The following is a 57,671-nucleotide window of genomic DNA, read 5'->3' as shown; positions in this document are numbered from 1 at the left end:
CTGACCTGAAAAACACAAAAAAGCTATTTCCTGATTACAAACTGTTAGATTTTCAGGTTTTGCAAGATGTGGTAAATAGAGTGGAAACTTCTTTCTCAAACTTTACCACGCCCGACAAAAATGGCAATCGTAGAAGCAAGCCCAAGTTCAAAGGGTTTCATTACTACAAGTCGTTCACATACCCTCAACTGAATAATATTGATCCGATCGAGGATGAGCAAAATAGGATTTGTATCAAACTCGCAAAAATAGGTCAAGAGCCTATGGTTTTCCATCGTCCAATACCAACAGGATTCAAGGTTAAGACGGGTACAGTTATCAGAGAAGGGGATGGGTGGTATATTTCCCTGACGCTAGAAGATCAAACAGTTCCCGTAACGGTTGCAGAAATTCAACCGACTGAGGAAAACAGTCTCGGTATTGATTTGGGAATCACCAATTATGTCTATATGTCCAATGGTGAAAGAATTGAAAACCCGAGAGTCTTGAGAAAGTCGGCCCAGAAATTAGCTAGACTTCAAGCGAAAATTTCTCAAAAATTCAAGGGTTCTAAATCTTGGCAGATTATCAAAGGTAAGATTTCTAAGCTTCACCAATTTGTAGCCAGAGCGAGACTTGATTTTCAGTTTAAAACAGCACATTACCTATTTGGTAAATGTGAAGTTTTAGTGGTTGAAGATTTGAGTGTCAAGAATTTGACCAGACGTGCCAAAGTCAAGACTGAAGTGGAGGATGGCAACTTGGTTTATTTGCCAAACGGTCAAGCGGCTAAAAGTGGATTAAATAAATCAATGCTTGATGCTGCTCACGGTCAATTCGCTACTGTGCTCAAATATGTTGCCTGGAAATTGGGTAAAAGCGTTTTATTTGTTGACCCAAAAGGAACTTCTCAACACTGCTGGAATTGCCAGGGTAAAGTACCGAAGGACTTGTCGGACAGATGGCATTATTGTCAGTGTGGAGAATCTTTGGATCGAGATGAAAATTCAGCTAAACTTATCAAGAAGATTGGCTTAAGTTACGAAAGTGGCGGTGGTTCTACGTCACTCAAAAAAGCCTTTGAAAAAAAGGAAAAAGAAGCCTGCGGTCTAACGGTAATCCGTTGACCGTCAGGTTTGTTCACACAGAGGTGCTTGACTGCATCATTGGCTTGAGTGCCCACTATCCCATCGAAAGCGTTGAGAAGACCTCCCAATAGCAAAGCATCTAGCATTTGACGGTTCTCCTGATGCGCTGCTGCAAGCGGGTTAATTCAATGATAGGGGCTCGAGTTTCGTTGCGGGCGATCGACCTATGCTGAAATCATTACATCAAAACTTCGATCGTCAGATCAAAAGTCGATCGCTACAAAATTGAATTTAAGCAAAACGTTCAACTATTTTTCTAGGATTACGACGAAATCCTCAATCATCACATCAAAAGTTCGAGCCAACTTGTGAACTGCGGCAAAGTCAACCATTGCCATCCCCTGAGAACGGGCATAATTGCTAATCGTACTGTAGCCCACGCCCGATCGCTCTGCAACTTCCTTGAGCGTCCATCCCTTCTGGGCCGCCAACTCTCGAACCCGCAACCTGACTAAGCCTTTGCTCATATTCACTATTTACAAAATTTTGGATTTATTATAATATATCAAAAAGCGATCGCCCCGGTCATTCGATTTTAGATTTTAGATTTTAGATTTTAGATTGACTCTAAAGATGAATCTGGGAGCTTGAACGTTGGTCGAAAATTTTGCGCCTCTCATGGCAGAAGTCGGGGCTTGTCTCCGTTTTGCGGCGGAGTCAACGAAACTAAAGACGATCGCCAGTTAAAATTAATCCCGACAGATAATTTCTGTCGATCGCACTTAGCAGAGATAGATTTAGCTACCACCACCATATGCAACTACAATGATATCAGAAAATCAGTTAAGAGCGTCAGCGATCGGCGCATCAAAAATTATTCACAAATCGTCGATCGTCAATCCGCGATCGAGATTTGTCACCGAAGAAACAGTAGCACTCCTGTTCAACATCTCACCAGACCAAATTTACCGGATCGAATGCTGTCACAACATGGTGTACGTGCACGCCAAAGGCCTCAGTAGATTTGTCAGCTACGCCGATTTCCCCCCAATCTTAGAAGTAAAACAGCCCTGTACTGGAGATTTTCTCGGATGGTACAAACGCTGGAAACGGACACAAGCACCAGAATTTTGGACTAAATTCTATACGTACAACTTCAAAGCCGCTGTTTCAGTAGACAGCTTGCTTGAGTGGGGTAAATTAGTAGCTACAGTTAAATCGGTAATTTCTGCCTCAGCACTGCAACAGCTACGAGATGTTTACGCTCAAGAAAAAGATTTGATGGAAAATTTTTAAAGCAGGCGAGGCGGGTAAACCCGCGATTGTTGGCCACCAGCAATATAAATGTAGGGTGGGCAATGCACACCCTACGGGATAGATATTTTCGTTTGTAAGGTGCGAATTGTGCACCTACGAGATAGAGATTCTACTCAAAACTATTCTTTACCTTCCAATTCCCACATATTGGAAACCAGCGGCTTCTAAAACCTTCTTGTCTAAGAAATTGCGGCCGTCAATCATCACCGCATGATCCATCAACTTCGCCATTTTCTCGTAATCTAAATTGCGAAACTGTTCCCAGTCAGTCACTAACACCAAAGCATCGCAACCGTCTGCCAACCTTTCGGGATCGGTTTCTACCAAAACTCCCGACAAACCGTGACGCATTCCAGTTTGAGAAACAATCGGATCGTAAGCTTTAACTTTCGCTCCCAATCGATTCAAACTCTCGATTAAATTCAGCGAAGGAGCATCCCGCAAATCGTCAGTATCCGGCTTGAAAGTCAAACCCAAAAGTCCGACAGTTTTACCTTTGAGAATCTTCAAAACGTGCTGCAACTTTTCAATAGCAATCAACCGCTGGCGTTCGTTAACTTCCACCGCCGCTTTCAGCAAATGCGCCTCGTAGCCGTAATCCTCAGCAGTGTGAACTAAAGCCGAGACATCTTTGGGGAAACAAGAACCGCCCCAACCGATGCCAGCTTGCAGAAACTTGTTGCCAATCCGCGAATCTAAACCGATACCTTTCGCTACTTGGGTAACATCTGCACCGACGCGATCGCAAATATTAGCAACTTCATTAATAAAGCTAATCTTCGTAGCCAAAAAAGCATTAGCTGCGTACTTAATCATTTCCGCTGAACTGATATCAGTCATCACCACAGGCACAGATGGCAAAGACGGATTTTCTGCAAACTTGCGATCGACAATCGGCCTGTATAACTGTAGCATCATATCCATAGCCCGCTGAGAATTGCTCCCGAGAACAATGCGATCGGGATTAAAAGTATCGAAAACAGCACAGCCCTCCCGCAAAAACTCCGGGTTGCTAACCACATCAAATACCACGCCCGTTTTTGCTGCGACTTCCTCACCAGTAACACCATCACCGCTTTGAGGTTTTTGACGTTCTGCTAAACCGTCTAGTACAATCCTTCGCACCCAATCCCCCGAACCGATGGGCACTGTCGATTTGTTTACTATTACTTTGTAATCGCCGTCGAGGTGAGCGCCAATTCCGCGAGCAACCGCTTCCACGTAGCGAGTATCGCTTTCCCCAGTAGGCAAAGGAGGTGTCCCCACGGCAATGAATAAAATGTCCCCGTGGGCAACTCCTGCTGCTAAATCCGAAGTAAATTCTAGATTTCCCGATTGAGAGGCAGAGTGCATTAATTCAGACAGTCCGGGCTCAAAAATTGGCGACTGTCCCGATTTCATTAATTTAACTTTTTCTTCGTTGTTGTCTACGCAAATCACGTGGTGGCCGATGTGGGCCAAGCAAGTGCCGGTAACTAAACCAACGTATCCTGTACCGATGACGCAAACGTGCATAGAAATCTCCTCAAAGCTAGTAAATAAATCAGGTAGGAATTGGGAATCGGGAATCGGGAATTGGGAATTGGGAATCGGGAATTGGGAATAAGGAATAAGGAAGATTTTTTCCCTCCCCCACTCTCCCCGTCTCCCCCTCTCCCTGTCTCTACTTTTGGTTTCCCTCGATGCGATCGCGAAAATCTTTTATAGTCAACTCTAAACCTCGATCCAGCGGCACAGTTGGCTCCCACCCCAACCAAGTTTTAGCACGAGTAATATCCGGTTGTCGCTGTTTTGGATCGTCTTCCGGCAGTGGTTTAAAGATAATTTCTGCCCCTGGATTAATCGTATTTTGAATTTTTTGTGCTAGTTCCAAAATAGTGTATTCGCCGGGATTCCCCAAATTCATCGGCCCGATTTTGTCGCTATTCATCAAACGAATAAATCCTTCCACCAAATCTGAAACGTAGCAGAAACTCCGGGTTTGGGAACCGTCGCCGTATACTGTCAGCGGTTGATTCCGCAAAGCTTGAGCAATAAAATTGCTCACTACTCTGCCGTCATTTTCCAACATCCGAGGGCCGTAGGTATTATGACAGCAAACGCAGTAAGTACCGCCTACAAAATTCTCTCCGTCGGGAACAGAAAAGTCGTATACATCCTCATCGATTTCAAACTCTTCTATGGCTTTAACTTTTGCCCAAGCTAAATCCCCTGTGATTTTAGCTTGCAGTTTTTGTTTGGCATTAGCAAGATTGAGAATGCTGTACTCGTCCAACCCTTGAACCGTTATCCGGTAAGACTTGTATTTTTTGCTGTCTCCTTTTCGGACTGTTGTCTCGAATTCTGACACACTTCCAACTATCCCGAATTTAGCTAGAATTAGCACCAGTTTTTCAATGATTTTTTGGCTGGAACTGTTAAACACTAGCAGCGAACCCGTTGTTTTCGCGTCGTGATTCCCGTCGCCTTCCCAGAAACCGTGTAAAAAGTGAACTAACTGTTCTTTGGGAAGTTGCAAAATCCAATTTGGTATATCTTTTTTGGTGCTTAATTCTTTGCCAAACCCCAAAATATTGACAACTAGATCGACAATTATTTTTGACCTGACGTTAACCGAGGGCGATCTTTTCTCCTCTTTGTCAAATCGAATTTCACACTCGCAGCCAAATAATTCTCGCGTCACTTGGATCAGCTTTTCCAGATCTTTGACATTTGAGCTAAATACGAGCTGGCGGTCTTTTTCTGTATGAACCAAACAGCCTTCTGCTAAGTAAAATCCCAAAAACCACAGGAAATCACTGACATTTTTGATGTAATTGTTGATTGCTTTGACGGATTGATAGCCAGATATTTTGTCTTTTTTGGTCAAAGATAATCCCAATTCTTGCCAAAGTTGCCAGGGAATTTTGTTGCCTGCTTCGTATTTTTTGATGGTGCTGAAGTATTGGCGATTGCTGATTCCTTTTCGAGCGAAATATCCATATATCTGCTCTCGGAATTTTTCTAAGTATGCGATCGCATCCTCGCTGATTACCCACAGCCCTGGTGCATTAACTTTATCGCTAATGTAAAAAGGTTCCAAGGGACGATCGATAAAAGGAATGTAACTGGGAACCGCTACATCATCTCCAACCTTTAAGTCTTTGCCAAATACGGCTTGAGGCAACCCTTGGCTGTCGCGAGTAAACAAACTGTGGTCTTCAGTAATTTTTACTTGTTTGCCCCAGGTTGTTGCAATTTTATACCCTTTCTTCGTCACTTTGTGTTTCCAAATTGCCGAGATTGGTTTTAAGCGCATTTTTCCCTGTTCGTCAAAGCAAGGAACTGAAACATTTGATATGTCACCTCCGATCCGACTGTAGCATTCCTCAAATGTTTCGTAATAAAGTCGATCTCCTTTGTAATAGAGAACTTTTTGATCGCCTGTCAAACTGTTAAAAATTCGCACAACTCGAATGTCTACCCCATTTTGCCGGTGGTAATCAAACGATAGGGTTTCAGCTACTCGCTTCCCTTCGTCATAACAACTGCGAATTCCTATACAATTAACGTTGCCGCGATAATCTTCTGTTTGCGGATGTACGTCAGGATCTCCGTACACTTCGGAAGTGGAAGCGAGAAAAAATCTTGCTTTCACCCGTTTAGCCAATCCCAGCATATTTAATGTGCCGATGACATTAGTTTTGATTGTCTTGACGGGGTTGAACTGATAGTGTACTGGCGAAGCGGGACAAGCCAGATGGTAAATCTGATCTACCTCTAACCGAATCGGTTCCGTGATGTCGTGGCGGATCAGCTCAAAATACGGGTTGTCCAGCCATTTGAGGATATTGCGTTTAGTCCCGGTGTAAAAATTATCCAGGCAGACTACCTCGTGTCCTTGGGCCATTAAGCGATCGATTAGGTGGGAACCGAGGAAACCAGCACCGCCTGTGACTAAAATTCTCATTGTGGAAACTGCCGTTCTGTTTAGGGGTGGGACTGTGGTACAAAAATTCAGTCGATCGAATGAAACTTTCTAATAGAATAACAAAATTGCGATCGACAATGTAAACACTTATGCGTCACCTGCATAAAATCTTTAATTAACTTAGCATTTTCAAAGAGTTTGAACAAAATGCTATAATTCGCAAATCTTAGCTAGCACTTTTTATTTAAGCTTCAATATTTCCGAAAAAATACTGTTGACAATAATTTTATTTTGAGTTATTGATTGTTGGTTGTTTGTTATGCGATCGCTTCTGTCTTAGGTTGGGCGATTCCCTACGGGATAGCTACGCTTGACGCATTTTTTGTGGAGAGTGCGATCGTATTTTATTTCAGCTAAGGAAGAAAAGGGCGATTCCCTACGGAATAGCTACGCTACACGGGCTTTTTTGAGAAAATGAGGGGCGATCGCAGCTATACCTCGCTAGAATTCAAGGTGAAATTATAGTAAAATGATAGTTGGTAGTACGAACTGCTAAAAAGGAAGGATTAGAACTGTGCAACTAGAAGAATATTTCAACTTTATAGCACTTGATGACATTCGCTTGAAAGATTCGCGCATCGGAATTGAAACTATCCTGTACGAGTACATTTATCGAGCTCGCACTCCCGAGGAAATTGCTAATATTTACACTTCTCTGAGTCTCGAACAAGTGTATGCCACCATTCTGTATTATCTCCACAACAAAGAAACAGTGAGTAAGTACATCGCTGACTGGTTGGACTGGGGACGTAGAATGCGAGAAGAACAGCAGCGAAATCCGTCACTTGTTGTGCAGAAACTGATGCAGTTAAAGGCAGAAAGAGCAGTTAAAAAGGAGAACAATGCTCAAATATCTCATGGATGAAAATGTTAATCCAGTTTATATAAACCAACTGCGACGACGGCAATCAGACTTGATCGTTCGGGCGGTGGGAGAACCTGATACTCCTCCCAAAGGTACATTAGATCCAGAAATCCTAATTTGGTGTGAAGTGCATAACTTTGTGCTGGTGACTAATAATCGCAAGTCAATGCCCGTACACTTAGCCGATCGTATTGCCCAAGGTAACCACGTACCTGGTATTTTTATCTTCAACCCAGATATGAGTATTGGGGAGACACTTAACGAGTTGATTACGATCGCAGGAGGTTCTTTTGATGAGGAATACCAAGACCAAATTATTCACTTGCCAATTCCTTAAATTAATTGAGACTTGAGTCTTTGGAATTGTGTGGGATATTTTATCCTAAATTTATACGTGCGATCGCACTTTGTTGAGAAGTTGTGACATCGGCGGGTATCGCTTATTACCAAATTAACTTACAGTATCGCTATCCGATCGCGGTGGAATCTCAGCAGCAGTTAAAGTCACGATTTTACCGTCACGCCAGATTTTAATTGATTGTCCTAGTCTCCGGTGTTTTTCAATGGCTTCGGCGATGGCTGCTTTGACACCTGCGTCAATGCGATCGGATAACTTGACAAGTTTTTTTTCAGTCATTTTACTAATTTATAATGCGATTCCAAGTTTCACTGTCAGAGATTAGGGTTTCGTCTTCCGCACTACCTTCAGCAATTAGTCAGATAGTATCTCTAGAATTATCATAGACTATCCAGCGATCGCACAAAGGCAGATATAATGAAGTTAAGTTTCTGCGTCCGCGATCGTATCGCCTGCGGATGACATCTTCGGGAATAGAACGTCCGCCACTTTCCACCCGTTGTTGCACCCGTTCAATTGCCATTTCTGGGGATGGCAGCCAGAAGTAAATCAGGTTGATTGTGTAGCCTTTGGTTTTACAGTTGCTCAAGAATCGAGCGAAGTTGCGAGCTGCTAGAGTTGTCTCGAAGGCGAAATCAGTCCCAGAGTCTGATAAAGTTCGCAATCTTTGTATCATTAAGGGTCCTGCGAGGATGGCGACTGACTCTGGATTGAATTGGGAGATTCCGGCGGCGATCGCATCTGCATTGACATATTCAAAACATTCTAAAAAATAGGGTAATAATCTCAGGGAAACTGTAGTTTTACCTGAACGGTTAGGGCCGCCAATAATGTAAAGATTTGGCATAATTGCGCTTCAACTTTTACTCATACTATTAAGCATCCGTATACGGGTTATGGTGTGGCTTGAACACGATCGATTAATCGGGTTTTGTTAACGATCGAATTTTGATCGATAGCTTACGTTCGGCCAGATATTCTGCACGATTAACCTGTAATAAACGCACAGTGACTCGACCGATCGCAGTTAGAGGTTCGATCGTACCACTTTCAGTTTGAAGTTGAAAATGGTCTTCCCAGCGCTCTTTTCGAGGATTGTAAAGTCGAACCACTTCACCTGTTTCTGGATCGATCGAGGCAATGTCGCTGCCTTTATTTTTGTTACAAAGCGAGCAATACAAAGCCAGATTGCTTTCAACTGTTTCACCCCTATGTTTTTCTGCGATGATATGGTCTACTTGATGAGACGAGAGGGCGAGTGTTTCTGGGATTAAACAATATTCGCAACATCCGTTGGCGCGATCGCATACCATTCGTCGCAGACTAGCTGAAACGTAGGTTTTACTCATGCTGCCTCGCTCAGTTTCAGCAGGGCTTGCGCTTTGGCAATGCGTACTAAATGTTCGACAAATTCGTATTGTTGCCACAGGCGCTGCTCGATCGGCGTGAGTCCTTCTGTGCGATTTTTCTCTAATAAAGTATCGATTTCAGCTTGAAGATCGTCGGATAAACGCAGGGCTAATATTTCTTGGGGCGAGGGTAAACTTGCTATAAATTCTAATATCTGCGTGAGTCCAGAAAATCCGCTTGAAGGATTGGCTTCGACTTCCCTCAATCCCAGCATCAAAATCTGTGGTAACTCATCTTTGAGAGTATCTAGCCGCAGTGCTAGTTCGTCGGGAATTTGAAGGGTAATTGTTGCCATTTTTTTACTCACTGACGCTCTCATTGAATGGTAGCACAATAAAAGTACGATCGCCCTTTTTTGAGAAATGCAGTGTGCGATCGCCCCGCGCGATCGGGTAAAGGTGCGATCGCCCTTCCTGATTTTAGTCGCTTCACCCTACCAATCTGTTGATTTGTGGCTAAATTTTAGTTACCGTTGTTATCGTTGATGTCTAGATTTTGTATTGAGAGTTCTGAATCTGGTGAAGTCGGTATTCGCAGGTTGATAAAAAATACTATTTGATTTTTATCTATATTTATATTCGTTACATTAACAACACAATTTTCAGGTAATAAATCTTTGACTGGTAATTTAGCAGACGACTGAGTTTTATATCCAGCATCCTCAAGCCATTCAGCAATATTTCTCCAGTTTTCTATCTTTTCAATCCCTTTACCCACAAAGGCTTTAACGTATTTATAAATAGTGGCACACAGGTCAGTTTCAACTCCCTTGGGATTCTTTTGCAGCTTTTCGGCGATTTCAGCCGGACTGTAGCCACACAGCAACCCCCGCAGATGCAGCTTTTCTACGGGGGTGAGAGGCTTTCCCTTAACGGCGGCCAAGTCCGAGTACAGAGTTTTTAAGTCCCACCGGCTTTCGGATTCGACGAAGCGATCGTTTGTGGATGCCATAGATGGGTGTCTCTAAATTTCCTGATGGAATTCTAACATAACTCCTGATGAGTGTCAGGTTATTACCAGACTCAGCTAGCGTATGATAAGTGAATGCTAAAGCGCAAGTAATGAAATTTAAAGGTCAAAACCTTTGTGGAAGGGCTTTTTAGCCGTCACTGACTACAGTTAGCGACCTGACTGGGGAGTAAGGCTGAACTTTGGTAAATTTCTCACTTTGACTCTAGTCTTTGGCACTGTCGGTAATTTTTTTAATTTATTTTCTGGGATTTTGCATAATTTTCTGGATTTGTCCCTGATATATAAACAGGAGGCTGTAGCGGGTCTTCTTGGGAAGGAGTTCGTGTTTGTGAGTGCGATAGGCCAAAGCTTTGCCATGCAAGACTTTTGCTTGGTCATAGAAGTTTGGAATTTGATCGGTAGCTAAGGCTATTTGTAAACTTTTGTAAAGAATTTCGTAACTTTTGCATAAAAGTTAGGGTTCTAGCCTGATAGACAAATAGAGGGTTGCAAGCCACTTGTAGGCGATCGACTTCGAGAGGGCGATCGTTTGGTGAGCGAAGCTTAGCAATTGCTTTCTAAAAATCCCAGATTTGAGAGGAGATATGACTATGAATGATTTTAGAAGTGAAAAGACGAGATTACAGTCAAAACCAGCGATTCTGACGCAATCTTGGGTGATTTGGGAGTTTTCTGCCGTAATAGAAACAAAGGGATTCAAGTTTGAGACAGTTAACTTACATGACATCCTCAAAGCGGAACTGCAAGCACAGCAAGTTCCCATTGATGTTTTTTATACCAATGCTGGCTGGATTGTAGAAGGTGCTGGAGACGCACTCAAAATTGATAAAGATGTGAGGGCTAGGGTTACAGCTAATCTCAGAAACTCTATCTATACTAATATGCAGTTTATTGCTGGGATCGATTACTTCGGTGATTCCAATTGGGCAGATATCCAAATGATGATGATTGTCCAGCCAGAAAAACCGTCCGAACTACCCGCAGCACCAATACGACCTCAAGCAGCTAACACTCAACCTTTAATTCCAGATGCAGCTTTTCTGGTCTTGGCACTCATCGCTGTTGGCTTGTTTTATTCAGGGAATGGGGGTTTACAAGTCCTTAGCATAGTTGGAGTAATGGGTGCATTAGGAATTTACATGACATCAAATTCTCAGGTAGCTGAAGCGAAGAGAAAGTATGAATCGCAACTTGCTATATATCAAGAGGAGAATATAGAAAGAAACAGGAAAATAGAAAAAATTAAGCTGGAAGAAGAAGAACTGAAACGCAATCGTCTATGCCGAAGTTTTCAGTGGGATGATTTGAGGGTATTGCATACAATAATGACTTTCTCAGTTCGCAAGATAATCCGGGATAATTGGCTGCAAAAAGGAGCAACTGTTAAAGAGTTTGTGCATCAGACTAAAAATGAAGAAATTATTCCAGAAAGCAAGAAGAATATTTTTGATGAGTTTCAGTAAATACTACCATGCTTACTACTACATCTAAACTCAAGTACTGGAGAGGTTCCGCACCCGGAACAGCTCAGCCTCAAGAAGTTGATACTTACAATTATCATGCTGTAAATGTCTTTAAGCTTAAAGGGGTTTCTGACTTTGCATCAGGTCGATTTAAGCTCATGGAACACTTAGACCCCTCTGGTAGAGTCGGTTTTGTTGCCGGGTGGCAAAAAAGTTTTCTCAAAAGTCTTGCTTATTTCAGCTACACCCAATTTGACGATCCAAGTGCTAACGCTTCTTGTGGCTATAGTCTGAGAATTGTTTATCATCAAGCACCGCAAGGATCTAAATCTACAGAGGTATATTTCATAGCACGGGTGGCAAGCAATAGCAGCCCAAAAATAACAGAGGATCTTCAAAAAAAGCAAGCACAATATATTAAGAGTAGCTTGAGGTCTCCTCTCTACCAATTTGATGAGAATACAGAAAATAAATTTGACTGGCTACCATCGTGGCTTAACTGTACTCAGCAGCTTTATTGCTATGAAATTCTCAAGTCAGAAGAAATATTTCAATGGCTAGTAGACCGTGACGATCGGCAGCGTCAAAATTTTTATTATTCCCCTGGTAACTTTCAAGTTAATAAGGCGAATAATATGGTAGCCTTATTTGAACAACTTCAAGGATATCAACAACCTAAAGGATACGAACAACCTGTTTGTATCGATTTAACCTTAGTGCCAACGAGGGTTGAAGGCTACGAGAAAAAAACCACTTCTCGATACTTAGAGGCACTAAATCAAGCCAGTAAGGGTATCCGTGAAGAAGAGATAGATCCTGACAGCAATACTCAAAGAGCCAAGTCAGTGTATGAAGATATCAAGAAAAGGTATTATTCAGGGATAGTTTTTCTTTATAGCTTCCGAGTTTTCTCGCCTGATGACGATACTTGTCAAAGCGTTGCTAACCAGCTAGCTGCAACCTGTACGGCAAACACAGTTAGCCCGCGAGTTGTACAAGTTATTGATAGCGAATATGCAGTACAAACCGCCTTGCAAATTAATATAAACGAGCAAGCTTGTACGCCGGGAATGTGGGATACATCAGGAAAGATATTGCCTGGATTTCCCGGCGGGCCAGGAATGCTCAAAAGATTGCATCGCTTGGTAGATTTGGATGAAGCGGCAGCATTTTTCCGTTTACCCATCCCAATCAATCAGTCTTGTGCAGGTGTGGAGTACGATACAGGTTCAGCTTTTGTTTCTGAAACATCCAAGAATGCAAAGCGTAAAACAATTACTATCGGTAATTACTACCGCAATGTTAAAACTAATGAGGTTTGTGAATTTGATATTGAGCAGCTAAAAACTCATCTGCTTGTCGTGGGGGGTTCTGGTAGTGGTAAGACAACGACAACTTTTAACATTTTGACTCAGTTATGGGAAAAGCATAGAATACCTTTTATGGTATTTGATCCCAAGGTGACACCAGAATATCGTTATCTAAAGCGACTACCTCAATTTAAAGATGATTTGCTCATTTTTACCCCTGGTAGAGAGGATATTACTCCTTTCCGCTTTAACCCCTTTGATGTGATGCCGGGGGTTTCGGTACAGAATCATATTTCGAGGATATTTGACTGCTTCATGGGAGCATTGCCACTAGAAAATCCGCTGCCGTCTTTTATTCAAGAAGCCATTGATTATCATTATGATAAGAAGAAATGGCAACTAGCTCTGAGTCGGGGAGGAGAAGTTGGTAAGGATGGGAAACCTTTGGAAATTCCTACTATGCAAGAACTCTATAACAAAGTTCTTGATTTAGCCGAAAAGAATTATGGAAGCGATCGAGAAGTAGGCGATCGCATTAAAGGAGCACTCAAAGCAAGATTGTATCGACTGGTTTCTAAAAGAGGGGAGGGTTCAATGCTGCAAGCAAACAGACCTTTACCATTCGCGGAACTTCTTAGCAAGCCCGTTATTTTTGAACTCGGTGGGTTAAATCAAGAAGAACAATCTTTATTTTCTCTGTTCATGCTAGTTTTTGTTTTCGAGTATATTCGCACTGTCAGAATTGAACAGTTTCAGCCACAACGCATGGGTGAGAGAGCAACAGATTTAGATTTACGCCATGTAATTTTAGTTGAAGAAGCCCATAATATGCTCGGAAAAGTCCAAACTTCCGGGGATGAGGCTAATTCAAAATCTCAAGTGGTTGATAAGTTTGCTCAAATCATGCGTGAAATGCGTGCGGCAGGAGAAGGAGTAATCGTCGTCGATCAATCCCCAGCAGCCTTGGCACAGTCGATTGTAGATGCTACAAATTTAAAGCTAATGCACCGCTTACCTTCTCCCGATGATAGAGAATATCTCGGTAGGGCAATGTGTTTAACGGAAGGCGAAGCACAATTATCAGGTATTTTTTCACCTGGTGAAGCTTTCTATTATGTCCCTGGTTGGGATGCCGCTCGTCGGGTAGCTACAGAGAATTTCAAGAATAAATCGGGAGTGACAGAAAAACTAGAAACATTTTTTACAGACGATGATGTTATTGCTTCTATGCGTGAGTTTATGGAGCATGACAGAGAGGAGTTAATTTTAGCTTTTCAGGCTGAGATTTCTCGGTTACATGATAATGTCACAGGCTTGAAGAAACTATTAGAGAGCAATAAACTGTCAGATGAAGCGAAGGAGGGTACTAAAAAAGAAATCAAACAAAAAGAATATCAAAAGCAACGCTTTGAGTATGAAATTCAAATCTTATCTAGGAAAACTGGAGGTAATTAGTAGCCATGAGTGACTTCAAAAAATCCAAAAAAGCAGCAGACTCGAAGCGAAAAACCCAGGGAGATGTTTCTGATAGTAGCAACCTGGATGTTTTAGTTGAGGATATTGAGCAAGCAGATCAAGAAGTTGATGAGCAGATACAAATTATTGAAACTAAGACGCAAGAACTCAAAAACCTTGAGCAAAAATTAGAATCATTACCGGAAAAGTTGGGTGAACTGGAAGGAGAGGCTTTGCAAGTTGCTTACCAGGAAATTAATCAAAAAATGGAGCAAAAAGCAAGCGAGATTGATGAATCCAGAGGCAAGCTGGAAACAATTAAAGAAGATATGCAGCAAAAACAGTCTGAAATTACAGAACAAATTGAAAAACGTGATGAAGCTTTGACAGAACTTGAAGAAGCAGAGCGAGAGTGCAATGCTGACCTAAGTGAGTCTAAGGATGCTGTAAATGACGAGAAAAATAATCTTGAGGATGCTCAGAATAAAGTCGGTGAAATTCTGAATAAAATTGATGCTGCTGGAGAAAATATGAAAAAAGTTGATACTACTATTTCAAACGCACAGAGCAAAGCCGATAATATTTTTTCCAAAATAGGAGATGTTTCCAAGAAATTTGCTGCCGGAGTAGTAACATTTACTGGAATTGCTTCAGGGTTCGCAGATGTGAACAATCGAGTAGCTGCTCCACTGTTTCCGAACGATTCTGGATTTTCACAAATCAAAGATATGTCTAATCAATCTGAAGAGTATCATTCGCTCAACTCAGATGCTATAGATTTAGACACTTCCAGGGAGTCAGAAAAAGAACGCAGGAAAAGAGAATCAGAAAGAGCTAGTGAGATTGGCAATCAACCGGGAACAAGTGGCAAACCTTAACCGTACTAGAGTAAAACAATGAGCAACGAGCAAGAAAAAACTAAACTATGGAAAGTCTACGGCATCTTAATGGGTGTTATGGTAGGTGGTGCTGTGCTAATTCTAGGGGGTCAAGCCACCTGGAATGCCATTCAACAGAATATGTCAAAAGCCAGTATTGAAAATAAACCACCCTCTACTAACTCTTTGCCTTTAAGCACTCCACCAGCAGCAGCAGTGCGATCGCAAATTCCTTTATCTACACCCTCGGTTTCAAGTGTCAGTAGTTCGCCATCAACTTTAGTGTCTCCTTCTAAAAATTCTCTTCGCTCAAATCAGGAAATAGGGACAGAAGAGGAAATAGATAAGATTACCGATCAAATTTTTTATGACAGATATCCTGAACTAGCAGGTCGAAAAATCAGAAGTGATGAATCTAGTTTACAGGAAGAATGGTCTCGCATCAAGCAATGTGAAGCGGTAGTCGATTACATCTTTTATCAGAGACATCCAGAGTTAGGGAAAAGAAGAATTGTCAAAAGTGAGTATTCTCTAGCTCAGGAGTGGTCAATAATTAAAGATAGCGTAACTGGCTGTCGCTAAATAATGAATTAAATCATAATAATTCAAATGATGTCCCTTAAAAAACTACAACTAAAACTATGAATAATGATGATGAACAAAAAAGAAGCCTCTGGAAAACTTATAGTATTTTAATGGGTGTTATGGTAGGTGGTGCTGTGCTAATTCTAGGGGGTCAAGCCGCCTGGAATGCCGTTCAACAGAATATGTCAAAAGCCAGTATTGAAAATAAACCACCATCTACTAGCTCTTTGCCTTTAAGCACTCCACCAGCACCAGAAGAGCGATCGCAAACTCTTTCATCTACACCCTCGGTTTCAACTGAACGAGTAAGCTTTAATGAAGGTAGTACAGGAGCAACAATTCGTGACAGTGTAACAGCAAATCAAAAAAAGCGCTACTTACTAAACTGCGGTAGCGGACAGCGCATGACTGTGCAAATCAGGCAGGGAAGTATTAATGTGACAATTATTTCTCCTAACAATCAAACAATTGGCAATGCTGTAAACGGTGTATCCCAATGGCAGGGTCAACTGCCAAATAGTGGAGATTATATTGTTGAAATTTCTGCACCCAATCAGTCAGGCTACGTCATTAATATTGAAGTTTCATAAAGTTTTACTCATCAAACAGGAGATAATTACCTATGGATGACCCAACAGAAAAACAAAAATTATGGAAAATATACGGCATTTTGATGGGTGTTATGGTAGGTGGTGCTGTGCTCATTCTAGGTGGTCAAGCTGCCTGGAATTCCATTCAAGAGTATTTGACTAAATCTAATACCCCTTCAAATTCAACACCCCAATCTTTGACACCTTCACCTAATAGTACCGTCTCACCTTCGGATATCCCGTTGAGATCGACGCCTGAGCAAACTCTCAATAACTTCTATGTACTGACAACTACAGATAATAAGGCAGCCGGAAAAGCATTTACTACTGACGATTTTAAGAAAAAATACCCTTCAAGTGATAGTAACAAACAATGGGTCAGTCAATATAATTTTATTAAAGTTACTCAGATGAAACCTATTGAAGAATCTCCTACTAGAGCAAAAATGACAGTTTGGTTGCTTTATTCTTTTAAAGATGGTAGAGCAGAAGCGTGTGAATACAGAGATTTTACTCTTGTACTCAATAATAATAATTTTTTAATAGATGACATTGGCGAAGCGACTCAAACATCTTGCCCTTAAAAACCCGTTCATATTTTATGTGTTCGTGGAAGCGATCGCCCTTCCTGTCCAAAAGTGCGATCGCCTCCCATTCACCCAAAGTAATCTTCCATGATTTAATTAAAATAGGGAACTATTTTTTACTATAAAAAAAAGGCATCCTCAAAAATACAAGTGACAAATAACATACCTAGATTACTTCCAGGTGAAAGCACAATCGGACAATTTGGTGACTTGAACAAAATCCGTCGCACAGGAGACAACCTTACACCCCACCATATTCCATCCGATGCTTATATGAAACAAATAGGAATCTCTGGTTACACTAGAAACAAGGGTATTGCTATCTTGATGGAACAGCCATATCCAGGAAGGGGTGGCCGTCATCGGCGTACACAATCCTATGGACAAAGACCAGACTTTAGTCTATCACCCCGGCAAGCTCTAGCTCGTGCCGTGTGGGATGTGCGATCGATTTATCGCCAAGATCGGCTGTATACAGCACAGATTAGGCAGAATTTACAACAAGTCATCAAACAAAACAAGCTGGCATGGTCGGGTACTTTTGATAAAGTGGGAGACATAAGATGAACGTTACTCAATTAATAGAAATATTAAATGCTAATAAATTTATGCTATCCGATCAGGAAGTCATGAGTTTTGACTTCACTTTAGCCGAACTTGCCCTACATCCTAATAGCGAATATTTGCCAGAACTCTATCTGGTTTTAGATGACAGATGCGAACAACATGAAGTCATGTATGGTCTCATTCATTTTCTGGAGTCTTTTGAGCTAAAAGACCAGTTGCAGGCGTTTATTGATAGCATAGACCGGATGATTGTTAATGCTAAAGAATGGACAATGATTCTAATTTATGGAATTCTCAATCAGGATTTATCCCGGAATTTATATAGCCAAATGTTACATTCTACTGCTTCTCAAAATCGGGAGTTATGTACGCATTTACTGCGCGAAATAGCGGCTAATGAATCCCCTCCTTTATCTTCCCATGCTGAGTCAGTTATTTCCAGCGCAACTGCGATCGACATTAATATTGATGAAATTCAGAGGGATCTGTCGAGCTTTCTTAAACTCATCCAAGATGGGAATATCTTGGTACTCTTGCAAGACGATCGGCCAATAGCCGAAATTAAACCTATCAAATAAGATGTAAGCCAATCTCAGGATGAGCGATCGCCCTCTCTTCCCCAAAAGTGCGATCGCCCTCAATAATTTGACAGTTAACTTATCAAAAACCCTCCCTCAAAAAAGTTATCCTCGGCGAGAGGGTAAATCAAACACCACTTCAAATCGGATGTTGGGCACTCGTTGCCGAAACAACTGAAGATGTCCCTCCGCATCCGGCTGCGATAGCGACCGACGATCGCCCATTGCAAGCTGGACGGGCGAGGTGGCACAATAGGGGAAACTTCCAACAGATTGCAAGGCATGAGCGACAGCGAGCGGATTTCAGTAGTTTTGCCAACACAGGCTAAAAAGGATCTCGAAAAGTTGTGCGAGATCGAAAAGCGATCGATCTCCAACTTTGTCTACCTTCTGATTCAAGAGGCGATCGATCGAGCAAAAGCATCCGGCAAGCTCAAATCAACAGATGATTGAAATTACACTAAATCAAATTCAAAAAGAATTAATTAGCCAAGAAGATGCAAAAAACTGGTTTTTAAGCTTCCCAACCGAATACCAGCAGGAAATATTGCAGCGGCTATCCTACATGACCATCCAAGCAGGGGCGCGAGAAGAAGATGTTTCCCTAGCTATTGCCAAATCAAAACTTCGCCCAACTTACACCCCTTGTGTGTTGCTGAGTAGAGGGCGATTAAAAGAACAAATGGCAAAGCTTTTGAAACTGCCGCCCTCAGAATCTATCAAAACTTTTTTCCTGTTAATGAGTTTATTGGCAATTGCCGATGCCCGCAGGTACTGCAAATATTGTCAATATGGCTGTAGCCACTGGTGGCATCGCGATTTGAGCGATCGCCAAGTTTTAGATGAAATTCGGCGCGAGTTGCAACAAAGCATTCTTGTTTAAATTGTAGCAAGCTGTGACGCGATCGGGCGATCGCCACTCACGCTGCAGCCATAATTTCACTTATTTCAACTTCTTATTTTTCTCTTATACTCTACTTCCATTAATTACAAAACAAACTCGGCTCTACATGAAAAAAACTTCCTAGAATCAATGCCAGCTCTTTGCCAATATCTCCCTCACCATTAACCACTTCATATACTCTTTTTTCAGACCCCATAACTCCCACCAAATCCGCAAGTTGTAACTCTCTTTGTTCCATCAAAAACAGCAATATTGAATTAGGAGTTGCTGTGGCTGCTGGTGCTTAGTATTCTTGCTCAAATTTTTCAATTAATGCAATCAGCAATTCATATAACTCGTCTTCTTCAAGAGTGCGATCGGCCCGGTGCATAAACTCTTCCACCATAGCCAGAGCCTTTTCATTGTCCGCTTCGTTTCTAATTATTTTCGGTTGGTACTGAGACAATAACTTTTTGTATTTATCTGGATTAAAAGTAAACCTTAGTTTAGCTCAACCAATTTCTTTCGTCAAGTGCGATCGCCCTTCACGTCCAAAAGTGCGATCGCCCTCACATTAACAATACATCTAGCTAATAAACCCTTTTATTCAATCGATCGCTTTAAAACTTGTTTCACAGAACCATACATCTCACTTGTCAACCCGTCTAATTCATGCTCTATATCTTCCCATCGCCCCAATGTACTCGTCCACTTGCCATTAGGTAATTGTCTAGCCGCGTGTGTTGGTTCTCCGTCAGGATTACCATATAGAACCCATTTGACATCTTTTACGGTCACGTTACCACAAGACCGTAAAAGATCCCAAATGGGTTCTATACAGCCACGATCGCGATCGCCTGCATTCTGTTGTGGTTATAGTTTGAAAACACGCCCTAGGGGGGACTGATACTACCTTTAACCTGGTTGTTGACCAATGGTGGGCTATGCCCACCATACAATTAATTTTGACTAGCTAGAGAAGCCGGCGCTATTTCGCCCTTTCCTTCCTCTTGTTTCGATTCTGCCAACTTGTCCAAAATCTCCACAACTTCTCTTTCAAAAGTTACCTGAGCACGATTAGTGCGCCCGCCGACGTATAGTTTGCCGTCCTTTTCCAAAGCCCAAATCTGCGAGTGAGACAGATAGCTCATCAGCACGCTGAGCATTAGCAACCCGAAGCCAGTATAAACGATCGGAATGCCCGGATCGGCTTTAATTTGCAATCCCGTACTGCCTACAACTTCGTCAATTGCCAGCATCACTCCGTTAACTTCCACCGCTGTACCTGCGCGAACTGTAGTTAACAATTTGCCATCCGTACCGTACACTAACATGGTGCCTTGTAAGTCTTTTGCTAGCAAAGAAACTCCTGCACTCAAATCTGGTTTTGTCGGAATCCAAGCACCCCAAATTCGGCCTTTACCTTGAGTATCTAACTGAGCCATTGGTAATTGTAAAACCGGGCTTTTGTTGAGGCGAACTCGCACGGCGGCTATTGCCCAATCTGCTTGATAAAAAGTGACTCCCCGGTATCTGAGGGGCTCGTTAACGTGAATGGTTTTGCGATCGACCTCTTGGCCTTTTTTGTCCAAAACTGACAGATCCGAGTAAAATTGATCGATCGCACCGCTCGGACTGTAATCGATCCAGAACCGATTAACTCGCATCGACCAATCCTTCGGTATTTGCGGCCCCGCCCAAGGCCCCGCATCTATGATATTCTGCACCCGAAATGTTTCGCCGCTGGGAACCATTTCTTGACCGAGAAATCCCGTCATCGCGCCCCACATCGACCCAGCTAAAATAATTAGCATACTGGCGTGAACAATAATCGGGCCAATTTTCCCAATTATGCCCTTGCGAGCATAAACTTTTTCGCCTTCTCGAAATATGCGGTAGTTTTTTTGCTGCAAAAGTTGTTCTAACGAAGTCAAAGAAACTGTGTCTAATTCCGCACTGAGAGCTAATTTTTCAAACTGCTTTGGTTCTTCATAAAATTTCCAGCGGCGGGCGGCTTTTAATGCTGGAAATTGTCGGGTAAATGTACAAGCTGTTAAGCTGCTTCCGAACAAAATTAGAATTGACAAAAACCACCAAGTGCGGTATACGTGGTCTAGTCCTGCAAGTAGCACAACTTTCCAAGTTAGGAAGCCGAAAAGGGCTGGGTGTTCTGGATAGTTAGATTGGTAAAAGGGTACTGATTGACCTTGTTCGATGACTGTGCCGGAAATGCTGAAAAATGCGATCGCCAGCAGCAAGATAATTGCCAGCCGCAAATCTGCTAGCACCGGCAAGATTTCTCGCTTGAAAAACCTTTGAGGGGCAGTCGCCCAGTCTGATAGTTTAGATAGAAATACTTCTTTTGATGTCATTGGTAATTATGAAGGAAGAGGGAAGAAGGAAGAGGGAAGAAGGAAGAAGGAAGAAGGAAGAAGGAAGAAGGAAGAGGGAAGAAGGAAGAGGGAAGAGGGAAGAGGGAAGAAGGAAGAAATAGGAATAAAAAACAAAAAATGAATAAAATATTATTATTTTTATCGAGCAAGTCTCAATCAATTTTGAATTCTTTCTCTTTTCTTTCTTTCTTCCTTCGTGTTCTTCGCGTCTTCGCGGTGCGTCAAAAAAACTTAATTCACGCATTCCGTAGTGATTGCTATATCCTTAAATAAGGACTGAAGTCCTTACTACGAACCTTACGCGGGAAGTATGCGAGAAACCAGCGAAAAAACGCCAAATCCTACTAGCAAAACACCGCTAACAGGCGTAATCCAACTCGACCACCGACGCAATTCTAACAACTTTTTAATGCTCGCGGTAAAAGTACCTGCTACAATCAGCGGAGCGACGTAGCCAGCAGCGTAAAATAGCAGCAACACACCACCTAAAACAGTATCCCCCGTTTTGGAAACCCAAGCTAAGAGTGTAGCTAAAACCGGCGTGCTGCACGGAGACGCTACTAAACCAAAAGTTAAGCCCAATAAGTACGATCGCACGCCCGCAGGCAAATCTTTCGGCACCCACCCCACAGCGTCGAAAGACGGCATTTGTAAGGGTAAAGCTTCGAGTAAATTCAGCCCCATTAGAATAGCAATAATGCTGACAAGAATTGGCAAACCAAGGCCAATTTTGCCGTAAACTTGTCCGGCAAATGATGCTACAATGCCTAAACCCGCAAGGGTAGTGGCCAATCCCAAAGAAAACCAGGCCGACTGGGCGGCGGCTTGCAGGCGGCTTTTTGCTTCGTATCCGCCGATGTAGCCGATCGTAATCGGTAACATTGAAAGCATACAGGGCGTTAAGCTCGTTAGCAACCCTGCCAGAAAGATGACTCCGACGCTGATTAAACTGAGGTGCGTCAGTTGAGTATTTACTAAATTATTAGCAAATTGTGCGAGTTCGTAAAGTTGAGTTTGCAGGGTTTCCATCAGTCGATTTTAGATTTTAGATTTTAGATTTTAGATTTTAGATTGACTCCACAGCCGATCGATTTTAGATTTTAGATTTTAGATTGACTCCACAGCCGATCGATTTTAGATTTTAGATTGACTCTACAGATGAATCTGGGAGTTTAAACTAAATATCTAATTTTTTTGCTCTTCACGACTCCTGTCGGGGGCTTGTATCCCTAGGCAGGTGACTTCAGGTTCGGGGCTGTTCTGGCTTTGTTGAAAATTGTAACAGATGCGCGCAGGTTCGGTTTGAGATTTAAGATTTTAGCGAGATTTACTGGTTTGGAGTTGAAAGGTCGATCGCACCCTGGTTTAAATTGATATCTGGACAGCATCCTCAACAAGCTGTTGGCAATGGGCGCAGCTTGGGAGTTGAAAAGTCGATCGCACCCTGGTTTAAAGTGATATCTGGACACCATCCTCTACCAGCTTTTAGGAACCGTTTTTTTCCATTCCACAAGAAAAGTCATAAATTGTGAAACAGGCATCTTGACTGTTATTGCTTGTTCTTGAAATGATTCAGACCGACTTTATTGTAAATTAAAGCCACTTTCTTCATTAATAGAGCCGTCTGGCATTATTGCCCCTGCCAGCACCGCACCTCTGAGATTGGCTCCCGTTAAAACAGCGCCTTCTAAATTAGCATTGCTCAAATTTGTGACTTGTTTGGAACCTCGGAAAAAGAAGCTGTGCAAGTCAGCCCCTGTCAAATTAGTGTCTGCCAAATTAGCATATTGCAAGTCAGCACCGTGCAGCGTCGCATCAGTTAAATTAGCTTGGGTGAGATTGCTTCCCCAAAGTCGAGAATCTAACAAATTAGCATCTTGTAAATTGGCGCGACTCAGATTTGCCAAAGTCAGATTTGCGTCCCACAATTTCGTGCCGTTGAAATTAGCTTCTGTCAAATTTGATCTGCTGAGATCCGTGCCTAAAATATCAGCATTTGCTAAATTAGCGCCGCTGAGGTCTGCGCCAGAAAGGTCAGCATTTTTTAAATTTGCACCGGACAAATTTGCACCGGACAAATTTGCGCCGCTCAAGTTGGCTTCTTGGAGATTAGCTCCCCGCAAATCCACAGCGCTCAAATCGCACTGCTTCCACAAAAAACTGACGCACCAATTATCTTTTAATAGCTGACTCAAATCCTCCGCATTTGCGGCCATAACAGGAGGAGTTAAGTAGAGAGTGAACAGGACGATCGCCAATACTGCCGCGAAGAAAGTTTTCAACCTCATAACTCTTTTCATTGACACTAATTTGCGCCATAAATTATTGATGTCTAATCAAAGCATAACAAATAACCTGCAACTTTCCTCAGCAATATTACTCAAAAATATTAGTGAAATGTTAATCGGGGTTGGCGCAGGCACAAACTTAACTCAGGAAGTCTTAGACGCTCTAAGCTAGAAACCCGGTTGCTTCACAGATGCCTCGCTGCCAAACTAATATTTTTCGTCAAAACTGGGTTTAAGACGATCGCAAGTTCGATCGGGCTTTGCCAGTGGAATATCGCTACCAAGTGATACTTCCGGCGGGCAGTGGCGATCGATACTGCAGGGGCATCCCATTTTTGCTTTCATATCATGGACGGTTGCATCAGAATAATATATTTCGATGATCTAGCGTGCGAGCGTCTCGCTCGCGGCTAGATCGCGAGCGAGACGCTCGCACTCCTAAAAAACGGCTTTTTACCAAATTGGGATGCTCCCATACTGCAGGGGCATCCCTCCAAACAATCCAGGTAGGAACTTCTGAACATACAAAGAAAGGAACCGCCCAGCCCGCCGGAAAATCCCAGATTTAGGGGGTTCTAGACGCAATTCTCCCTAATTGCGATCGGCATCACTAACTAAGCCCAACTCCCCTCACACAAGTCAAGCCCCGAGCATCACCAATTCTCATCAAACTTATCACGTTTCTGAGAGTACGGATATCACTGCCAGTAGCTGAAATATCGAGGAAAATTAGAGCATACAGTTAAACACCTGCCCTCTCATGCCTACTATCCCCATTCTCCCGAGCCAATTAGTTGTCACAACTATTTTTCAGTCGATCGAATCTTTGGGATTCGCTAATATTGCAGGCCAAGTATTTTCGGGCGAGCAAGCTGAATCTCGACAAGAAACAATTTTAAAGCTTAGAACCAGAAAGTTTTATACTCAGGGTTTAAAAAATCTCAAACAACAAGATTTTTACGGTGCAATTAAAAATTTTACTGCCACAATTAAGATTAATCCGCACTTCGCGTCAGCTTACAACGATCGAGGTATGGCCCGCTACAAATTAGGCTACAAACAGCCTGCCGTTGAAGATTTAACTACCGCCATTGAACTCAATCCTTACCGAGCCAAGTATTACAGCAATCGCGCGTTTATGCTGACTCGTTTAAAAGATTATACTGCGGCGATCGCGGATTACAACTCGGCACTGCTGATCAACCCCAATTTAACCCAAGCTTACTTTAACCGAGGTGCTATCCGCCTGCAAATGGAAAATTCCCTGGCAGCACTAGCTGACTTTGAGTCAGCAATTCGCCTCGATCGCGATTTTGCTAAAGCTTACTTCAACCGAGGAGTGACTAGATATAAATTGAGAGAGGTTCAGGGAGCATTTGAGGATTTTCAGAAAGCGGCAGGGCTTTTTAAGCAGCAGGGGAGAATGGATTCTTATCGAGATGCAGTTTCTAAAATTAGACAGCTATGGTATTAGTTGAATTGGGAAATTGGGAATTTGGAATTGGGGAATTGGGGAATTGGGGAATTGGGGAATTGGGAATTGGGGAATTTGTAAGGTGCGCCACAAGCACCCTACACCTAATAGTTAAAGTTAGCCAATTCTCAATGCTGCATCCCCAGTTGGTAGATCGTTAGGACGAGGAATCGTAGATAAAGGAATTGCAAAGGCTGCATTTTGAACAGAGGCGACAGTAGAATTTTGTACCACAGTAGAAGCCCCTGCCAAGTTAATGACAGTATTGCTTCCAGATTGAGTGAATGTAGTATCGGATAATTTTCCTGTCAAAGCAATGCGATCGCCTTCCTCTGGTCTAAAATCAACTATTGTATGACTTGTCGGGAGCAGGATAATAAAAGGAAGAGAAGCAGGATCTACTCCCAGCAAAACAAAAGTATCTGCACCACTACCTCCTGTGAGAGTATTGTTGCCTGTATCTCCAATCAAAATATCATTGCCATCACCACCAATTAAGATATCATTCCCTTGACCGCCTCGCAAAAAGTCGTTACCAGCATCACCATTGAGAGTATCGTCACCGAAATTGCCAATCAGAATATCGTTCCCAACACTACCGCTAATGGAGTCGTTACCTTTGCCGCCTCGCAAAAAGTCGTCACCGGCTTCGCCACTGATGGTATCGTTGCCTTGGCTGCCATTAATTGCATCATCAGTGGGTGAACCGACGATGCGATCGTTTGCGCTACCTCCCAGTACACCGCTGGGATTTTGCTGAGAGTCTTGGGAAGTGACTTGATAGTTGTTGGGAGTGTTTGGCAGTCTGAGCGCTTGCAAAGATAGATTTACGAAATTGGTACTATTGATTAAATCGTTGAGCACATTAACATCGCTAATTATGCTAGAAACCCGGCTGGGAACGATTCCTTGAACGACTTTTGCAGTCGAAATGCGATCGCCCTGCTGCACCGCATTCACCGTTTCAAAACCTTGAATAACGTTGCCAAAAACAGCATAATTACCATCCAAAAACGGCAAAGCATCCAAAGCAAAATAAAACTGCGAAGAAGCCGAATCCAAAGCTGTAGAACGAGCCATTGCCACGGCCCCGAGAGTGTGCTGCAACTGCGGTGTCTGAGTCACAATTTGGTTGTAAACAGGTTGCGCGGCCCCTTGCGGCTTAATTTCCAAAGGAATAAAACGCGCCTGATTGGTATCCGGGTCAATAAAACTCCCCGTTCCCAATTGACTGGCTGGAATTGTAGTATCTTTGCTGCGCGGATCGCCTCCTTGCACCACAAAAGGATCTGGCTGGCGCACAACTCGGTGAAACATCACCCCGTCGTAAATGCCGCGTTCAACTAAGTCAACAAAATTTCCCCCAGTAATCGGGGCATTAGTGCCGTCTACTTCGATCGTAACGGGTTGACCGTTAATTACCTGGACTACTAGAACTTTGCCTGTTAACGGGAGTGCAGCGCTCATGGTAAATTGCTATTTGAGTGAGTGGTCTTGGCGTTTTAGAAGCAATCCGCGAATTGCCCTTACCCATTTAATCAGAAAACTGTAAACTTGTGTTAAGTACAGTTCTACTTCTAAATTTATGATGTCTCGCCGCAAGTTTTTTACCACTTTATTGGCAATTTGTCTAGTTTTTCTGAGTTTCAATTTTCCCTCCCCTGCCTTTGCCCTCGGCGGCAAGCTTCCTCCGATAAATCAACCAGCGCCGGAGTTTTCTTTGCCGACAAACAGCGGAGGCGGACAAGTGTCCCTGTCAGATTATCGCGGTAAGTGGCTGGTAGTTTATTTCTATCCGAAAGACTTTACATCCGGTTGTACGATCGAAGCACGGAGATTTCAGCAAGACTTGCCGAAATACTTGGCAAAGAATACTCAAATTATCGGCATTAGCGCTGATGATGTCAACTCCCACGCGGAATTTTGCGATTCGGAAGGCTTGAAATTTCCGCTGTTAGCTGATACCGACGGCAAAGTCAGTAAAGCTTATGGTTCTTGGATGAGTTTTATCTCGTCCCGGCACAGTTTTCTTATTGACCCAAAGGGCATTTTGCGCGAAACTTTTGTGAAGGTTAATCCGGCGATTCACTCGAAAGAAGTGTTGGCTCGTTTGGGGGAATTGCAGGCTAACGGGTAATACCATTTTAGGTTTTCGATTTTCGATTTTCGATTTGAATAATTGGGAATGACTGATGAAGCTGGTGTTTGTAGTGAGGACTACAGTCCTCTGCATTTTCAGAGGATTTTAGTCCTCACTGCAAACGTTATCAGGTTGATTTGACCTGACATCTTGCACCATTCTCAATAATCCTTTTTTGGGCGGGTTCTCCTGCCCAACCCCTACTCCCCACAAGAAAATCTACTCTTTATGGAACGGACATCTTGCCCGTTCTTGACAATGGTGCAACATCTCAGTTTTACGCGAAATGAGGGCTGGTAACGTGACAAGCGATATAAGAGTAAAACTAAAATCTAAAATCGCCTGTCCCGCCATACTCAATGAGAATTCAATTTGCTATTGATTGCAACAGATTCGGAAGAAGATTCAGGCTCTGACTGATTTCTATTTCTGTTAGCCATGCGGCGTTCCGGGTCAATTCCCTCGAAGGTTGGCGGCAACCAAACTCGGACTACCAACAACACTCCCAAAACCAGCAAAAATCCACCTGTTGATAATATTTGAACCCAGGGAGTTTCCAGCACTCCCCGCACGATGATTTCTCGCAAAACAGACACTATACAAACTTCCACAGCCACCCCTATCGAAACGCGCTGCTCTTGCAAGTAAATAATTAGCAGCCGAAATAATTCCACCAAAACTAATAAAAATAGAATGTCGGCAGTCACTTGCTGAAAATTCAAAGGAGGCAGCAGCGAGAAAAACATTTCTCGCAGTTCGAGTACCATGAAACAGAACAAACCGATACACAAAGAAATTACAATTAAATCTTGAACTGTTTCGAGAGCGCTGACTATTAGTTTCAGATTCAACCATTGCGGGGGGTGATTAATCTGGTTATTTGAACGGTTTTGCATAGACGGCACCTGCAATCTGTTTGACTTGTTTACAGCTTAAGTTAAAGTGAGCTTATCTTTAACAAAAAATCGGTTTAATTTATTTATAACAATTATAAAAATTCCCTCTGTTGACAATTTGCCATAAACTTTTATTTACCGCGCAGGCGGGTTGACATTTTGCCAAAGTTTGTGATATTCCCACATGCGATTAGTAGATTTGACTGGTGAAAAGCAGAAGCCAATCGATTTTAGATTTTAGATTTTAGATTTTAGATTGAAGAATGGGATAATTGAAGAAAGCGACCTCACGGATGAATCCGGGGGCTGGTTATCGGATACTATATTTTTTATTTATGCACGGATGAATCCGGGGGCTTGTACCCTGGCTGATGAAGGTCAAAATCCTAAAATGCTGCAACTGCTATACAATATGAAAATTGTAAAGAATTATTGACCACAGCTTGATAAACTCAAGCTAGCGACTCTCGGCTTTAATCATACAAAAGCCGGTAAGTTAACCGAAAAACCAAAAGTAATCCAGAGAGGATTGAACACCATGACATTTGAACTTGCACCATTACCCTTCGCCCCTGACGCCCTAGAGTCAGATCATATGTCGGCCCACACGTTTTCGTTCCACCACGACAAGCACCACGCTGCTTACGTGACCAATCTAAACAAACTGATTGAAGGCACCGAACTTGCCAGCAAATCCCTCGAAGAAATTGTCAAGGAATCTGCTAAAGATCCATCCAAAGCCGGCATTTTCAACAATGCAGGTCAGGTTTGGAACCACAATTTCTTTTGGAATTCCCTCAAACCAGGCGGCGGCGGCACTCCGACAGGACCTTTAGCTGAGAAAATCAACGCTGACTTCGGCAGCTTCGACAAATTCAAAGAAGAATTTAAGACTGCTGCGACAACTCAGTTCGGTAGCGGCTGGGCTTGGCTGGTTTTAGATAACGGCACTTTGAAAGTTACCAAAACTGCCAACGCCGACACCCCGGTTGCACACGGCCAAACTCCGTTGCTGACTTTGGATGTGTGGGAACACGCTTATTATTTGGATTTCCAAAACCGCCGTCCCGACTACATTACTAATTTCTTGGATAATTTGGCTAACTGGGATTTCGCAGCAGCAAATTTGGCTGCGGCTTAATAGCATCTCAGTTTGAGGACGGACGCGCTCACTACAAACTTAATAGGTTTGCAGCGATCGCGATCGTCCTTCTTGAGATGACTAGACCTCTTGCAAAAATCCTTTCATCAATTGATGGGACGGGCTCTCCGGCCCGTCCCACAAGAGTTATTTTTTATTGTGGGATGGGCCGGAGAGCCCGTCCTAATTATTTTTGCAAGAGGTCTACTGTTAACTTGCGTTTGAGGTGCGCGGTGCAACGCAGGACGCATGGGTAAAAATAGACCCCGAAGCAGATCAAAATACCAAGTAGGGGTTAAAAATTTCAGAAATTGTGTTATAGTGCTATCGGTAACTTTTTTACAAATTTTGTAGTTTCAGTGGCTGTTCGCGCGATGACCTCTTCACCAACCATAGCACCCGTTCGATCGAGTCAAGTTACCCGCAAACCTTATCCCAACTATCGGGTAATAGTCCTCAACGACGATTTCAACACATTTCAGCACGTTGTGGAATGTTTGACTAAATACATTCCAGGGATGACGAGCGATCGAGCTTGGAAACTCGCCAACCAAATCCACAACGAAGGCCAGGCAACCGTCTGGGTTGGCCCGCAAGAGCAAGCAGAACTTTATCATATGCAATTGAGCCGTGCTGGACTGACAATGGCTCCGCTAGAGTCAGCTTGAAAAGCGTGTAGAAGGTCGGAAAGTTCGATTGTTTGTCGGTAATTAATGGGAAATTGATAGGATGTCCGCAGAAACGATCGGAGATTGGCGTTAAGAGGCGATCGTAATTTTCCCAATCATCCCCGCCTCTGTATGTCCGGCTACCGTACACCGAAGGTTGTAGCTTCCCGATTTCATCGGCACAAACACCCATTCTGCCATAGCGCCCGATTTAAGTTCCAGTTCGTGAATAGCTCCTTTAATTTCCACATTACCAGCTTCAACTTTTTGAGTCCAACTCGCATCAGCAAAGTTTTTAGCAGTGAAATAATGTTTCTGCGAACTGGGATTTGTCAGCACTAATTTATAGCGCTTGCCCGATTCAAATTCTAGCAGATTGGGAAAAAACTTAAGTTCCCCAGCTTCGTTACCCAAACTAACAGTAATTTCGGTCACTGGTTGGCGAGACAAATCACCGGCAGCACTAGCAATTGCCGCCGGCACCAAGATTGTGCCCAAACATATAATTAGTCCCAAAATCACCTTGAGAGCTTGTTGTAACCGCTGGCTGCTGTAAAATTCACCTAATTGCAAACCGAGTAAATTGCTCATGGCTGTTCAGACTACTGTTAACTGTTAACTATTAACTGACGACTGACGACTGACGACTGACGACTGACGACTGACTAATGACTGCTGACTAATGACTGCTGACTAATGACTGCTGACTAATGACTAATGACTTAATTCGATCGCCAAGTTTCATCCCAAGGCCCGCCCCCAACCTCCAAACCCGATAAAGAACTTTGAGCCTCTAAGATAATTCTAGAACGCTGCTTGCCATTTTTTTCAACATTTCCCCCCAACAACTCTCGCAGTTGCAAGCGCAATTCCCCGTGCGTCGTATCCCGGCAGCAAAAAGCCATGCCTTTTTCAGTAGGAGTTCGCACATAAGTACCAGGACTGTTTGCAGTGCCAATCAACTCAACTTCAAACTGACTGTTTCTCGCCTGCATTTTCCAGCTTCCCCAAGGTTCAATATTCCAACTAACTTGTGAATTCCAAGGCACAAATTCGTAAAATTTGCCTCGGTAATGCAGACAAATCATTGCTACCGATTCCATCCACCACAGCACGCCCCGCTTGCCGCCACCAGCAGTTAAAGCTAAATCCTTTTCGCCTTGAAAACAATTGCAATTAATCCAAAACCACTTTTGCGGAAAAGCACCGCCCCAGTTTTTTTCGCTGTAAGCGGGAGCATCTTTAAATTCGTAGCGTTGGCCGTTCCAATCAATCCAGCCCGTAGCTAAACCGTGAGCCATTAAAATTTGCCAGCCCGGTTCAAATACGGGCAGAAAAGATAGCATTCCCGCCGTAGATTTCTGGATATCATCTGAGTTACCCCAGCCGTAAACAGGTTGAATTTCGTACTGCCAAAAACAGCGGCTGCCGCTTCCCGGATCGTGCAGATAACCTTGATTCAAAGTAGCAGTAGCTTGATAGCCTTCTTCGACGCTGCTGTCGAATATTTGCGGCTCTAAATATTGCGGTTTAATTTGTAAATCTGTTTTGCCCCAATGTCCGAAACCCAAGCTTTCTCGGTGCGCCCAAAACTTATTTACATCGGGGAAGGTTCGGCACAAATAGCTATCTTTCGGGCCGAGAATTTGAGCTGCACCGCCGCTGTAAGGTTGACCGCCTCTGGGGTCTTCGATGGAATACATGAATGCAAAGGATTGTCCGTGAATCGGTAATGTTATTCGATAGTACCAACCTTCAAAAAAGCGCCTGGAACTGCCGTCCCAGTGGTAGCCGCTGTGGGGAGTTTCAATAGTTTTGAGTTTGGAAAGTGAATTTGACATAAAATGACCAATAGCAGAAAGAAGAGTCATTAGTCAGCAGTCATTAGTTATTAGCTAGCAGTCATTAGTTATTAGCTAGCAGTCATTAGTTATTAGCTAGCAGTCAGTAGTCAGTAGTCAGTAGTCAGTAGTCAGTAGTCAGTAGTCATTAGTCAGAAGTCAGAAGTCAGAAGTCAGAAGTCAGAAGTCAGAAGTCAGAAGTCAGAAGAAAAACAAGAAACTATGCCCAATTCCCAATTCCCAATTCTCAATAACTAAGGACTAAGGACTACTGACTAAGGACTAAGGACTAAGGACTAATGACTAATGACTAATGACTAATCCCATTACCAATATGATAGGTTATTAATTATGTCTTTAGCACTTTGGCGATCGCCCTTAGCTCGTGCCCTCCACCGCAACCGCAGTCTCGCTTTTGCCCGCTACTTGCAACTAGCAACTGTTCGCGCCACCGGGCGTCCGGCCAACCGCACTGTGGTGTTTCGAGGTTTTTTAGGAGATACTAATCAGTTGAAATTTATTACAGATATTCGCAGTGAAAAAACTGAGGAAATTAACCTCTATCCTTGGGGGGAAATTTGCTGGTATTTCCCCAAAACTCGCGAACAATTTCGGATTGCTGGAAAGCTAGTTTTGGTTGGGGCAGATTATGCAGAGGCAGAGTTGTGCTCATCGCGCCGCACAGCTTGGCAGGAGCTTTCTGAGGCTGCTCGATCGCAGTTTGCTTGGCCGCATCCGGGGGAAGACAAAGCGGAGGCTGGTGCTTTTGATTCTGCTTCCCCAGATGCGATCGAGCCGCTGCCTAATTTTTGCTTGCTGTTGTTGGAACCGGAAACGGTGGATTTTTTGGAGTTGCGAGGGGAACCGCAGAACCGATCGCTTTATCGGCGCGACGGGGAGGGAAATTGGTCTGTGCGATCGGTCAATCCGTAAAAAATTAAAAATCAAAAACAGAGACTGGGATTTTTTATTTTGAATTTTTAACTCCTCAGATGCCGCTGCAGTCAAAAAACTCTTCAATTGCTTTATCTTTTAACTGACAAGTGGTGGCAACAGCTAATTGGGGTTTTTCCGCTACAGCTACATTGGTGGTTTGATTTAAAGTTGGGAATGCTGAATCGGAATTGGCAACAGAAGTTAAGGAGACAGATGCTTGAGGAAGCAAACTTTTTACTTGTTGTTCGAGAGACTCGATGCGATCGAGCAATGAGCGAATCACGACGGCTTCGGAATCCGGCAAACTGCCGTGTTCTAGGGGGTTGACGCGCACTCCCGATCGATAGACGATGCGGCCGGGAATCCCTACCACTGTACAATCAGACGGTACGTCCCGGAGTACGACGGAACCGGCGCCGATGCGGACGTTGTTGCCAATTAGCAGATTGCCGAGTACCTTGGCGCCGGCACCGACTACTACATTTTCGCCGACGGTAGGGTGACGTTTGCCGCTTTCCTTGCCTGTGCCGCCAAGGGTGACACCTTGGTAAATTAGGGCAAAATCGCCGATAATCGCTGTTTCGCCGATCACAACCCCCATACCGTGGTCGATGAATACGCTTTTGCCGATCGTTGCCCCCGGGTGAATTTCAATTCCGGTCAAAAAACGAGCAATGTGGGAAATCAAGCGGGGGATGAAGGGAAGTCCCAGCACGTAAAGCCAGTGTGCGAGGCGGTGCAGCACTAAGGCCTGAAGACCGGGGTAACAAAATAAAACTTCCAGCCAGTTGCGAGCGGCAGGGTCGCGATCGAAAATTATACTGAAGTCAGCTCTAAGGGTCTTTAGCACTTTCAGAGTTACCAATTTTGGTTAAACACGCCACTTTCAATTTTACCGGATGGGGGGAGAGTCGGAGAGGGGAGTGGGGGAGTGGGAGATTGGGAGATTGGGAGATTGGGGGAGATTGGGAGTGGGGGAGTGGGAGATTGGGATATTGAGGGAGAATTTGATGATATTTTCTTGCCCCCATCCCACAGCGCCACTGCGTTCTATTCCTGTACTGAGATTGTATAGTTAGACTTGACTCCGGCTTCGAGAGTACCGACCCAAATCCTGTAAGAGCCTGCTTGCCAGTCAGAATCAACAATGCCGGCATCTTTATTCTGACCTGCGTCGTCTCCGCAGCGCACCGCATTACCTGGGCCTTGTACGAGTAAGGTTGTGTCCTTGCCTCTGCTGTTGACTTGGATTGTGAGTTTTGAAAAGTTTTGCTGCAAGACTATGATGTGGTCGGGAGTTGGAGTGGCAAAGCCCAAACATTTGTTTTTGTGGCGATCGGCGTTGGCAATGGCAGATAGAGAGTACGATCCGCCTGTGGAACCTCTCAAAACTGCTGTTGGGGCCCCAAAACCTCGCGATAAAGTTAAAGTGCCGAAATTGGCTGTTTCTGCTAAAACTGGTAGGGCGGCGATCGCGGCGATCGCCGCCAAGATCGCACCGTTTTTGAAATGGGCTCGCTGATTAAACAACATGGCAATACTCCTCGGTCACAACTTAAAATCACAACTCAGAATTTACCCATCACAGCCCCTAGAATCCGAACTCTGGAGGAAGAATAATTTTTTTAAAATTAGTTCAAAACCTCCTGGCTTGTGTTCCTTATTTCTATCAGGACAATGACCTGTGCGATCGCGCTCCGAGTGCCACTCCAATTTCTGCCACAGACGATCGACTCCTATCCGAAATTGTACGGTGTCAAGATGATAAATTTGATACTCTTAGCCTTGCTGTTGGCGATCTGTTCCCTATTGACACAGATTTTGGTATTGTTACCTATGGGTCTATTCGGCTGGCTCCAGTTCCCTAATTGGCTGAGCCCGATCTTGATTTTGCTGGCGATTTCTTGGTGCTTGGGGGATTAGTCAGCAGTCAGCAGTCAGGAGTGATTAGTTATTAGTCAAAAGTTAATTATCGATCGTTCCGCTTCCCCCAACGGTTAATGCCCGATCGTCCTCAATCTGATGATGTATACTTCACAATTGACAATCAGGAATCTAAAATCTAGGATTTGACATCTACCTATAGAATGATGCAACGACAATTTTATTCGATATCAGGATTTCATTCTTCTGACAAAACCCTGGGGGAAACTCCTAAAAAACAAGATCGTCCGATACACCGGGCGCTCGTGTTTATGCTGGTGGCAACCGGTTTGCTCGGCCTGCACGCTAGTCGCCTGGTGGAATTGCAACTGGTACAAGGGAAGCAAAACCGAGAACGAGCCGAAAACAATCGCGTTCGCCTAGTGCCAATGCCGGCGAATCGCGGACACATTATCGATCGCAAAGGCAAGCTGCTAGCGGGAAACAATTTAGCTCGATCGGTATATTTGTGGCCGAAAGAACAAACGCCGGAAGAGTGGAAAGCGACAGCAGAAAAGTTGAGTCCGCTGATCAAAATTCCGAGCAAAGAAATTTTACAAAAATTAAAACAGGTCGATCCTCTATCCTACAGACCGGTGCGGATCAAGCAAGCGATGTCGCCAGAGGTGTTTGTGCCGCTAGCAGAACAGGTGGGACAAATGCGGGGAGTGGAAGTGCGGCCAGAAGCGAACCGCTACTATCCCGAAGGCAGTTTGGCGGCTCACGTTCTCGGATATATTGGCGAAGCTACCGCAGCAGACTTGGAAGCTCACCCGGAATATCCGATGGGGATGATTGTCGGTCAGATGGGCATAGAAGCGAGTTCTAACAAGCAGATTGCGGGAGTTTGGGGCGATCGGCTGATCGAGGTAAATGCTCAAAATCAAGAATTGCGGCTGATGGGAGAGACACCGCCCAAACCCGGCGAGGCGGTGCAGCTAACCATAGACTTGGAAATGCAAAAAGCAGCGGAAACAGCCCTGGGGAACCGCCGGGGGGCAGTAGTTGCCCTGGACGTGAAAACTGGCGCGGTATTAGTTATGGCCAGCCACCCGACTTTTGACCCCAATCTGTTTACGCGAAAAATCAGTAAGGATGACTGGGCAACTCTTCAAGACCAGGAAAATTCATTTTTGAATCGGGCCATGCAAGGCTATCCCCCCGGCAGCACTTTTAAAATTGTGACTTCCGTCGCGGGCATGGAGTCGGGCAAGTTTTCGCCGGACTCAATTCTCGGTACTTCGTCTTACATTACTGTGGGGGGAATTGATTTTAACGAACACAGCGGCGGTTACGGCTACATAGGCTTTCGGGATGCCTTGGCTTTCAGCAGCAATACGTTTTTTTATCAAGTGGGGATGAGTACGGGGCCGGAGCAAATTTCTAAGTGGGGACACCGCTTGGGAATTGGCAAGGATACGAATTTAAACCTTTTGGGGCTAAGCGGCGGCGATCACGGTCAAATCCCGACGCCGGATGACAAGGAGAAAATTTATAAAGAACCTTGGTATGCGGGTGATACGGTAACGATGGCGATCGGTCAGGGGTTGGTGTTGGTGACTCCTTTGGAGGAGGCGGTGATGGTGAGTTCGATCGCTAACGGCGGCTATCGGGTGAAGCCCCATCTTTTGACTTCTATGACTGGCAAACCCCAGACTAAATCGGTATATACGGGGATGAAACCTTCGACGATTCAGGTGATTAAGGAGGGGCTGATCGCGGTGGTTGCCGAGGGTACTGGACAGGGGATGAATGACGGTACGATTCCGATGACGGCGGGCAAAACAGGGACTTCGGAGGTCATCGGACAGCAGGATCACTCTTTGTATGTGGCCTTCGGGCCTGCTGACAAGCCGGAAATTGCGATCGCCGTGGTTGTGGAAAATGGCGGTTTTGGTTCTGTTGCCGCGGCCCCGATCGCCAAAGAGGTGTTTCAAGCTTATTTTCTGAAATCTAAAAAGCCAAATTAGTCATTAGTCATCAGTCATTAGTCATTAGTCATTAGTCCTTAGTTATTGGGAATTGGTTGTTGGTTATTGGTTGTTGGTTAGTGCGAGCGTCCCGCTCGCGATCCGATCGCGAGCGGGACGCTCGCACTGCACAATAATTATCAGCGATTACCCCGACATGATATTACCAATTACCCATTCCCGATTCCCGATTACCAAAAACCAAAAACCAAAAACTAATGACTACTGACTGCTGACTACTGACTAATTCAGCCGCATAAATATTGTAGCTTTACGAATTCCTGTGACTTCTCCGGTACTGGTGACGCTGAGCGATCGCAAGTGATCGAAAAATGGTCTCGCTGAAAGTTCAATTAACCTCAACAGCGGGATTTGTTTTTCCCAAATTGCCCTGCTGGAGGGCCAGTCTAAATAAAAATAGCCGTCGTTAGATGGCGGTAGCGGTTCGATGCTGGTCTGAAAGTCTTGATTTGCCACCAAAGAGCCTGTTGCGACTGCTTTGAGTGCTGCGTCCATTGCTTCTACTGAAGTGGTGAAAATTTCGTATTTGCCGACCGTGGCTCGGACTCCTTTTGCCTCGGTTTCGATCGCACTTTTTCTATTATTTTCTGTACCAGAATTCTGGTTCGTTGTCAACTGCGTCCAAGCGGTAATTTTCTGGTTTCTGAGAGTGAAGCTGCCGATGCTGTATTCTTTGCTGCGGGCAATTTCATCGAGTTTGTCGATCGCCTGTTGGGAATCGGGAGAGGTTTCGGCGGCAAAAATCCAGTCAGCACGATTTGACGAATTCGGAAGCACTGCTAAAGCGTATTCTCCTTGTACCCAGTTAAATATATCCTGCGGCAGGTTGACTCCCCAACCTTTCTGAATATCTGCGATCGCGCGATCGACTAATTTTGAGACTTCTGCATTGCTGGACACCGCCGATGACAAATCACCCCAAAAATTCCTTAAATCGGTGCTGGCGACGGCGAAAGGACTGGCTGATGGAATGTACTGCAAGGCTTTCACCGGTTCGGAGAGTGTTGGAGAAGCTGTGTTTTCTCGCGATGTCACTAAAGCAGTTTGAGCCAGCAATCCCCGTCGGTTGACTCCGACAGCAACTGCGAGGGAATTAAGAGAAACTTGGGGATTTTGCTCGGTTGATGACTGCGGAAGATTCACAAAGGCTAAAGCGATTCTGCCTTGATTTAACTGCTGTAAAGCTTTTTGATATTCCGGGGTATTGTTGAGATTTAGGTTGGCTGCTTCAAGGTTATTAATTGCATCTCGAATCACATTCGGACTGTTGGCAAATAAAACAAAACTGGGGTTATTTGCGGAATTTGAACTGCCGGTGGCCGCTGTTGCGAAGCTGTGCGGCAAAGTTGAATTCTGCCGAAAAAGCGGGTTGAATGGCGAAATCGGAGAAGTTTTTTTGTTAGCTATTGGTACTTGTTTATAATTAATCTTGACAGCTTTATATAATTCAGACTGCACTGTTTTATCGACACGAGATTGTTTTTGCCAGTAGGAGTCTAGAAATTTTTGGCTGCGATCGGCATCTTGGGAAGAAACGGCCAGCAAAAACCCGGTTTGTTTGCCGTTTTTGCTGTCGCCATCGAAATCTGGCGTTGTGACGGCGAGGGTAATTTCGTCACCTATCCAAGGTTGGATATCTCGACTGTAATCGAGGCCTGTATTGGCGAGGATACTTTTTTTGATTTGCTCAAATTCAGCGTGCGATCGACTTCTTTCTTCGGGAGACGCAAAAACTTGCCGCAATGCTTCGAGGCGATCGGGATTTACCAGCATTGAAGCTAACAAAGGTGCTTGTTTCGAGACAAACACAGCCGCAGCCGGAGTAGTTGTCGGCCCGCCGTTGAGTAAATTCAGGGGAGTTTGAGTTGTCAGCCAGTAAAAACCGCCTGCACTCAAGCCTAAGAGTGCCAAGACGCCAGCAATAAGGAAAGAAAAGAACGATCGCAACTTCATCGGCAAAGCAAAAATTACCACAGTCTATTATTATACACCCAGAACCCAGACTTTTTTGAGAAGTCGGGTTTATCGCCACCTTGTTAATTTTCAAGTCGCTCGATCGGGCAATCTAGCTATCAGATTTGCCAGGGATAGTTGAGGCAATTCTGACAGCAGTAATGATAAGTTTTCTGGGGACAATGCGAGCAAATTGGGGATGAGATTAACCGGGAGTTCTGCTAATTGTCCCGATTCACTGAAGCGGTTGTTTAAAACACTTTCCGCTAGCAAATTTTGGACTTGTTGGCGATTGGTTTGTGCGATCGGCAGCGTAGACAATTGCACTAACAACATGGTAAACTCGGGAGTAGGCAGAGCCGATATCGGGCGCACAAAAGTGAGATTTACGGGGTCTAACTCCCCAAATCTGACCTGCAAGAAATTCTCTAAAATCAACCGCTGTCCTTGTTCTCTTCCTTGTTCGATACCTTGTTCTCTTCCTTGCTCAAGACCTTGTACAAGACCTTGTACAAGACCTCGTTCAAGACCTTGTAGTCGTGCTTCTTCTAAATGTTGTTGAAAAAGGGGTACGATCGCCATAACTAACTCCTGATCTTCATCATCCCCTGCGGGATTAGTTGGTGTATTCGCTTGCAAATTTTCCTGCAAGGTGTAAAGTAATTGTAGCGCATTAGCTCGAATTGAAGCATCAATAGGAAATGCAGTTAATTCCGCGATCGCCCCTTGCTGCACCCGACCCCTACCCAGCATCCGCAACCACATCGTCTCTGGAACCCTCGGTAGTTGGTGAATGGCGATTAACCCAACTCTCCAAACCTCAGATAAAAAATAAACTCCCCTCCCCCAGCCCTCAGACTCTTCAGGAGTCCGAAAACCAAAACTGCTTAATAAAGCCTCCGAAGCAGTGGGAGTGAGAATCCACAACATCGGTAATTGTCTTTCCTCAAAACGTTGATCTTGTCGATTAGCGCGCCGCCCCAGTTCTGCCCTACTATTTAATAACTTAACGACACAGCTAAAAATTCCCTCAGCAGTCACAGGATTGCGAAACGGTTCAATTATCGCCGCCGTTGCAGCCATTTTACCTAACAAACCCAAACTTTGGACATATTCGCCCTCAAAAGAAGTTGGTTGAAACCAAACATCAATTTCTCTAACTTCAGCAGTGACGTTTTTGCTCGTTTCTACTTCTCCAAGAGGCGACAATAACTCTTGCAGGTATTCTTTTGCAAACTGATCGTGGGGAAACTTAGTCATCCGATTTTAGATTTTAGATTTTAGATTTTAGATTTTAGATTTTAGATTTTAGAAGCAGGTTGTCTACCACGGCACTCCTCGCGCATCGGAAAAATCTGCATCGAGAATCGCCCCCGGATCGAATACAGCATCAGTCAAATCAGCTTTTCTAAACGAAGTTACCGACAATTTTTCTATTTCCTCAACAGCTATAAAAAAGCCGATCGCAGTTAAGCCAAGAATTACCCCAGAAACCAAAAATAAGACAATTCCCCTAATGGTATCCCCGCCAAAAAATGTCACAATACCGCTAGCCCCGATCGCAGCAGCAGCCCCAGCCACAGCCCCCGCCACAATTCCCGCCTCGCCCCGAGTCGCAGCAATCGCCGTAGCAGCCGTTCCGGCCACCGCCACAGCCCCCGCATCCGCCCCGCCAATCAGTCCAGTCAAAGCCCCAGCCGCCGTCACTGTCACCGCCGTTACCCCAGCCCTAGCAATCAAATTTCTCACCCGCCTGCGGCTTTGTCCGGTTCTGACACCCTGAAAATTTGCCCCCCTCAAAATCGCCCCGGTGAAATTGCAGCCTCGAATGTCGCAACCGCTGAAATTCGCCCCAGACAAGTCAAGCCCTTTAAAAGAACGGTTCCGCAAGTTTTGGTTAGCAAAATTGAGATTTCGAGGTTGAGTCATTCGATTTTAGATTTTAGATTTTAGATTTTAGATTAACCAACGCATTGCGCCTGGGATTTTAGATTTTAGATTGTAGATTGTAGATTAACCAAGCACAGGGCATTTAGAATTAAGCCTGTGGTTTATAACGAGTTTCCATGTCTCCCATCTCCGAATCCCCATTTTCCCCCGAACAAATTGCCGGTGAAAGACTCACACCTGAAGAATATGAAGAAATCGTTCAGCGTCTAGGTCGCCATCCCAATAAAGCTGAATTGGGAATGTTCGGCGTCATGTGGAGCGAACACTGCTGTTACAAAAATTCGCGGCCGCTATTAAAACAGTTTCCCACAGAGGGCGATCGAATTCTCGTCGGGCCCGGAGAAAATGCCGGCGTCGTAGACTTGGGAGAAGGCTTGCAACTCGCCTTCAAAATTGAATCGCACAACCACCCGTCAGCAGTCGAACCCTTCCAAGGTGCAGCAACCGGTGTCGGCGGGATTCTCCGCGATATCTTCACAATGGGTGCTCGCCCGATCGCACTTTTAAATTCCCTGCGTTTTGGCAACTTAGACGATGCGAAAACTCAGAGATTGTTCAAAGGCGTAGTATCGGGAATTTCTCATTATGGAAATTGCATCGGAGTGCCCACAGTTGGCGGCGAAGTTTACTTCGATCCTGCTTATTCCGGCAACCCATTAGTTAACGTCATGGCCTTGGGTTTAATGGAAACTCAAGAAATCGTCAAATCCGGGGCATCTGGAATCGGAAATCCCGTGCTTTACGTCGGTTCAACTACCGGGCGAGATGGCATGGGAGGAGCAAGTTTTGCCAGTGCAGAATTGACCGACAAATCAATGGACGATCGCCCCGCAGTCCAAGTAGGAGATCCATTTTTAGAAAAATCCTTAATAGAAGCTTGTTTAGCAGCGTTCAAAACCGGTGCAGTTGTCGCCGCCCAAGATATGGGTGCGGCCGGAATCACCTGTTCGACATCAGAAATGGCAGCCAAAGGTGGAGTTGGCATTGAATTCGATCTAGACAAAGTTCCCGTGCGAGAAAGCGGTATGGTTCCCTACGAATACCTGCTTTCAGAATCCCAAGAACGGATGTTGTTTGTTGCCCAAAAAGGACGGGAACAGGAATTAATCGATATTTTCCACCGCTGGGGATTGCAGGCCGTAGTCGCGGGTACAGTGATTGAAGAGCCGATCGTCCGCATTCTATTTAAAGGCGAAATCGCTGCCGAAATTACCGCGACTGCTTTAGCAGATAATACGCCAATTTATCACCGAGAACTGTTGACAGAACCGCCAGAATATGCTAAAAAAGCTTGGGCGTGGACGGCAGATTCGCTGCCACAATCTACAGTTACAGGTATCGAAATTAACGGCAATTTTCAAACTTGGAATCAGATTTTGCTGACGCTTTTAGATACTCCCACCATCGCTTCTAAACGCTGGGTTTATCGCCAATACGACCATCAAGTGCAAAACAATACTGTTGTTTTACCGGGAGGCGCTGATGCTGCGGTTGTCAGATTGCGTCCGCTAGAACCTTGCCAATCTTCCCTTGCTGAAGGACTAGAAGTACACCCCTTTGCTAAGGGGGATCTGCAGAGAGAAAATGCTGTTTCTCTAGCTTCCGAAATCAAACAGGAAGAAGAGGTAATTCCTCTATTTAAAAAGGCACAAGGTAGGGAAACTCCAAAAGTTTCTCCCCCCCTTAGCAAGAAGCAAGCGCCCCTGGGGATGATTCCCGGAGTTGCTGCAACGGTTGATTGCAATTCTCGTTATGTTTATCTCGATCCTTATGAAGGTGCAAAAGCAGTCGTAGCGGAAGCAGCGAGAAATTTAAGTTGTGTGGGTGCTGAACCTCTCGCAGTTACGGATAATTTGAATTTTGGCAGTCCCGAAAAGCCGATCGGATATTGGCAGTTAGCGTCAGCTTGTCGCGGGATTGCTGATGCTTGTCGGGAGTTGGGAACGCCTGTGACTGGCGGCAATGTTTCTCTTTACAATGAAACGGTTGATGCTGAGGGAAATCCTCAACCAATTTATCCAACTCCGGTAATCGGAATGGTGGGGTTGATTCCAGATTTGACGAAGATTTGCGGTCAAGGTTGGCTAAAGAAAGGTGATTTAATTTATCTGTTGGGAATTGGGGATGCAAAGGAAGCAGAAAAGTCTCAAGATTCTGAACTTACCTTTTTTCAATTTGCCAATTCTGAACTCAAAACAGAAAAGCCAAAACATCCTGCTTTTGCTACTCTCGGAGGTTCGGAATATTTAGCGGCAATTCACGGGATTGTAGCGGGGAAACCGCCAAGGATAGATTTTGAGTTAGAAAGAAAAGTGCAATCGGTTTGCCGCGATGGAATTCGGCAAGGTTGGGTAGGTTCTGCCCATGATTGTGCTGAGGGTGGAATTGCGATCGCCCTGGCTGAATGTTGTATTTCTGGTAAACTGGGTGCGGAAATTCATCTCAGTTTCAATTCGGCAAAGGTCGGCCGCTGGGATGAAATTTTGTTTGGTGAAATGGGCAACTGCATTGTAGTTTCAGTCGCCCCAAAAAATCAAGGAATTTGGGAAGCTTACCTGCAAGAACATTTAGCGAAAATGTGGCATAAAATCGGTTTAGTTGGGTGTGCTGAATCACCTTTGCGGGTGCTGAGTGCTGACAATCAAGCGTTAATTAAGGTTGGGATGGGTGAGATGGGCGATCGGTTCTATAATGCGATCGAGCGTCGGATTGGATCAGTCTGACAACCTGAAGTTTCGATACCCCTAAATCCTCCTTAAAAACGGGGAATTTGAATACTCTAGCCCCCCCTGATTAAGGGGGGCTAGGCAGGGCGGATTAATTGTGCCCGGATGATTGTACAATAAAACGGGCGATCGGAACCGACCCGCGAGTTCAGACTATCCTGACTCTGTGCATAGCGTAATGAATTTAATTGAAGCTATTATTGCAGTACCTTTTTGCACCGAAAGCCACGAGGAATTAGACATCATTTATGGCTGATACTGACGATAATTTTATTGGGCAGTTGTACGGGATATTGGGGGTATAAAACCTTGGTGGATTTTACCAAAAATCATCGCGCAACTCTCATAAAACTGTTCGACCTTCCATCAGATATTTGCTTCCCATCCCACTCTACTTTTAGAAACATAATTCACTCATTAGATTTTGAGATATAGCGGTTCTCAGAAAGATTCGCGGACGTTGTTGGGCTTGGGCCCTCAAGCGTCTGGGTGGTTATGTAAGCTGTCAGTCATAAGCTGTTCTGTATTTAAATTGTCTGTCAAAAAACAATTAAACTCTTGTGGGGTGGGCGTCTCGCCCGCCCTGAATATACAATTTAAATGCGCGACAGCTTACCTCATCTTTTTGAGAAAGGCTATAATTGCCGTCCTTTTTAATAGATGGGCGCAACAGAACTTACCGCTCGCACGCCTGAGAATTGATGGCAATTGATGGTAAAAGCATTAAAAACACCTCGGTAAGTGGAAATAGCTCTTACCAAAACTTTGCGAGCATGGTTTCGGTCTACAGTCACGCTCGCGGCTGGGTTGTCCGACATAAAGTCATGGAAAATCAACACAGGAGTGAAATTGAAATTGTGGAAGAACTCATTAGAGAACTCTCTGGTTGTCAGATAGTAATTGAGCGCGGATGCACTGCATTGTCAAAAAAAAACGCTGGCCTTAATTATTGATGGTGGTAATGACTGCATAATTACCACCCTTAAAAAATCAATCAAGTTTGTTTAAGGCAGCCCAAGAATTAGTCAAATCGACAAATGCGAGCGACTCCCTTCAAGCATCAGAAAAGTTACATGGACGTACCACAACTCGCAGTACCACAATTTACGCCATACCGGCTCAATTATTACCTCTGTGGGCGGGTGCCAAATACATAATTGCGATCGTCAGAACTGGCCTGCGATCGCCCGCAACCAAGCTCGATCGCCTATCATTGAAATAACCCGCTTGCAGCAGCGCATCAGGAGAACAGTCAAATGTCAGATCCGATTACCTTGGGGTTGCTTTTCACAGTCGCTTGGCAAGGCATTTTGGGAAGTCAAGTCAATGATGCACTCAATCATGCTTGTTTGAAGGGGATAAATAAATTATCACAAAACGGAAAAATTGTCAATCACGATTTAGAAAAAGCGCTGAAAACTTCTTTCTTGAAAGCTCAGCAACAAATCGCCTCAGAATGCAAACAGGAAATCGATCCGAAAAATACGGCTAACCGAGAGAGTTTTGCTTATTCGCTGCAAGACAGGCGGCGGGATTTTGATTGGTTGAAACGAAAGCTCGAAAAGCTCAAATTAGAATTAGAACAAGTCGATAAAGAAACAGTCCCGTCAGGGATTCCCATTACAGGATTAGATGAAATAGAATTGCTGCTGACTTCCGCAGATGAGTTAAAGCAGAATCAGGTTGAAGAAGTCAAGCAAAAATTGCTGGAAATTGCCCTAGAAAATTGCGATGTCGCACCCTACAAAACTAAGTTAGAGCAAGAATTGTTTGCCTTGGTATCTGCATACTTTGCTCAGGAAATCAAGGACAATGACAAAGTTTTTCAAATTTTTACCGGGCAGAGTTTAACGCGGATCGATCGCAGAACCCAAGAGATGTATGCTTGGCTTGAGGAGATAGTTGAAAAAAGCCGGATTGTTTACGTGCCGATTGATTGGCAAGCTATTTGCCAGCAGATATTAGACGAGAAAGAACAGCAGCGACTTAGTAGCGATCGGCTAACTTTTGGCAACCATCAAATAGATGATGTTTACGTGCCGCTGGGATTGGTGGAACGGCATAAAGTGACTGAGAAGCGCGAGGATGTTGGGGCTGAAGAAGGTTCGGATTTGTATCGAGAAAAAGAAGTTACTCAGACATTTGAACATAGCGAGTTTCTTGAGCAAGTTATCCAGCAAGGAAGTAGCCCTAAAAGCGATGGGAAGCGGTTAGGAATTATTGGGGAACCGGGGGCGGGGAAAACAACGCTGTTGCGGCAGATTGCGAATTGGGTAGCGGCGGGCATTTCCGAGGCTATGGTAATTTGGGTATCCTTGGCAGATTTGCAGGGGAAGGAATTAGAATCCTATTTATTTGATAATTGGCTGCTGGCGGCTATTAAGAGAATTGCGAAGGCTGAGGCGACTGCGGAAATTAAGGATGATTTTTTAGCACAGTTTAATGCTGAGCGCGTATGGTTGGTGTTGGATGGGGCGGATGAGATGGCGGTGGGGGATGGCAATCCTTTGGCGGAAATTCAGCGGCAAATTAGAACGGGCGGCTGCATTCACAAGGCGCGAATTGTGCTAAGTTGTCGGCAGAATGTTTGGGATGCGATCGGCTCTGCGTTGGATACTTTTGATACTTATCGCACTCTGGAATTTTCCTATCCCGAACAAGTGGAATTGTTCATTGATAAATGGTTTGGAACCCCCCCTAACCCCCCCTTGGTAAGGGGGGGGACAAGAGATGATGGGGAGCAGACAAGAGAAGATGAAACTCTTGCTCCCCCCTTAGCAAGGGGGGCTGGGGGGGTTCTTTCTCAACAGCTAGGGGAAGCATTAGATGAAACTCTTGCTCCCCCCTTAGCAAGGGGGGCTGGGGGGGTGCTTTCTCAACAGCTACGGGAAGCATTAGCAGCATCGGGAAAAGAGCGAATTCGAGATTTAGTGAAAAATCCCCTGAGATGTTCGCTATTGTGCGGCACTTGGCAGTCGTTGGATGGGGATTTGCCGGATACTAAGGCTAAGCTTTATCAGCGGTTTGTGACAACTTTGTATCAGTGGAAAAAACCGCGCCTGAATTGGATTCAGCAGCAGGAATTGAATGCGGCTTTGGGGAAATTGGCACTTTCAGGGATGTTAAATGAAACGTCGCGGTTTCAGTTGCCCGAAAGTGTGGGATATCGGGTGATGGGTGCATCGCAGTTTGAGTTGGCTTGTCGTTTGGGTTGGCTGAATTTAGTGGCGAGGGATGGGGAGACGCTGGAAGGGATTTATGCTTTTTACCATCCGACGTTTCAGGAATATTTTGCGGCGTTGGCGGTTGAGGATTGGCACTTTTTCTTGAATCATATTCCTAAGAATCCGCAACATCCTGATGCTCGATACCGCATTTTTGAGAAGCAGTGGAAAGAGGTGATTTTGCTGTGGTTGGGGCGTGAGGATGTAGGGAAGGAGGAGAAGGAAGGGTTTATTAAGGCGTTGGTTAAGTTTAAGGTTGGGTGGGATAAATTTTATGGATATCGGGCATATTTTCTAGCGGCTGCGGGGATTGCTGAGTTTAAAGATTGTAGTCTTGCTGATGAGATTGTGTCGCAGATTGTTATTTGGGGATTTGGTTATTTTAATAAGCAAAAACAGGATTGGCGGACATTTCTCGATCCAATTGTCGATAGAGCAAGGGAAGTTCTGAAAGAAACCGATCGCAAAAGGGCTATCTCCGCTTTAGTCGAGTTAATCCGCAATTCATGTGATGAATATACCCGGAGGGAAGCGACAAGAAGTTTGGGGGAAATCGGCAAAAATTGCCCAGACACGATCGCCACTTTAGTGGAATTAATCAATACTTCTCAGGATGAAGTTACTCGGTGGCAAGCGGCAGATATCTTGGGTAGAATTGATAAAGATAGCCCAGTAGCGATCTCCGCTTTAGCAGAGTTAATTCACACTTCAGTTGAGAAAAACACCTGGAAGCGAGCGGTATATAGCTTGGGGACAATAGGCAAAGATAGCCCAGAAGCGATCGCCGCTTTAGTCGAACTAATCCGCAATTCAGTTGAGAACGGTTTCTACCCGGTTTTCGGGTGGTATAACGTACCTACCTGTATAATAGTGGCATATAGCTTAGTGAAAATAGGCAAAAATAATCCAGTTGCGATCGCCGCTTTAGTCGAGTTAATTCGCACTTCAGATCATAAAGTTACTCAATGCTTCGCGGCAGAAATTTTAGGTAAGATAGACAACGATAACCCGGTAGCGATCGAAACTTTATTGGATTCAATCCGCAACTACCGTCCGAAAGATAATCGTTATCAAGCGGCAGAAAGATTAGCAACAATTGGCAAAAACAACCCTGTTGCGATCGCTGATTTAGTCGAGTTAATCAGCACTTCCCGCAATCAAGTTACCCGGTGGCGAGCCGCAGAATGTTTGGGGAAAATAGACAAAGGTAACACAGTAGCGATTTTAGCTTTAGGCGATTTAATCCGCAATTCAAACAATAAAATAACCCAGTCATCAGCAGCAGCAAGTTTAAACAAAATAGGCAAAAATAGCCCAGAAGCAATTTCCATTTTAGTCGATTTCATCCGCAATTCTGCTGATGAATTTACTCGGCGTTTAGCTGCAGTAAGCTTGGGGGAAATCGGTAAAGATAGCCCAGAAGCAATCTCCGCTTTAGTCGATTTAATCGCTAATTCTCAGAATGAAGAGACTCGACGGCAAGTCGCAGAAAGCTTGGGAAAAATCGGCAAAGATAGCCCAGAAGCAATCTCCGCTTTAGTCGAGTTAATCCGTACTTCTGAGAATGAATTTACTCGGCGGCAAGCGGCAGCAAGTTTAGGTAAAATAGGTAAAGATAGCCCAGAAGCAATCTCCGTTTTAGTCGAGTTAATCCGTACTTCTCAGAATGAAAGTACCCGCTGGCGAGCTGCAAATAGTCTAGGGAAAACAGGCAAAGAGCAGCAACTTGCGATTTCTACTTTAGTCAAGTTAATCGGTACTTGTCACGACGATTCTTTTGTAGAGAGCAATAGTTTATGGACAATAGGCAAAGATCACTCAGTGGCCATATTCGGTTTAGTCGAGTTAATCCGCAATTCTGGTGATGAATATACCCGGAGGAGCGCGGCATTAATGTTAGGGGCAATAGGGAAAGATTACCCCGAAGTTATTTCCGCTTTACAGGAGTTAATCCGCAATTCACGGGAACTCGATACCCGGTGTGTAGCGGCATATAGCTTAGGGGAAATAGACATAGGTAACTCAGTGGCGATCGCCACCTTAGTAGAGTTAATCCGCAAGTCACGTCATGAAGATACCATGTATGACCCAGCAGATTGCTTAGGGAAAATTATGACAGGTAAACATTTCGCTACCGCAGTTTCAGGTTTAAAAAAATGCCTAACTTCGGAAATATACAAAAATGATTTTGGTCGGAATGAAAGATGTCACGAAGTCATCTGGGAGTGTGCCGAAAATATGACTTACCCAGAATTTTATCAAGCATGGCACGCTTAACCCACCGCTGGAATTGCCGTTAACAGGTTTTCCGCGAAATCAAGAGGACTTGCGGAATGCGGTGCAGAATTAGATTGGGGCAAGGGGATAAGTCGCAGATCCAGGGGTCGGACTTAGCCCTCGCCGTTTCCCTACAGGTATTACAAAAACGCGCGATCGACCAAAAGCAGATGCGAACAAATCCTTTAACCTACAATACTATTTCTAGAGATGCCATCACCGAGCCTCCGAAAGACTCCCCCAAACCATGCCCAAGCCAAAAAAGACCCCCGCCAAAACCTACACTGAAATCAACCTCAGCGATCCTCAATATTATTTCAACCGAGAACAAAGCTGGCTAGAATTCAACAACCGCGTGCTCCACGAAGCCCTCGACCCCCGCACGCCCCTCCTAGAAAGGCTCAAATTTCTCGCTATTTTTAGCTCCAACCTAGACGAATATTTTATGGTGCGCGTAGGCGCCCTCAAACAACAAGTACACGCAAAAGTCAGCAAATTGACCTCCGACGGCAGCACGCCTCAACAACAGCTAGATGCCCTTAACAAGCGGCTTTTGCCGATGGTTTCTCAGCAACACGCCTATTTTGAGCAAACCCTGCGGCCGAAACTAGCAGCAAGCGGCATCTACATTCTCGACTACATTGACCTCAATCAAGAACAGCGCAATTACTTGCACCGCTACTTCAAAGAACAAGTGTTTCCCGTACTCACTCCCCTAGCAGTTGACCCCAGCCACCCATTCCCCTACCTTTCCAATCTCAGCCTCAATTTAGCAGTAGTAGTCAGAGACCCCGACACGCGGGAAGAATTGTTTGCCCGCGTCAAAGTACCGCAGGTGTTGCCCAGGTTTTTGCCTTTGCCGGGGGATTTGCAGTGGCAGCAGAGGGGCAAGTCTCCTGTTTGGACTGGCGTGCCTCTAGAACAGGTGATTGCCCACAATTTAGAAGCTTTGTTTCCGGGGATGGACATTCAGGAATATCACCCGTTCCGCATTACTCGCAATTCCGATTTGACCGTGGAGGAAGATGAGGCAGAGGATTTGCTGCTGGCTATAGAACAGGAACTCCGCAAGCGCCGGTTTGGAGGTTCTGCCGTGCGGATGGAAATTCAAGCGATTATGCCGCCTGCGCTGCGAGATATGCTTATAGACGAGTTGGATCTCGGCGAGCAAGATGTTTACGTCGTAGAGGGGCTGCTAGGCCTCAAGGATTTGATGTCTTTTGTGGGGCTGCCGGTGCCAGAACTCAAAGATCCGGCTTGGACTCCGGTGGTGCCGCCTCGTTTGCGGAACTCGGAATCGCCAATGATTTTAGGCAAATTGATGTTGGATGCTGAGGATGGTGAGGATATTTTCACGGCCATCCGCCAGGGGGATTTGATGCTGCACCATCCTTATCACTCGTTTGCCGCGACTGTGCAGCGGTTTATTACTGAGGCGGCGCACGATCGCTCTGTGTTAGCGATTAAGATGACTTTATACCGCACTTCTGGCGATTCGCCGATCGTCAGCGCCTTAATTCAAGCAGCGGAAAACGGCAAGCAGGTAGCCGTTTTAGTAGAGCTTAAAGCTAGGTTTGACGAAGAAAATAATATTAATTGGGCTCGCAAGTTAGAACAAGCTGGAGTCCACGTAGTTTACGGTTTGGTGGGACTCAAAACCCACACCAAGATTGTGATGGTAGTGCGCCGCGAGGACGATTACATCCGCCGCTACGTCCACATCGGCACCGGCAATTACAATCCCAAAACAGCCGGATTGTATACCGATGTGGGTTTGTTGAGTTGTCGCGAGGATTTGGGTTCGGATTTGACGGATTTGTTTAATTATTTGACTGGTTATTCGCGGCAGGTATCTTATCGCAAATTGTTGGTGGCACCTGTCAATATGCGCGATCGATTTTTAGCTTTAATCCGCCGCGAGGTCGAATTCTGCCGCTTGCAAGCCGAAGGCGGCACCGGTAGCTGCGGGCGCATTGTCGCTAAAATGAACGCTTTAGTTGACCCTCAAATCATTGTTGCTTTGTACGAAGCTTCGCAAGCGGGAGTTAAAATTGATTTGATTATCCGGGGGATTTGCTGTTTGCGTCCCGGCGTTGAGGGTGTTAGCGAAAATATCAGAGTTATCAGTATTATCGGCCGCTTTTTAGAGCATTCTCGGATGTTTTATTTTTTCAACGGTGGCGACGAAGAGGTGTATATTGGTTCTGCTGACTGGATGCAGCGCAATCTCACACGCCGGGTTGAGGCGATCGTTCAGGTGGAAGACCCGACAATTGCCAAGGAGTTGCAAGAAATTTTGGGGGTAATGCTGGCTGACAACCGCCAAGCTTGGGATTTGCAGCCGGGAGGACACTACTCTCAGCGGCGGCCGCCTGCTAATTGCCCGGAGGTGAGCTCTCAGCAAATTTTGATGGATATGGTTATGAATTAGTCAGTAGTCATTAGTCAGTAGTCATTAGTTATTAGTCATTGGGAGCATCTCAGTTTTGCAAAAAGCATTTTTTTTATTATAGTGCGAGCTTAAGAGCTCGCGTATTCTACAAATCGCGAGCTCTTAAGCTCGCACTATAAATGCAAAACTGAGATGCTCCCAAGTCATTAGTCATTAGTCAGCAGTCTAATTTGCAGTTAGCAGTTGTCGGTTCTTGTTAGCTATTAAGCTGTACTGCATTTAATTTTTACTTTTTGGGCGGGCTCTCCGGCCCGCCCCACAAGATTTTTAGTAACATAACTATCCAAATTAAATGCCCGACAACTAATGACCACTAACCACTGACTAATGACCACTGACTGATGACTACTGACTACTGACTAATGACTAATGACTGCTTAACTGTTAAAAGTCCGCTTGAATTCTTCTAAGAGATCGTCAATTTCTTCGATCGCCTGACTCACATCTATTCTCAGGGCTCCCAAGTCCGATCGATCTAACAGCCGCACGAGGGATTCCCGCTTGCTCTCGATCTGTGCTACGCGCTCTTTGATTGTCTGTGCATCCATGATTTTTTGCCTTTGCTACTATTAACAAAAATATTTGACATTCCCCCCTGCAAACAGACGGGGATTCTTAATTCACCGACGTACCTTTCTGGGCAAATCCTTCACTGTTTTTATATTGGAGGTGATGAACGTGCTCAGGGTTTTTTGGTCTGTGTTATAGTTTGATTGTACATCAAAACTTCAGCAAAACTTCAGCAAAATTTCAGCGCAAAAAAGGCGGACGTTTGCTATCTGCGGGTTTATTTTTCATCATTCCAGCTAAAAATCGCTTCAGGGCCTTCTCCCGGTTTTTCATAAAAGCAGCCCAAAATCCTGGTTGATATTCATCCATTGTCTTGGCTAGGGCCCAGACATCGATCGCTAAGATATTATAAAGCCTTTCATCTTCGCGTTTGAGCGAGTTAATCTGCTCTAGAACCGACTTGTTTGCTCCAGCAGTTTGTTTGTCTTCGTCTTTAATCATGTCCGAAAAATGGTTGAAAGGGCAAGAGTGTCGATCGCGACATCAACTCTCTATACTTTGATGATACTGCCGATCTCGATTGCCTTCTGGAACCAACGCCGCGCAATTAACACGGATCTTAACCGATGGCGCGCCCGGGCGAGTCCGGCCGGATAAGTTTCTGAAGTTAGACACAAGACTGTGGATGCACACCGCTCCCGCGCTCATAGATACTAGCAGTTTTTGCAGGTCTTTTGGCCAAAAAACTAAATTTATTCAAGACTTTTTGACAGATAATAATTAAAGTATATTATTTCTGTCCGACTACTTACCTCACTGATATGTTACGTAAAATTTCTTTAGCAAACCTAGCCTTAGTTGTTGGCGGTATTATAGCAGCAGTCGGGTTCGGAGCCTACTTCACAGACAGACCTACCCTAAACCTAGCCGGTTTTTTTTATGGAATTCCGCTGTTGCTGGGAGGTTTGGCCCTGAAAGCGGCTGAACTCGAACCCGTGGAGTTCACCGAACCGACTTCTGGCGAAGTTCTCCTCCTGCGAGAAAGTCAGGCTACCGATACTCAAAACCAAGTCCGCAAAGATATCACCCGATTTCGCTACGGCCAACCCGCGCACTTAGATGATGCTTTGGAGCGCTTGGGCCTGGCCCCAACAGACGAGGAACGGCCCCTCCTGCAAGGGTTGCGGGAAGTTGATGTTGATGGTGCTTATGGGTTAATTTTAGAGTTTTATTCGCCGCTGATCCCGATCGAAGTCTGGGAAGAAAAACAACAAAAAATAGCTGCTTTTTTTGGCCCTGGTTTGCGCGCACAAGTGAGTCAAAAGGCTGATGACAAAATTGAATTGGCTCTAATTAAAAATACTCAAGCTTAAAGTCGTCTTGAGTTTTGATTGCGTAAATTTTGAAATCACCAATTAAAAATTAATCCTGCATCGGCCCAGATACTCATTTTAGCGGCAGCTTGAAACCTGTCGCTACCAGCAAAAGCTCGATCGGCAATTGGGCGATCGCGCAAATTAGATTTTCCTTAATTACAATAGTGGTTGAGAACCGATCGGCAATTTTAAATCTGGAGAAGCACAAATGGTTTCGTCCCAAAGCAGGATAGGTATTATCGGCGCAGGAACATCAGGAGCTTATCTGGCAAGTTTGCTTATTGAGAAAGGGTTTCAAGTTACATTGTTTGAAAAATCACCCCAACCGCGCACTGATGGATGTGGAATTCTGATCGTACAAGCAGGTATGAAAGCGCTGCATCAAGGAAACCCTCAAATTAGCCAGAAAATTATTAACTCAGGCGATGCGGTTAAACTATTCGAGTTTCGCAACCTGCGCGGCGGTGTCATCAATTCCGAACCCGTCACCTACGAAGAAAATGAACTTCCAGGAATGCTGGTACACCGCAAAGCTATTCTAGAAGCACTCCTCGACGAGTTACCTCCTGAGTGTATTCATTTTAATGCTGATTTATTGTCGATCGCCCAAACCGATCACAGTGCGATCGCCCACTTTAAAGATGGCAGTAAATGGGAAGGCGATCTTTTAATTGGTGCAGATGGAATTGTCTCCAAAGTTCGTCAATTTATCGTTCCAGATGTAGAACTTTTCTATTTAGGCGATATTGTCTGGCGAGGAATTGTCGAAGATAATAGCTTCTGTCCCGAAGGAAACTTTTTTGTTTACGTGCGCGGTAGGGGAATTTATGCCAACTTCTTTCACATTGGTGGAGGTCGCACTCATTGGGGTTTCTTTATCGAAAAAGAGCGGACAGAATCCGAAATAGGGAAACTACAACCTAATAATATCACCATTCCTCCCCAAGAACTAGCAAAACTCCCCGACGATGCGCGAAAAGTGATTGAATCAACCCCTGTGGAAAATATTGTATGTCGTTTTTCCTATGACATTGACCCCCTACCAAAAATCTATGATGGGCGCGTTATCCTAATAGGTGATGCGGCCCACGCCAAAAGTTCCACACGCGCTAGAGGAATGACTTCCGGTTGGGAAGATGGTTTGTGTTTAGCACAACATCTCAGAGATAGTGCTAACATTGCCGAAGCGCTAGAAAATTTTCAAGCTGAAAGATTACCGATTGTTCACGAATATCAACGCACTAGCCGTGAAATGAGTCTGAAAATAGGCCGCCGTTAGAAATACAGGACTCTTCTTGTAGTAGGGTGATCTTCGGCGCACCTTACCACTACAAATAGATATCGTATGGTGCGTCGCCATCAATCATCTACGGGGGTCAGCTTGATTTTCTAGCAGCGACGCACCATACAAGAGGCGAGTCCAACAAAATCCGCCGGCTTAATTTTCGATCGAGTTTTGTAGAAAAACTGGAGGCTGATTTAATGAGTAACGATCCTGTAATTCATCAAGATACCGTCACGCCTGTGAACTCTCCTGATTTGGAGAAAGTTCCTGAGATTTTTACCCGTCATCTTGGCACTTGGCAAGGTGAGTATATTAAGACCGATACTCGCGGACATTTTTCTCGCAGCTTCTTCGGTAATTTTACCATCTCGATTGAGGGAAGTCACTACCGACAAGTTAATAATTATGAATATTCAGATGGTTCTCGCCGGCAGCTCAATTTTCAAGGGGAGTTTGAAAATCGGATTGTGAAATTTTTTTCTGACAGTTATTCTGATTTTTCGGCAATTGCGTGGGATGCGGGCCAGGAAGTTATTTGCTTTCGAGCAACGAAAACTCAGGATGACGCACTGATTACTTTTGTAGAAACAATGACTTTACTGGCAGACAATCATCGAGTTCGCAGCACTCAAGCTTTTAAAGATGGCGTTTTTGATGGTATCTCATTTATTGAGGAAATGCGTGTATAGCCTTTATCAAAAAGATGAGGTATGAATGACAGCTTATACAGCAGATTCCACATTTATGAATTACACCCACCTATCATTAACTCCCCGTAGGGACACGGCAGTGCCGTGTCCCTACACTTCACAAACCTGGAATACGCTGTATAACCACTTAAACTAAGAGGGCTGAAGCCCAACTACGTACCTCATCTTTCTGAGAACCGCTATATAAGTAAGCCCGCATAAAAAATACCCCGATTGCCGACTTCTTTAAAAAGTCGGCAATCTAACATATCTCGCGTTTTCAAGAACTAATTACTCAGCATTAAGAAACAAGCGAGAACGAGTAATAAAACGCTCTCCATCCGGCCCTTCCAGGGAAAAATCGCTGCCTCCGGGCCCCGATGCCACATCTATAATTAACTGCGTGTGCTGCCAATTTTTGTATTGCCGCGCTGCAATATAAAACGGACAACCGCCTATTTCGCCGAGTAATACGTCACCATCACCGATTATCAATTCGCCATCGGGAAAGCACATGGGGGAACTACCGTCGCAGCAGCCGCCGGATTGGTGAAACATCAATTCTCCGTGTTGAGTTTTGAGATGGTTGATTAATTTTAAAGCGGCTTCTGTTGCGGTGACTTTTGCGATCGTTTCCATTGCAGTCTGTTTGTGTAGCAATTTTATTTCGTTTTTGAATGAGATTTTTTTTATGAACCGCAGAGGGCGCAGAGGGCGCAGAGAAGGAGAGGAAAGAGAGAAAGAAGGAGTTCACGAATCATTGAAGTTTGTTCTTTCTTCCTTCTTCTTTCCCAAGGATTAAAACCTTAGAAAAAGCCTAAAGCTTTGGGGCTGTAGCTGACCAGCAAATTCTTGGTTTGTTGGTAGTGATCCAACATCATTTTGTGATTTTCGCGGCCGATTCCCGATGATTTGTAGCCGCCGAATGCTGCGTGGGCCGGATATAGGTGATAGCAATTTGTCCACACGCGGCCGGCTTGAACGGCGCGGCCCATGCGGTAGGCGGTGTTGATGTCGCGAGTCCAAACTCCTGCACCTAAACCGTAGAGAGTATCGTTGGCAATTTCTAATGCTTCCGCTTCGTCTTTGAAGGTGGTGACTGCTAATACGGGGCCGAAGATTTCTTCTTGGAAAATTCGCATTTTGTTGTTTCCTTTGAAGACTGTCGGCTGGAAATAATAGCCGTCTTGCAAGTCATCCGATAAGATGTTTCTTTCGCCGCCAATCAGACATTCTGCGCCTTCGGCGTGACCGATTTTGACGTATTCGGCGATTTTTTCCATCTGGTTGACGGAGACTTGCGCGCCGAGGGCGGTTGTCGGATCTAAGGGGTTGTCTTGCTTGATTTGGCGGATGCGATCGATCGCCCTTTCCATGAATCGATCGTAGATTGACTCCTGAATTAAGGCGCGGGAGGGACAGGTGCAAACTTCGCCTTGATTGAAGGCAAACATGACTAATCCTTCGACTGCTTTGTCGAGGAATTCGTCGTCTTGGGCGCAGATATCTTCAAAGAAAATGTTGGGGGATTTGCCGCCTAATTCTAGGGTGACGGGGATGACATTTTGCGAGGCGTATTGCATGATTAGCCTGCCGGTGGTGGTTTCGCCGGTGAAGGCGACTTTGGCAATCCGGGGACTGGTGGCGAGGGTTTTGCCGATTTCGGCGCCGGGCCCGTTAATGACGTTGATAACCCCGTCTGGTACTAAGTCGGCGATGATTTCCATCAGTACCAAGATTGAGGCGGGGGTGGGGCCTGCTGGTTTGAGGACGACGCAGTTGCCGGCGGCGAGGGCTGGGGCGAGTTTCCAGGCTGCCATTAATATCGGGAAGTTCCAGGGGATGATTTGTCCGATGACGCCTAGGGGTTCGTGGAAGTGGTAGGCGACGGTGGTTCCGTCGAGTTCGCCGATCGACCCTTCTTGAGCTCGGATGCAGCTTGCAAAGTAGCGGAAATGGTCGATCGCCAGCGGTATGTCTGCGAGGCGGGTTTCGCGTATTGGTTTGCCGTTGTCCCAGGTTTCGGCGATGGCGAGGCGATCGAGGTTTTCTTCGATTCGATCGGCAATTTTGTGCAAAACCCGCGCCCTGTCTGCTGGGGAAGTTTTACCCCACTTGTCTTTCGCAGCGTGGGCGGCATCCAGTGCCAATTCTACATCCTCCGCGCTCGATCGGGGAATTTGACAAATTGATTTTCCGGTAATTGGAGAAAGGTTTTCTGAGTATTTCCCTTTCACCGGTGGCACCCACTTGCCGCCGATAAAGTTATCGTAGCGAGTTTGAAAAATCGACTGACTGCCGGATTGAACAGGTGCTGCTACTACCATTTTATGACCTCGTTAAAATTTATTTTTGCGTTCAATTGATATCTGTTAAATACCTACCATCGTCTATTTTTGGGAATTTGTGTTATTTGATATACAAAATTTTACATTTGACCGATATATGAAATCGAGGTTGTTTCTAGGTTTCTGGTTCTGGTAGGTGGTTAATAAGATTTTTTTTATTAACCGCAGAGTACGCAGAGTACGCAGAGGAAGAGAAGAACAAGAGCAGAAAGATAGAATTTTATAAATTATTTAAATGTGCTATTATATAGATATCAACTGGGAGCATCCCATTTTTGCTTTCAGATCGTGGACGGTTGCATCAGAATAATATATTTGGATCGTATTCAGTGCGA

At 44.7% G+C, this 57,671-nt stretch carries 56 protein-coding genes and 3 pseudogenes (1 of these 59 running past the window's edge); 28 read left to right on the top strand and 31 right to left on the bottom strand.

Going from position 1 to position 57,671, the window contains the following annotated elements; all coding sequences use genetic code 11:
* Positions 1–1,106, top strand: the 3' portion of a protein-coding gene (locus QUA56_RS23110) for a transposase (RefSeq protein WP_333362101.1). 328 nt of this gene lie to the left of the window's left edge; 1,106 of the gene's 1,434 nt are visible here — the last part of the coding sequence; the start codon falls outside the window, past its left edge; its stop codon occupies positions 1,104–1,106.
* A 269-nt stretch (positions 1,107–1,375) separates the two neighbouring features.
* Here QUA56_RS23110 and QUA56_RS23105 read toward each other — a convergent pair whose 3' ends face one another.
* A complete protein-coding gene (locus QUA56_RS23105) occupies positions 1,376–1,594 on the bottom strand; it encodes a helix-turn-helix transcriptional regulator (RefSeq protein WP_332955377.1) in 219 nt (72 codons plus the stop codon).
* Between the two features lie 298 nt (positions 1,595–1,892).
* Here QUA56_RS23105 and QUA56_RS23100 point away from each other — a divergent pair, with 298 nt between their 5' ends.
* The gene (locus tag QUA56_RS23100) at positions 1,893–2,363 is read left to right on the top strand and encodes a hypothetical protein (RefSeq protein ID WP_333362098.1); all 471 of its coding nucleotides are present in this window, start codon (positions 1,893–1,895) and stop codon (positions 2,361–2,363) included.
* Between the two features lie 147 nt (positions 2,364–2,510).
* Here QUA56_RS23100 and QUA56_RS23095 read toward each other — a convergent pair whose 3' ends face one another.
* From QUA56_RS23095 to QUA56_RS23080, 4 genes and pseudogenes are all read right to left on the bottom strand, one after another.
* Complete coding sequence (locus QUA56_RS23095; RefSeq protein ID WP_333362095.1) at positions 2,511–3,899, bottom strand: UDP-glucose/GDP-mannose dehydrogenase family protein; 1,389 nt, start codon at positions 3,897–3,899, stop codon at positions 2,511–2,513.
* Positions 3,900–4,047: 148 nt separating this feature from the next.
* A pseudogene (locus tag QUA56_RS23090) lies at positions 4,048–4,476 on the bottom strand (GDP-mannose 4,6-dehydratase); the annotation flags it as partial.
* Positions 4,477–5,832: pseudogene (locus QUA56_RS23085) on the bottom strand (LAGLIDADG family homing endonuclease); the annotation flags it as partial.
* Positions 5,815–6,333, bottom strand: a pseudogene (locus QUA56_RS23080) (GDP-mannose 4,6-dehydratase); the annotation flags it as partial. The pseudogenes QUA56_RS23080 and QUA56_RS23085, both read right to left, overlap by 18 nt.
* A 535-nt stretch (positions 6,334–6,868) precedes the next feature.
* On the opposite strand from QUA56_RS23080, the gene QUA56_RS23075 reads away from it, so the two are divergent.
* Together QUA56_RS23075 and QUA56_RS23070 are read left to right on the top strand one after the other, a co-directional pair.
* Positions 6,869–7,219: a hypothetical protein gene (locus QUA56_RS23075; protein WP_333362092.1), complete on the top strand. Its 351-nt coding sequence runs from the start codon at positions 6,869–6,871 to the stop codon at positions 7,217–7,219.
* Positions 7,197–7,556, top strand: a complete 360-nt coding sequence (locus tag QUA56_RS23070) for a DUF5615 family PIN-like protein (protein ID WP_333362089.1) — start codon at positions 7,197–7,199, stop codon at positions 7,554–7,556. Before QUA56_RS23075 ends, QUA56_RS23070 begins: the two co-directional genes overlap by 23 nt.
* 114 nt (positions 7,557–7,670) lie before the next feature.
* Here the strand turns inward: QUA56_RS23070 and QUA56_RS23065 are convergent, their stop codons facing one another.
* From QUA56_RS23065 to QUA56_RS23045, 5 genes are all read right to left on the bottom strand, one after another.
* Positions 7,671–7,856, bottom strand: coding sequence for a hypothetical protein (locus QUA56_RS23065; RefSeq protein ID WP_333362086.1), 186 nt, complete (start codon positions 7,854–7,856; stop codon positions 7,671–7,673).
* Between the two features lie 79 nt (positions 7,857–7,935).
* Entirely contained in the window at positions 7,936–8,424 is a 489-nt protein-coding gene (locus QUA56_RS23060) for a zeta toxin family protein (RefSeq protein ID WP_333362083.1), read from the bottom strand.
* 73 nt (positions 8,425–8,497) lie between these two features.
* A complete protein-coding gene (locus QUA56_RS23055; protein ID WP_333362080.1) occupies positions 8,498–8,926 on the bottom strand; it encodes an HNH endonuclease signature motif containing protein in 429 nt (142 codons plus the stop codon).
* Positions 8,923–9,282 (bottom strand): hypothetical protein, encoded by a 360-nt coding sequence (locus QUA56_RS23050; protein ID WP_333362077.1) that lies wholly within the window; start codon positions 9,280–9,282, stop codon positions 8,923–8,925. Before QUA56_RS23050 ends, QUA56_RS23055 begins: the two co-directional genes overlap by 4 nt.
* A 167-nt stretch (positions 9,283–9,449) precedes the next feature.
* On the bottom strand, positions 9,450–9,938 hold the full coding sequence (locus tag QUA56_RS23045) for a helix-turn-helix domain-containing protein (protein WP_333362074.1): 489 nt from the start codon (positions 9,936–9,938) through the stop codon (positions 9,450–9,452).
* Between the two features lie 605 nt (positions 9,939–10,543).
* Here QUA56_RS23045 and QUA56_RS23040 point away from each other — a divergent pair.
* From QUA56_RS23040 to QUA56_RS23000, 9 genes are all read left to right on the top strand, one after another.
* The gene (locus QUA56_RS23040) at positions 10,544–11,422 is read left to right on the top strand and encodes a hypothetical protein (protein WP_333362071.1); all 879 of its coding nucleotides are present in this window, start codon (positions 10,544–10,546) and stop codon (positions 11,420–11,422) included.
* A gap of 8 nt (positions 11,423–11,430) precedes the next feature.
* Positions 11,431–14,187 (top strand): helicase HerA domain-containing protein, encoded by a 2,757-nt coding sequence (locus QUA56_RS23035; protein ID WP_333362069.1) that lies wholly within the window; start codon positions 11,431–11,433, stop codon positions 14,185–14,187.
* Between the two features lie 5 nt (positions 14,188–14,192).
* Complete coding sequence (locus QUA56_RS23030) at positions 14,193–15,065, top strand: hypothetical protein (protein ID WP_333362067.1); 873 nt, start codon at positions 14,193–14,195, stop codon at positions 15,063–15,065.
* A gap of 18 nt (positions 15,066–15,083) precedes the next feature.
* Complete coding sequence (locus QUA56_RS23025; protein ID WP_333362064.1) at positions 15,084–15,647, top strand: hypothetical protein; 564 nt, start codon at positions 15,084–15,086, stop codon at positions 15,645–15,647.
* Positions 15,648–15,706: 59 nt separating this feature from the next.
* Positions 15,707–16,240, top strand: a complete 534-nt coding sequence (locus QUA56_RS23020; RefSeq protein ID WP_333362061.1) for a hypothetical protein — start codon at positions 15,707–15,709, stop codon at positions 16,238–16,240.
* A 32-nt stretch (positions 16,241–16,272) separates the two neighbouring features.
* Entirely contained in the window at positions 16,273–16,824 is a 552-nt protein-coding gene (locus tag QUA56_RS23015; RefSeq protein WP_333362058.1) for a hypothetical protein, read from the top strand.
* Between the two features lie 566 nt (positions 16,825–17,390).
* Positions 17,391–17,972, top strand: a complete 582-nt coding sequence (locus tag QUA56_RS23010) for an Imm30 family immunity protein (protein ID WP_333362054.1) — start codon at positions 17,391–17,393, stop codon at positions 17,970–17,972.
* 282 nt (positions 17,973–18,254) lie between these two features.
* Positions 18,255–18,425 carry a ribbon-helix-helix domain-containing protein gene (locus QUA56_RS23005; RefSeq protein ID WP_333362052.1) on the top strand — a complete coding sequence of 57 codons (171 nt, stop codon included), beginning with the start codon at positions 18,255–18,257 and terminating at the stop codon, positions 18,423–18,425.
* Positions 18,418–18,855: a DUF5958 family protein gene (locus QUA56_RS23000; protein ID WP_333362048.1), complete on the top strand. Its 438-nt coding sequence runs from the start codon at positions 18,418–18,420 to the stop codon at positions 18,853–18,855. Before QUA56_RS23005 ends, QUA56_RS23000 begins: the two co-directional genes overlap by 8 nt.
* A gap of 100 nt (positions 18,856–18,955) precedes the next feature.
* Here the strand turns inward: QUA56_RS23000 and QUA56_RS22995 are convergent, their stop codons facing one another.
* The 8 genes from QUA56_RS22995 to QUA56_RS22960 all read right to left on the bottom strand — a co-directional run bounded on the left by QUA56_RS22995 (position 18,956) and on the right by QUA56_RS22960 (position 23,881).
* Complete coding sequence (locus QUA56_RS22995) at positions 18,956–19,117, bottom strand: hypothetical protein (protein ID WP_333362045.1); 162 nt, start codon at positions 19,115–19,117, stop codon at positions 18,956–18,958.
* A 42-nt stretch (positions 19,118–19,159) separates the two neighbouring features.
* A complete protein-coding gene (locus QUA56_RS22990; RefSeq protein ID WP_333362042.1) occupies positions 19,160–19,321 on the bottom strand; it encodes a hypothetical protein in 162 nt (53 codons plus the stop codon).
* Between the two features lie 137 nt (positions 19,322–19,458).
* Complete coding sequence (locus QUA56_RS22985) at positions 19,459–19,653, bottom strand: DUF7689 domain-containing protein (protein WP_333362039.1); 195 nt, start codon at positions 19,651–19,653, stop codon at positions 19,459–19,461.
* A 161-nt stretch (positions 19,654–19,814) separates the two neighbouring features.
* On the bottom strand, positions 19,815–21,227 hold the full coding sequence (locus QUA56_RS22980; protein ID WP_333362036.1) for a cytochrome c biogenesis protein: 1,413 nt from the start codon (positions 21,225–21,227) through the stop codon (positions 19,815–19,817).
* Between the two features lie 318 nt (positions 21,228–21,545).
* The gene (locus QUA56_RS22975) at positions 21,546–22,277 is read right to left on the bottom strand and encodes a cytochrome c biogenesis protein CcdA (protein ID WP_445242942.1); all 732 of its coding nucleotides are present in this window, start codon (positions 22,275–22,277) and stop codon (positions 21,546–21,548) included.
* Positions 22,278–22,477: 200 nt separating this feature from the next.
* Positions 22,478–22,720, bottom strand: coding sequence for a hypothetical protein (locus QUA56_RS22970; protein WP_333362034.1), 243 nt, complete (start codon positions 22,718–22,720; stop codon positions 22,478–22,480).
* 111 nt (positions 22,721–22,831) lie between these two features.
* Complete coding sequence (locus tag QUA56_RS22965) at positions 22,832–23,548, bottom strand: pentapeptide repeat-containing protein (protein ID WP_445242941.1); 717 nt, start codon at positions 23,546–23,548, stop codon at positions 22,832–22,834.
* Positions 23,549–23,743: 195 nt separating this feature from the next.
* On the bottom strand, positions 23,744–23,881 hold the full coding sequence (locus QUA56_RS22960; protein WP_333362028.1) for a hypothetical protein: 138 nt from the start codon (positions 23,879–23,881) through the stop codon (positions 23,744–23,746).
* A 415-nt stretch (positions 23,882–24,296) separates the two neighbouring features.
* On the opposite strand from QUA56_RS22960, the gene QUA56_RS22955 reads away from it, so the two are divergent.
* Positions 24,297–25,010, top strand: coding sequence for a tetratricopeptide repeat protein (locus QUA56_RS22955; protein ID WP_333362026.1), 714 nt, complete (start codon positions 24,297–24,299; stop codon positions 25,008–25,010).
* 117 nt (positions 25,011–25,127) lie between these two features.
* Here the strand turns inward: QUA56_RS22955 and QUA56_RS22950 are convergent, their stop codons facing one another.
* Positions 25,128–26,477, bottom strand: a complete 1,350-nt coding sequence (locus tag QUA56_RS22950) for a peptidylprolyl isomerase (RefSeq protein WP_333362023.1) — start codon at positions 26,475–26,477, stop codon at positions 25,128–25,130.
* A gap of 118 nt (positions 26,478–26,595) precedes the next feature.
* Here QUA56_RS22950 and QUA56_RS22945 point away from each other — a divergent pair, with 118 nt between their 5' ends.
* Entirely contained in the window at positions 26,596–27,147 is a 552-nt protein-coding gene (locus QUA56_RS22945; protein ID WP_333362020.1) for a peroxiredoxin, read from the top strand.
* A gap of 359 nt (positions 27,148–27,506) precedes the next feature.
* Here the strand turns inward: QUA56_RS22945 and QUA56_RS22940 are convergent, their stop codons facing one another.
* Positions 27,507–28,046, bottom strand: a complete 540-nt coding sequence (locus QUA56_RS22940; RefSeq protein ID WP_333362017.1) for a phosphate-starvation-inducible PsiE family protein — start codon at positions 28,044–28,046, stop codon at positions 27,507–27,509.
* Between the two features lie 538 nt (positions 28,047–28,584).
* Here QUA56_RS22940 and QUA56_RS22935 point away from each other — a divergent pair.
* Positions 28,585–29,187, top strand: a complete 603-nt coding sequence (locus tag QUA56_RS22935) for a superoxide dismutase (RefSeq protein WP_333362014.1) — start codon at positions 28,585–28,587, stop codon at positions 29,185–29,187.
* Between the two features lie 374 nt (positions 29,188–29,561).
* A complete protein-coding gene (clpS, locus tag QUA56_RS22930; RefSeq protein ID WP_333362109.1) occupies positions 29,562–29,855 on the top strand; it encodes an ATP-dependent Clp protease adapter ClpS in 294 nt (97 codons plus the stop codon).
* A 90-nt stretch (positions 29,856–29,945) separates the two neighbouring features.
* Here the strand turns inward: clpS and QUA56_RS22925 are convergent, their stop codons facing one another.
* Both QUA56_RS22925 and QUA56_RS22920 read right to left on the bottom strand, forming a co-directional pair.
* A complete protein-coding gene (locus QUA56_RS22925; protein ID WP_333362011.1) occupies positions 29,946–30,446 on the bottom strand; it encodes a plastocyanin/azurin family copper-binding protein in 501 nt (166 codons plus the stop codon).
* 131 nt (positions 30,447–30,577) lie between these two features.
* Positions 30,578–31,696 carry a tocopherol cyclase family protein gene (locus tag QUA56_RS22920; RefSeq protein WP_333362106.1) on the bottom strand — a complete coding sequence of 373 codons (1,119 nt, stop codon included), beginning with the start codon at positions 31,694–31,696 and terminating at the stop codon, positions 30,578–30,580.
* A gap of 351 nt (positions 31,697–32,047) precedes the next feature.
* Here QUA56_RS22920 and QUA56_RS22915 point away from each other — a divergent pair, with 351 nt between their 5' ends.
* Positions 32,048–32,629, top strand: a complete 582-nt coding sequence (locus tag QUA56_RS22915; RefSeq protein WP_333362008.1) for an Npun_F5749 family FMN-dependent PPOX-type flavoprotein — start codon at positions 32,048–32,050, stop codon at positions 32,627–32,629.
* Positions 32,630–32,684: 55 nt separating this feature from the next.
* On the opposite strand, the gene cysE is transcribed toward QUA56_RS22915, so the two are convergent.
* Complete coding sequence (gene cysE, locus QUA56_RS22910) at positions 32,685–33,482, bottom strand: serine O-acetyltransferase (protein WP_333362005.1); 798 nt, start codon at positions 33,480–33,482, stop codon at positions 32,685–32,687.
* A gap of 200 nt (positions 33,483–33,682) precedes the next feature.
* Entirely contained in the window at positions 33,683–34,165 is a 483-nt protein-coding gene (locus QUA56_RS22905; protein ID WP_333362002.1) for a hypothetical protein, read from the bottom strand.
* 554 nt (positions 34,166–34,719) lie between these two features.
* On the opposite strand from QUA56_RS22905, the gene mrdA reads away from it, so the two are divergent.
* A complete protein-coding gene (mrdA, locus tag QUA56_RS22900) occupies positions 34,720–36,525 on the top strand; it encodes a penicillin-binding protein 2 (RefSeq protein ID WP_333361999.1) in 1,806 nt (601 codons plus the stop codon).
* A 243-nt stretch (positions 36,526–36,768) separates the two neighbouring features.
* Here the strand turns inward: mrdA and QUA56_RS22895 are convergent, their stop codons facing one another.
* The 3 genes from QUA56_RS22895 to QUA56_RS22885 form a co-directional block, all read right to left on the bottom strand.
* A complete protein-coding gene (locus QUA56_RS22895) occupies positions 36,769–38,520 on the bottom strand; it encodes a DUF3352 domain-containing protein (RefSeq protein WP_333361996.1) in 1,752 nt (583 codons plus the stop codon).
* Positions 38,521–38,589: 69 nt separating this feature from the next.
* A complete protein-coding gene (locus QUA56_RS22890; protein ID WP_333361994.1) occupies positions 38,590–39,759 on the bottom strand; it encodes a flagellar assembly protein H in 1,170 nt (389 codons plus the stop codon).
* A gap of 63 nt (positions 39,760–39,822) precedes the next feature.
* Positions 39,823–40,428 (bottom strand): pentapeptide repeat-containing protein, encoded by a 606-nt coding sequence (locus QUA56_RS22885; protein WP_333361991.1) that lies wholly within the window; start codon positions 40,426–40,428, stop codon positions 39,823–39,825.
* Between the two features lie 137 nt (positions 40,429–40,565).
* Between QUA56_RS22885 and purL the strand changes: the two genes are divergently transcribed.
* From purL to ppk1, 6 genes are all read left to right on the top strand, one after another.
* Positions 40,566–43,172 (top strand): phosphoribosylformylglycinamidine synthase subunit PurL, encoded by a 2,607-nt coding sequence (purL, locus tag QUA56_RS22880; RefSeq protein ID WP_333361988.1) that lies wholly within the window; start codon positions 40,566–40,568, stop codon positions 43,170–43,172.
* 216 nt (positions 43,173–43,388) lie between these two features.
* Positions 43,389–43,610, top strand: a complete 222-nt coding sequence (locus tag QUA56_RS36915) for a transposase family protein (protein ID WP_445242940.1) — start codon at positions 43,389–43,391, stop codon at positions 43,608–43,610.
* 266 nt (positions 43,611–43,876) lie between these two features.
* Entirely contained in the window at positions 43,877–44,128 is a 252-nt protein-coding gene (locus tag QUA56_RS22875) for a hypothetical protein (RefSeq protein WP_333361985.1), read from the top strand.
* Between the two features lie 47 nt (positions 44,129–44,175).
* Positions 44,176–44,397, top strand: a complete 222-nt coding sequence (locus tag QUA56_RS22870) for a hypothetical protein (protein ID WP_333361982.1) — start codon at positions 44,176–44,178, stop codon at positions 44,395–44,397.
* A gap of 34 nt (positions 44,398–44,431) precedes the next feature.
* Complete coding sequence (locus tag QUA56_RS22865) at positions 44,432–48,676, top strand: HEAT repeat domain-containing protein (RefSeq protein ID WP_333361979.1); 4,245 nt, start codon at positions 44,432–44,434, stop codon at positions 48,674–48,676.
* A 247-nt stretch (positions 48,677–48,923) separates the two neighbouring features.
* Positions 48,924–51,107, top strand: coding sequence for a polyphosphate kinase 1 (gene ppk1 / locus QUA56_RS22860; RefSeq protein WP_333361976.1), 2,184 nt, complete (start codon positions 48,924–48,926; stop codon positions 51,105–51,107).
* 398 nt (positions 51,108–51,505) lie between these two features.
* Here ppk1 and QUA56_RS22855 read toward each other — a convergent pair whose 3' ends face one another.
* Together QUA56_RS22855 and QUA56_RS22850 are read right to left on the bottom strand one after the other, a co-directional pair.
* The gene (locus tag QUA56_RS22855) at positions 51,506–51,676 is read right to left on the bottom strand and encodes a hypothetical protein (RefSeq protein WP_333046052.1); all 171 of its coding nucleotides are present in this window, start codon (positions 51,674–51,676) and stop codon (positions 51,506–51,508) included.
* Positions 51,677–51,878: 202 nt separating this feature from the next.
* Positions 51,879–52,139: a hypothetical protein gene (locus QUA56_RS22850; RefSeq protein ID WP_333361973.1), complete on the bottom strand. Its 261-nt coding sequence runs from the start codon at positions 52,137–52,139 to the stop codon at positions 51,879–51,881.
* Positions 52,140–52,459: 320 nt separating this feature from the next.
* On the opposite strand from QUA56_RS22850, the gene QUA56_RS22845 reads away from it, so the two are divergent.
* The 3 genes from QUA56_RS22845 (at position 52,460) to QUA56_RS22835 (ending at position 54,988) form a co-directional block, all read left to right on the top strand.
* Entirely contained in the window at positions 52,460–53,011 is a 552-nt protein-coding gene (locus QUA56_RS22845) for a DUF2854 domain-containing protein (protein WP_333361970.1), read from the top strand.
* Positions 53,012–53,222: 211 nt separating this feature from the next.
* Positions 53,223–54,293 (top strand): FAD-dependent monooxygenase, encoded by a 1,071-nt coding sequence (locus QUA56_RS22840; protein WP_333361968.1) that lies wholly within the window; start codon positions 53,223–53,225, stop codon positions 54,291–54,293.
* Positions 54,294–54,496: 203 nt separating this feature from the next.
* Positions 54,497–54,988, top strand: a complete 492-nt coding sequence (locus QUA56_RS22835; protein ID WP_333361965.1) for a DUF3598 family protein — start codon at positions 54,497–54,499, stop codon at positions 54,986–54,988.
* A 291-nt stretch (positions 54,989–55,279) separates the two neighbouring features.
* Here QUA56_RS22835 and QUA56_RS22830 read toward each other — a convergent pair whose 3' ends face one another.
* Together QUA56_RS22830 and exaC are read right to left on the bottom strand one after the other, a co-directional pair.
* Entirely contained in the window at positions 55,280–55,648 is a 369-nt protein-coding gene (locus QUA56_RS22830; protein WP_333361962.1) for a DUF779 domain-containing protein, read from the bottom strand.
* 146 nt (positions 55,649–55,794) lie between these two features.
* Positions 55,795–57,315: an acetaldehyde dehydrogenase ExaC gene (exaC, locus tag QUA56_RS22825; protein ID WP_333361959.1), complete on the bottom strand. Its 1,521-nt coding sequence runs from the start codon at positions 57,313–57,315 to the stop codon at positions 55,795–55,797.
* Between the last annotated feature and the right edge of the window lie 356 nt (positions 57,316–57,671).

Source organism: Microcoleus sp. N3A4 (genome assembly GCF_036701805.1).
Classification (GTDB): Bacteria; Cyanobacteriota; Cyanobacteriia; order Cyanobacteriales; family Microcoleaceae; genus Microcoleus.
The sequence above is the reverse complement of the archived record's forward strand: the minus strand, read 5'-3'. Positions and strand labels throughout refer to the sequence as shown.

Coding starts and splice junctions, on each gene's coding strand:
- QUA56_RS22945 (WP_333362020.1), top strand. CDS start 26,596: ATGATGTCTCGCCGCAAGTTTTTTACCACTTTATTGGCAATTTGTCTA.
- QUA56_RS23065 (WP_333362086.1), bottom strand. CDS start 7,856: ATGACTGAAAAAAAACTTGTCAAGTTATCCGATCGCATTGACGCAGGT.
- QUA56_RS23000 (WP_333362048.1), top strand. CDS start 18,418: ATGATTGAAATTACACTAAATCAAATTCAAAAAGAATTAATTAGCCAA.
- QUA56_RS22905 (WP_333362002.1), bottom strand. CDS start 34,165: ATGTTGTTTAATCAGCGAGCCCATTTCAAAAACGGTGCGATCTTGGCG.
- QUA56_RS22840 (WP_333361968.1), top strand. CDS start 53,223: ATGGTTTCGTCCCAAAGCAGGATAGGTATTATCGGCGCAGGAACATCA.
- QUA56_RS22950 (WP_333362023.1), bottom strand. CDS start 26,477: ATGAGCGCTGCACTCCCGTTAACAGGCAAAGTTCTAGTAGTCCAGGTA.
- QUA56_RS23105 (WP_332955377.1), bottom strand. CDS start 1,594: ATGAGCAAAGGCTTAGTCAGGTTGCGGGTTCGAGAGTTGGCGGCCCAG.
- QUA56_RS22960 (WP_333362028.1), bottom strand. CDS start 23,881: ATGAAAGCAAAAATGGGATGCCCCTGCAGTATCGATCGCCACTGCCCG.
- QUA56_RS23010 (WP_333362054.1), top strand. CDS start 17,391: ATGAACGTTACTCAATTAATAGAAATATTAAATGCTAATAAATTTATG.
- QUA56_RS23055 (WP_333362080.1), bottom strand. CDS start 8,926: ATGAGTAAAACCTACGTTTCAGCTAGTCTGCGACGAATGGTATGCGAT.
- QUA56_RS23030 (WP_333362067.1), top strand. CDS start 14,193: ATGAGTGACTTCAAAAAATCCAAAAAAGCAGCAGACTCGAAGCGAAAA.
- QUA56_RS22875 (WP_333361985.1), top strand. CDS start 43,877: ATGGCAATTGATGGTAAAAGCATTAAAAACACCTCGGTAAGTGGAAAT.
- QUA56_RS23015 (WP_333362058.1), top strand. CDS start 16,273: ATGGATGACCCAACAGAAAAACAAAAATTATGGAAAATATACGGCATT.
- QUA56_RS23095 (WP_333362095.1), bottom strand. CDS start 3,899: ATGCACGTTTGCGTCATCGGTACAGGATACGTTGGTTTAGTTACCGGC.
- QUA56_RS22850 (WP_333361973.1), bottom strand. CDS start 52,139: ATGATTAAAGACGAAGACAAACAAACTGCTGGAGCAAACAAGTCGGTT.
- QUA56_RS23100 (WP_333362098.1), top strand. CDS start 1,893: ATGATATCAGAAAATCAGTTAAGAGCGTCAGCGATCGGCGCATCAAAA.
- QUA56_RS22935 (WP_333362014.1), top strand. CDS start 28,585: ATGACATTTGAACTTGCACCATTACCCTTCGCCCCTGACGCCCTAGAG.
- QUA56_RS22845 (WP_333361970.1), top strand. CDS start 52,460: ATGTTACGTAAAATTTCTTTAGCAAACCTAGCCTTAGTTGTTGGCGGT.
- mrdA (WP_333361999.1), top strand. CDS start 34,720: ATGATGCAACGACAATTTTATTCGATATCAGGATTTCATTCTTCTGAC.
- QUA56_RS22955 (WP_333362026.1), top strand. CDS start 24,297: ATGCCTACTATCCCCATTCTCCCGAGCCAATTAGTTGTCACAACTATT.
- QUA56_RS23040 (WP_333362071.1), top strand. CDS start 10,544: ATGACTATGAATGATTTTAGAAGTGAAAAGACGAGATTACAGTCAAAA.
- purL (WP_333361988.1), top strand. CDS start 40,566: ATGTCTCCCATCTCCGAATCCCCATTTTCCCCCGAACAAATTGCCGGT.
- ppk1 (WP_333361976.1), top strand. CDS start 48,924: ATGCCCAAGCCAAAAAAGACCCCCGCCAAAACCTACACTGAAATCAAC.
- QUA56_RS22975 (WP_445242942.1), bottom strand. CDS start 22,277: ATGGAAACCCTGCAAACTCAACTTTACGAACTCGCACAATTTGCTAAT.
- QUA56_RS22890 (WP_333361994.1), bottom strand. CDS start 39,759: ATGACTAAGTTTCCCCACGATCAGTTTGCAAAAGAATACCTGCAAGAG.
- QUA56_RS23045 (WP_333362074.1), bottom strand. CDS start 9,938: ATGGCATCCACAAACGATCGCTTCGTCGAATCCGAAAGCCGGTGGGAC.
- QUA56_RS23005 (WP_333362052.1), top strand. CDS start 18,255: ATGAGCGACAGCGAGCGGATTTCAGTAGTTTTGCCAACACAGGCTAAA.
- QUA56_RS23035 (WP_333362069.1), top strand. CDS start 11,431: ATGCTTACTACTACATCTAAACTCAAGTACTGGAGAGGTTCCGCACCC.
- QUA56_RS23020 (WP_333362061.1), top strand. CDS start 15,707: ATGAATAATGATGATGAACAAAAAAGAAGCCTCTGGAAAACTTATAGT.
- QUA56_RS23070 (WP_333362089.1), top strand. CDS start 7,197: ATGCTCAAATATCTCATGGATGAAAATGTTAATCCAGTTTATATAAAC.
- QUA56_RS22865 (WP_333361979.1), top strand. CDS start 44,432: ATGTCAGATCCGATTACCTTGGGGTTGCTTTTCACAGTCGCTTGGCAA.
- QUA56_RS22885 (WP_333361991.1), bottom strand. CDS start 40,428: ATGACTCAACCTCGAAATCTCAATTTTGCTAACCAAAACTTGCGGAAC.
- QUA56_RS23050 (WP_333362077.1), bottom strand. CDS start 9,282: ATGGCAACAATTACCCTTCAAATTCCCGACGAACTAGCACTGCGGCTA.
- QUA56_RS22915 (WP_333362008.1), top strand. CDS start 32,048: ATGTCTTTAGCACTTTGGCGATCGCCCTTAGCTCGTGCCCTCCACCGC.
- clpS (WP_333362109.1), top strand. CDS start 29,562: ATGACCTCTTCACCAACCATAGCACCCGTTCGATCGAGTCAAGTTACC.
- QUA56_RS22940 (WP_333362017.1), bottom strand. CDS start 28,046: ATGCAAAACCGTTCAAATAACCAGATTAATCACCCCCCGCAATGGTTG.
- QUA56_RS22965 (WP_445242941.1), bottom strand. CDS start 23,548: ATGAAAAGAGTTATGAGGTTGAAAACTTTCTTCGCGGCAGTATTGGCG.
- QUA56_RS23025 (WP_333362064.1), top strand. CDS start 15,084: ATGAGCAACGAGCAAGAAAAAACTAAACTATGGAAAGTCTACGGCATC.
- QUA56_RS22920 (WP_333362106.1), bottom strand. CDS start 31,696: ATGTCAAATTCACTTTCCAAACTCAAAACTATTGAAACTCCCCACAGC.
- QUA56_RS22925 (WP_333362011.1), bottom strand. CDS start 30,446: ATGAGCAATTTACTCGGTTTGCAATTAGGTGAATTTTACAGCAGCCAG.
- QUA56_RS23060 (WP_333362083.1), bottom strand. CDS start 8,424: ATGCCAAATCTTTACATTATTGGCGGCCCTAACCGTTCAGGTAAAACT.
- QUA56_RS22835 (WP_333361965.1), top strand. CDS start 54,497: ATGAGTAACGATCCTGTAATTCATCAAGATACCGTCACGCCTGTGAAC.
- exaC (WP_333361959.1), bottom strand. CDS start 57,315: ATGGTAGTAGCAGCACCTGTTCAATCCGGCAGTCAGTCGATTTTTCAA.
- QUA56_RS22855 (WP_333046052.1), bottom strand. CDS start 51,676: ATGGATGCACAGACAATCAAAGAGCGCGTAGCACAGATCGAGAGCAAG.
- QUA56_RS22980 (WP_333362036.1), bottom strand. CDS start 21,227: ATGACATCAAAAGAAGTATTTCTATCTAAACTATCAGACTGGGCGACT.
- QUA56_RS22970 (WP_333362034.1), bottom strand. CDS start 22,720: ATGGTGTCCAGATATCACTTTAAACCAGGGTGCGATCGACTTTTCAAC.